Here is a 56,882-nt window from a genome sequence, read left to right on the forward strand (position 1 = left end):
AAATAAAGCTTTACCACTGCTTCTACAGAAATTAAAGAGTGACGGCTATGAGCAAATATCCGTATCACAACTTATTTCCAACACAAGTACGAAAAGTAAAGATGTCCAATAATTTTTTACACATAAAAAGCTCTACTACCTTTCGTTCAGGTAATAGAGCTTTTTTTATCCCGATATTTTCATTCGTACAACTACCCTGCGTAAAAACTCTCTTAATTAGGCTGACTTACTCGTCTTTCCAATTAAACGATGTAATATAAGTAACTGATATGCATTACATAATAAAAGTGGTATCACCATTAAATATAACCAATCTGTATCATTAATTCGAAGTGCTGGTACCCACTCAAGAATTGTTACAACCACCATAAAGAACAAAGCTGGCACAAATGCCTTTTTATTCGTTTCCTTACTTTTTATATAAGCAACGATGGCACCAAACATAAATAACACACCAGCAACAAGTATGTTATTCCCTAATGAAATTTCCCCATTTGCAATCAATACCGATCTTAAATACACAAAATCAAATAAAACGAATGCAATGAAGAAGAGCTGGACTATATTCCATAAAGAAGGTGACCTGAACATCCCTAATCCAAAACGATGGATTGTTAAATAGGCAAAGAACCCCATTTGACTTATCACACTAAAAATAAATCCTACACCCATCAACCAGAAGGAAACTGCCAAAATTTCCTTTCCGTCGAAATTTTGAAAAAATTTAGCGTACTTGTCCCACTCTAAAACAAATCCAATAATGACTGTACTAACCCCACCAAGAAACAACGTCGTAAAAAATAGTCGAACCCACTTGCGGCTATTCACAACACATCCCCCATTATCCTTATATTTCTAATTAAATTGTATCAATGACAATTTCAAAAAGCTAGCCATGTTCATGTATAAATTCCTTAAAGATATTTATATTAAAAAGAGAGAACTGTGCTGAAAGGAGTTCCAACTTATGAAACGGATGCTGCTCGTTTTGACTTCTTCTTTTCTATTTCTTGTACTTGTAGCATGTGCACAAGAAAAAGAAGCAAAGTCCGAACTTGATTATGATCAAACGAAGAAAATGATTGTTGATATTTTAAAAACCGATCAAGGTAAGAAAGCCATTCAAGATGTGTTAACTGATGAAAAAATGAAACAAGCACTCATACTAGATGAAACAGTAGTAAAGAAAACGATTGAAGATGCAATGGTATCCGATAAAGGGCAACAATTCTGGGAAAAGCTCTTTAAAGACCCTGAGTTCTCATCGAAATTCGCTAAAAGTATGGGAAAAGAACAAACAGCCTTAATGAAAACATTACTAAAAGACCCTGAATACCAAGCAGGCGTTATAGAAATTATGAAAAACCCTGAAGTAGAAAAAATGATGTTACAAACAATGAAGAGCAAAGAATACCGTCAATATTTACAACAAGTATTAACAGAAACTGCTGAAAGCCCACTCTTCCAAGCTAAGATGATTGATATTATTAGTAAAGGTGTCCAAAAAGCCGAAAAAAGTGGTTCTGATAAAAAGGAAGCCGGCGGTGAAGGTGGTTCCCAAGAAGGTAAAAAGGAACAGCAGTAAAAATAATAACGATAATAATGAGTGGACAATACATGTATCATCCACTCATTATTATTTTATTTTTGCGCAACAGTTGTTTTATCAATTACCGCTTCAGCTATTGTGCGATAAATAAGACCTGTCGTATGCGTATCTTCATATACTGACGGCGCAAAATCTTCTTTATTCCAATCAGGTTGTTGAAGCGGGATTCGGCCAAGTACTTCTGTTTGAAGTTCTGTAGCTAATTTATCTCCACCACCTCTTCCAAACACATATTCTTTTTCGCCAGTTGTTTTACTTTCAAAATAAGCCATATTTTCAACAACACCAAGAATACTATGTTCTGTACGTAAAGCCATTGCTCCAGCACGTGCTGCTACAAATGCCGCTGTTGGATGCGGTGTTGTGACAATAATCTCTTTACAAGCCGGCAACATCGAATGTAAGTCTAGCGCAACATCACCTGTACCTGGTGGTAAATCTAAAACTAAATAATCTAAATCGCCCCACTCTACTTCCGTAAAGAAGTGATTTAACATTTTCCCGAGCATAGGCCCTCTCCAAATAACCGGTGCATTATCTTCTACAAAGAATCCCATTGAGATTACCTTTACACCTAGACGCTCCACTGGAATGATTTTATCTCCTCTTACTACAGGGCGTTTTTCTATCCCCATCATATCAGGTACGCTAAAACCATAAATATCAGCATCAATGATACCAACTTTTTTCCCTAGACGAGCTAAAGCAATAGCAAGGTTAACAGAAACTGTTGATTTCCCTACTCCACCTTTTCCACTCGCCACTGCTAAAAATGTCGTTTTCGAATTTGGCGACAATAAAGATTCAGTTTGCTCTTCTTCTTGTTCTGGTGCAAACTGAGCTAATTCCTCTTCTGTAAATTCTGCAAAGCGAAGCCCTACTGTTGCTGCTCCTAGTTCTTTTACTAACTTTACAATTCCAGATTGCAATTGCATTTGTTCCGCGGTACCAGTTTTTACGATTGCAATTTTAACACTTACATGTTCCTTCTCAGGCTTGACTGTTACCTCTTTAATTGCCCCTGTTTCTTTTAACGTTTTATGTAAAAACGGATCTACAATCCCTTCTAACGCTTCCACTACTTGCTCTTTCGTTACCATAATTAGCCCAGCCCCCTGTATGAAAAATAACATAATGTTAATTAAATATATCTCTCTTTACTTTTGAAATAAATGCGTTTACATTTCCAGTATAACATATTTTCGGAAAACTTCGTTAACGAGAGAAACGCAAAAAAATCCTCCTTATTCTGGAGGATTTCCTTTTTCCGTGAAATAACGTAATATACCACGATATACAGCAGCTGCTACCTTTTGCTGATATTTCTCCGAATTTAACATATACCTTTCATTTACATTCGATAAAAAGCCAGCTTCAATTAAAGCACCTGGGTTTTTCGCATACTTTAATAAATACACATGAGAAATTGTTTTAGCAGAACGATTTGTATTCTCTAAACTCGTTCTCAACTCAGCTTGTATAAATTTCGCAGCACGTTCATTTTCAATTGAAGAACGGTAATAGAACGTTTGTGCGCCTTTTGATCCACTACTAGTTAAAGCATTTAAATGGATACTTGCAAAAAAATCTACATCGGGTTTATTAATAATCTCTACACGTTTTTTTAAATCTTCTGCTTTACGTCTACTATATGACTTTGTATCTTTCTGGGCTAAATCATAATCTCCCTCACGCGTTAAAATAACTAGTGCACCTTGCTCTTGTAAATAATCTTGCACCTTCTTTGTAATCTCAAGCGTAATATCTTTTTCTACAATATCCTTGCCACCAACAGCCCCTCCGTCTGGTCCACCATGCCCAGCATCTAATACGATTACTTTCCCTGATAAGGGTAAATTCCAAGCTCGCCACGATTTTGTAATTTGAAATTCTTGTTTGACTAAAAAAAACAAAATAACCGCAGCGAGTGCAAAAGAGATAATTCGAATTCTCTTCATACCTTTCCTCCTCCAGCTAGTCCCTCTAATTACTTATATGGGACAAGAGGAAAGTTTATGCTTGTCTTAATGAAGCTTTAATCGATATCTTCTTTCACCTTTTTCATATCCTTCCTGCCACCATAAGCCGATAAACTGCTGGCAAGATTCAAAAAGTAATTCCTCATCTTGTAACTTAATCTCCCGCATAGTCATGCTCGTTAAAAATTGAAATAGTGTTTCCGTTAATTGTTGCTCTTCTTCTAAGGCCCTATATTTCACATCAAAGAACGATTCGCCATAATAACCAAATTTGCTATATCTCGCTCCTAATAAATACGATTCTATCCCTAATTCAATGCAGTAATCTTCATACTGACGATGAAGTTCCTGCATCTGAAAGGCATCTCTAATATTTGAACGTAATGTTTTTAATGATAATTCCCGCAGCATCTTCCGCTCATATTTCAACTGCTTTTCTTTTTGTTTTTCTTGTAAGCTGACAATGACATTCATAGTACTTATAAACCTCCCTAATACGTATTAGTCTAAACTTCTAAAGAAGAAGCATACGCGAGAGGATAGCACTAAAATATTCCAAACTACAAAAATTTCAAAAGAGGAATGAAACATAAAAAACCCCAACCAAAATGGTTGGGGTTTGTAGTTCGCAAAAATTAACGTTTTGAGAACTGAGGTGCACGACGTGCGCCTTTAAGACCGTATTTTTTACGCTCTTTCATACGTGCGTCACGAGTTAATAGACCTGCACGTTTTAGTGTTAGACGGTATTCTGGATCAGCTTTTAATAAAGCGCGAGAAATACCGTGACGAATAGCACCAGCTTGACCAGTGTATCCACCACCATTTACGTTTACAAGTACATCGTAGTTACCTAAAGTTTCTGTTGCAACTAGAGGTTGTTTCACTACTTCACGTAATGCAGCAAATGGGATATAGTTTTCAAAATCACGACCGTTAATGATAACGCGTCCTTCGCCTGGAACTAGGCGTACGCGCGCTACTGAACTCTTACGACGTCCAGTGCCATAGTATTGAACCTGTGCCAAAGTAAGCCCTCCTTTAATTGATTATCCGCGAAGTTCGTAAACTTCTGGTTTTTGTGCTTGGTGTGGATGCTCTGCTCCAGCATACACGTTTAGTTTCTTAGAAACTTGACGGCCTAAGCGTCCTTTTGGAAGCATGCCTTTAATTGCAAGCTCTAACATTTGTACAGGGTAGTTTGTACGCATTTCAAGAGCTGTTCTTTGTTTAAGTCCACCTGGGTGGTTAGTGTGACGGTAGTAAATTTTATCGTTTAATTTATTACCTGTTAAATGAATTTTCTCAGCGTTAATAATAATTACATGATCACCCGTGTCAACGTGTGGTGTAAATGTAGGTTTGTTTTTACCACGTAAAATGGATGCTACTTCACTAGCAAGGCGACCTAAAGTTTGACCTTCAGCATCAACCACATACCATTTACGCTCAACTTCGTTAGCTTTTGCCATAAAAGTCGTACGCATGTGTTTCCCTCCTCGTTATCTTTTCCATAGAAAAAATCTATTGTTTATCTTAAACACGATTTCCTTCCGGGGCTAATCGTGGTTTTAGAAACAATACCATATGTTATGATATACTTTTGAGTTTCTAATGTCAAGCAAATGTTACACCAGGATTAGTTGTTATAGTTTACCTGCCATAAATAAAGCCCATGACCAGGAGCCATCTTTCCAGCAAACTGACGATTTTGTTTCGCTAAAATCTCTGGAATGCTATCCGGATCAAGCTTTCCTTGCCCTATGCTCAGTAACGTACCAACAATAATCCTGACCATATTATATAAAAATCCATTACCTACAAAACGAAAAATTAATTCGTCGTCCTGCTCAATTAGCTCGATTTCATAAATTGTTCTCACTTTATCTTTTTTGTCAGTTTTTGCCGAACAAAAAGAAGTGAAATCATGCGTTCCAATAAAATAAGGGATCGCTTTTCTTATAGCATTTATTTCGAGCGGATATGGATATTGATATACGTAATTTCTACGGAATACATCCGCAGTCTTTGATAATAATACACGATAACGATATTCTTTTCTCTCGACACCGTAACGTGCGTGAAATTCTTCTGTTTTTTTCTCTACCTGTGTGATAACAATATCATCTGGTAACATAGTGTTTAATGCATTGCTCCATTGCCACTCTTCAAGAGACAACGGTGTATCAAAGTGTATCACTTGTCCTTTAGCATGAACAGTAGAATCTGTTCTGCCCGATGCCTGAACACGAACAAGTTCCCCTTTATGCAATTTCTGCAAAGCTTTCTCTATCTCTTGTTGAACAGTACGATGCTGCGGTTGAATTTGATAACCACAAAAATGCATGCCATCATATGCAACCGTACATTTTATTCTATCCATTTCTTTATTCTCCATTACGATCGCACCCATGCCAAAATACAAGCTAAACAAAGTAAGCTTATAATCGTTACTGTATCGCTTGTTTTCCAGCGTAGTTGCCTAAATTTAGTACGTCCTTCGCCACTTTGATATCCACGGGCTTCCATAGCAATTGCTAAGTCTTCTGCACGCTTAAAAGCACTGATAAATAGAGGAACGAGTAGTGAAATGATAGCTTTCATCCTATCTTTTATCGGTCCCCCTGCAAAATCAATACCACGTGACGATTGTGCCTTCATTATTTTACTCGTTTCATCCATTAATGTCGGGATAAAACGAAGAGAAATTGACATCATTAATGCGATTTCATGAACAGGAACTTTTATACGCTTCAACGGCTTTAATAACGTCTCCAAACCATCTGTAATCTCAATGGGTGTCGTCGTTAACGTTAATAATGTCGTCATTAAAATAATAACGAAGAATCGTATAGAAATGTATATTCCTTGCTCTAATCCTTTTTCATGTATCGAAAACCAACCAAGCTGGAATAGTACTTCCCCTTCTTTATTTGTTAAAATATGCAGGAAAAATGTAAAAAGAAAAATCCATAGAATTGGTTTTAAGCCCGAAAGTACATAACGAATCGGCACTTTTGCAAAAAATAAAGCAATGAGTGCATATAAAAATAAAAATCCATATGAAATTGCATTATTTGCTAAGAAAACAACAAATACATATAAAAAGACAATCAGCAGCTTCGTACGTGGATCAAGTTGATGAATAAGAGAATTCCCTGGAATATATCTTCCAATAATCAACTGCTGCATGATTCATGACCACCTTTTCGTAACACCTGCACAACTTCATGAGTAAGATCCTCTAAAGATAAGGTAGCCTTTGGGATTGAAATGCCAAACTTCTCTTCAATTGCACGTTTATACTTTAAAGACATAGGAAGATCCACACCAATTTTCTCTAGTTCATCAGCATGTGAAAATACTTCCTCTGCACTTCCTTGCAAAAAGACCGTTCCTTTATGCATGACTACAATCTGCTCGGCATATTTAGCAGCATCCTCCATATTATGCGTTACAAGGATAACTGTAAGGCCTTTCTCCTTATGTAGCTTATAAAACATCTCCATAAGTTCATTTTGCCCTTTTGGATCTAGTCCTGCTGTAGGTTCATCTAATACAAGCACTTCGGGTTCCATCGCTAATACGCCTGCTATCGCAACACGCCTCATTTGCCCACCACTTAACTCAAATGGTGAACGTACTAACAGTTCTGGTTCTAACCCTACAAGTTGAATTGCCTCTCTTGCCTTTTGCTTCGCTTCTTCTACAGATACACCAAAATTAGTAGGTCCGAAGCAAATATCTTTCTCCACAGTCTCTTCAAACAACTGATGTTCTGGGAATTGAAAGACAACACCTACCTTTTTACGTAGTGGCTTTAGCTTTTTTTCTTTCTTTCCTGCCGAAATGAAATGTTCACCAATTTGAACTGTGCCATTTGTCGGCTGCAATAAACCATTTAAATGTTGAATCATCGTCGACTTACCTGAACCAGTATGACCGATAATGGCATAATAGCCCCCACTTGGAAACGACACGTCTACATCATAAAGTGCGCGTCTTTCAAATGGAGTTTTATATTGATAACGATGTTCTACTTTTTGGAATGTAATCTCCAAAGTTCGTTCACCAAGCTTTCCATTGTAAGATGCGTATTTTGCAAGAGAATTTCATTTCTTTTTAATAATTCTGCTATTTTCACTGAAAATGGTACGTCTAATCCAATTTCTTGGAGCATATGAGAGGACTTGAAAATTTGTTCTGGAGTCCCTTCCTCTAATATCTCTCCCTTATTTAAAATAATGACACGGTCTGACTGTGCCGCTTCTTCTAAATCGTGCGTAATTGATAACACAGTAATACCTTTTTCATTAACAAGTTGTCTAACCGTTTCTACCACTTCACGTCTCCCTTGAGGGTCTAGCATTGACGTTGCTTCATCTAATATCAAAATAGACGGCTGAAGTGCTAAAACGCCTGCTATTGCTACTCGCTGCTTTTGCCCACCAGATAACGAATGTGGCTCATCATTAAGAAAATCTTCCATACGGACTAGTCGTAAGGCCTGATCTAATCTTTCTACCATTTGCTCTCTTGGCATTCCGATATTCTCTAAACCAAAGACAACGTCATCTTGCACTGTCGTTCCAACAAATTGATTATCTGGATTTTGAAATACCATCCCAATTTGTTTTCGAACATCCCATACCGTTTCCTCTGACAAAACCATTGTATCATTTACTGTAATTGTCCCTGCTTCCGGCAAAAACAAACCATTCAATAATTTTGCAAGTGTAGACTTCCCAGAACCGTTTTGTCCAATAACAGATACCCATTCTCCTTCATATAAGGAGAATGAAACATCTTTTAATGCATAAGTGGCTGCACCAGGATATTGAAATGATATATTTTCTGTCCGAAGTTTCTCTTTTTTCAATACAAGGCACCCTTTCCTTCGCCAAGTAAGCCTATTTTTATATTTAAAAAAAAGGGCCATGACCAGTTTCTTGAAAAGAACTGTCCTGCCCTTTTAATTATCATTATACTAACTCGATAATTACCATTGGTGCTGCGTCTCCGCGACGTGGACCAATTTTTGCAATACGAGTGTATCCGCCTTGGCGCTCAGCATAGCGTGGAGCTACATCAGCGAATAGTTTTTGAAGTGCATCTTGACCAGTCTCAGCGTTAGCTACTTCATTGCGAATGAAAGCTGCTGCTTGACGACGAGCATGAAGATCTCCGCGTTTACCTAAAGTGATCATTTTTTCCACTACAGAACGAAGTTCTTTTGCACGAGTTTCTGTCGTTTGGATGCGTTCGTTGATAATTAAATCAGTAGCTAAGTCACGTAACATAGCTTTACGTTGCGCACTTGTACGGCCTAATTTTCTGTATGCCATTCGTAGTTCCCTCCTTTGTTGATGGGTTTAAATCCTCAGTCGTCTTTACGTAAACCTAAACCTAATTCCTCAAGTTTATGTTTAACTTCTTCTAAGGATTTACGTCCTAAGTTACGAACTTTCATCATATCTTCTTCTGTTTTGTTCGCAAGCTCTTGTACAGTATTAATTCCTGCACGTTTTAGGCAATTATAAGAACGAACAGAAAGGTCTAGTTCTTCGATAGTCATCTCAAGAACTTTCTCTTTTTGATCTTCTTCCTTCTCGACCATAATCTCAGCATTTTGTGCTTCATCAGTTAAACCAACAAAGATATTTAAATGCTCAGTTAAGATTTTGGCACCTAAAGAGATAGCTTCTTTTGGCCCGATGCTTCCATCCGTCCATACATCAAGCGTAAGCTTATCATAATTAGCCACTTGTCCGACACGTGTCTTTTCCACTTGGTAAGTCACACGTGATACTGGAGTATAAATAGAATCAATAGGAATTACTCCTATTGGTTGATCTTCGCTTTTATTTGCATCAGCTGGCGTATACCCACGGCCACGCTTTGCAGTTAAACGCACGCGGAAATGCGCATCTTTTGCTAACGTTGCAATGTGTAAATCTGGATTTAAGATTTCTACATCACTATCGTGAGTAATATCAGCAGCTGTGACAATACCTTCGCCCTGCACATCAATTTCCAACGTCTTCTCTTCTTCAGAGTAGATTTTAAGAGCTAACTTTTTCAAGTTTAAGATGATCGTTGTAACGTCTTCTACTACGCCCTCAACTGTTGAAAATTCATGTAATACGCCATCGATTTGGATAGCAGTAACAGCGGCACCAGGGAGTGAAGATAAAAGAATACGACGTAAGGAGTTACCCAACGTAGTACCATATCCACGCTCAAGCGGTTCAATTACGAATTTACCATATTTAGCATCTTCGTTAAGTTCAACCGTTTCGATTTTCGGCTTTTCGATTTCAATCATTAACTAAACCCTCCTTCAAAACGTCGAAACCCCGGTTAAACAAAGGTATAACCCCTGTCTAACCGAAAGTCCCCCTTAGGCAGTTCCCGATTGTGCACAACAAGCGATGTTTCTGTACGAAATTTCTCGATAATGCATCATATCCATTATAGACAAAAGGGAAAATTCTATACAGAAAAATTACACACGACGACGTTTTGGTGGACGACATCCATTATGAGGAACTGGAGTAACATCTCTAATTGCTGTTACTTCTAGACCTGCAGCTTGAAGAGCACGAATTGCAGCTTCACGACCAGCACCAGGACCTTTAACAGTAACCTCTAAAGTTTTTAAACCGTGCTCCATTGCAGCTTTAGCAGCAGTTTCAGCAGCCATTTGCGCAGCGAATGGAGTAGATTTACGAGATCCACGGAAACCAAGTGCACCAGCACTAGACCAAGAAAGCGCGTTACCGTGAGTATCTGTAAGTGTTACGATTGTGTTGTTGAAAGTAGAACGAATATGAGCTACACCAGCTTCAATATTCTTTTTCACACGTTTTTTACGAGTGTTTGTTTTACGTGCCATTGTTAGTTCAACCTCCTTTACTTATTATTTCTTTTTATTTGCTACTGTACGACGTGGACCTTTACGTGTACGAGCATTGTTTTTAGAGTTTTGACCACGAACTGGTAAACCACGACGGTGACGAAGACCACGGTAAGAACCGATCTCCATTAGACGTTTGATGTTAAGAGATACTTCACGACGAAGGTCTCCCTCAACTTTAATACGATCGATGATATCACGGATACGTCCTAATTCGTCTTCCGTTAAATCACGAACTCGTGTTTCTTCAGAAACACCAGCTTCAGCAAGAATTTTTTCAGCAGTTGTGCGACCAATGCCGAATACGTAAGTTAAAGAAATAACAACGCGTTTGTCACGAGGAATATCTACACCTGCGATACGTGCCATTCCGAATGCACCTCCTTCTGATTAACCTTGTTTTTGTTTATGTTTAGGGTTTTCACAAATAACCATTACTTTTCCACGTCTACGAATAACTTTACATTTTTCGCAGATTGGTTTAACTGACGGTCTTACTTTCATGTCTCGAACCTCCTTAAAGATTACGGAGTGCTATATTATTTAAAACGGTACGTAATACGACCACGATTTAAATCGTACGGAGATAATTCTACCGTAACTTTGTCTCCTGGTAAAATACGAATGAAGTTCATACGGATTTTACCAGAAACGTGAGCCAATACGACATGCCCATTCTCTAATTCTACTTTGAACATAGCATTTGGCAACGTTTCAAGAACGGTACCTTCGACTTCAATTACATCATCTTTAGCCATTCAATAGTTCTCCCTTCTTCAAATCAGTAACATTTTACACTGCTCTGAAATCCCGGAGAGCCAGCTACTTATAAAGTGGTAAGGATTTCGTATCCTGCTTCTGTAAGAGCAATCGTGTGCTCAAAATGGGCACACCATTTACCATCTACCGTTACCACTGTCCAGTCATCAGATAGTGTTTTTACATATCGTCTTCCTTGATTCACCATCGGCTCAACACAGATGACCATTCCCGGCTTTAATCTAGGGCCTCTATTTGGTGGACCATAGTGCGGGATTTGAGGGTCCTCATGTAAGTCTTGCCCGATTCCGTGACCAACATACTCCCTAACGATCGAGAATCCATTCTCTTCAGCATGGGTTTGAACCGCATGTGAGATATTTGATAATCTCTCGCCTGGTTTTACTTGTTCTAGACCAAGATACAACGATTTTTCTGTGACATCAAGTAGCTTTTGAACAGATTCAGAAATGTTTCCAACTGGATACGTCCATGCAGAATCTCCATGGTACCCATTGTATTTCGCACCAATATCGATACTGATGATATCGCCCTCTTTGAGCTTGCGCTTCCCTGGAATTCCGTGTACAAGCTCTTCATTTACAAAAGCACATATGCTCCCCGGAAATCCGTTGTATCCTTTAAAAGATGGCGTAGCACCATATTTTTGAATCGTCTTTTCCGCTATTTGATCGAGCTCTTTCGTTGTAATTCCTGGAGTAATGTGCTGTTTTAACTCTTGATGAGTCAAAGCAACGATCCTGCCCGCTTCTCGCATGATTTCTATCTCGCGAGGAGTTTTGCAGATTATCATTACGCTAAGCCTCCGATGAGAACATCGATATCAGCAAATACTTTATTGATATCTTGCTCACCATTAATGCTTTGTAAGTAACCAAGCTCCTCGTAGAAATCAAGCAAAGGTTTAGTTTGCTTAATATTTACATCTAAGCGATTTGCTACAGTTTCTTCATTGTCATCAGAGCGTTGATATAACTCGCCACCACATTTATCGCACACGTCAGCTTTTGCTGGCGGATTGAATTCTAAGTGGTAAGTCGCACCGCACTCTTTACAAATGCGACGGCCTGTAAGGCGTTTTAATAACAATCCTGAATCCACATTAATGTTTAAAACATAGTCGATTTTTTTGCCAAGATCTTTCATAATCTCTTCAAGAGCTGATGCTTGTGCAACAGTTCGTGGGAAACCGTCTAATAAGAAGCCTCTTACGCAGTCTTCTTGACTTAAACGTTCACGAACGATTCCGATTGTAACTTCATCTGGAACAAGTGCACCTTTATCAATAAAGGATTTTGCTTGTAAACCCATTTCAGTTTCAGCCTTCATAGCTGCACGGAACATATCTCCTGTTGAGATGTGAGGGATGTTATACTTGGCAACAATCTGTTCGGCTTGTGTACCTTTACCAGCACCAGGAAGCCCCATTAAAATTAAGTTCATCCTTGTTCCCCCTCAGAGTACATGAGCATGTAGGGAAGACAATACTTCCCACTTACTCACTGCTTGATAAACCCTTTGTAATGGCGTTTTACCAGTTGGCTTTCTAGTTGCTTCATTGTTTCTAAAGCAACGCCGACAACGATTAACATACTCGTTCCACCGATCTGTGCAGATGGAGGAAGATTTCCCAGCTTCGTAAAGATAACTGGTAAGATTGCAATCGCTGCTAGGAAAATTGATCCTACAAAGGTCAAACGATACAAGATTTTTGTTAGATATTGTTCTGTATTCTTACCCGGACGAATACCTGGAACATATCCACCTTGTTTGTTTAGATTCTCTGACATTTGCTCTGGATTAACCTGAACAAACGCATAGAAATATGTGAAGGCTACAATGAGCGCAACATATATGATCATTCCCACTGGGTGAGAATAGTTAAAGTTTGCAATAATCCACTGCGATACATCATGTTTCGGGAAGAACTGCGCAATAGTCGGAGGAGTAATTAAGAATGAAACAGCAAAAATTACTGGAATAACACCAGCACTATTTACCTTAAGCGGTAAATGTGTGTTTTGTGCTCCAGCATAACCACCATTTCCTCCTGTTACACGCTTCGCATATTGAATTGGGATCTTTCTAACAGCCTGTTGAATGAAAATAACACCCACAATAACTGCTAACACAGCTAGTAAAATCAATGCAACTTTAACGATACTCATGAACAATTGATCTCCGATATTTTGAAACTGTTGCTGATACACTTGAGATATAACACTTGGGATCGCTGCGGCAATACCACCAAAGATTAGGATGGAAATACCATTACCTACACCTTTAGCTGTAATCTGTTCACCTAACCACATTAAAAATGCAGTACCAGCAGTCAGTACCGTAGCAATGTATAAATAAGTGCTCCAACCAGGATTCAAAATTAATTGTCCACCTACCATACCGTTAAAACCGATTGACATACCAAACCCCTGAATAAACGCAAGAACAATTGTAAAATAACGCGTGAATTGCGTTAATTTACGACGGCCCATTTCACCTTGCTTCGCCCATTCCGAAAATTTAGGAACAACATCCATCTGCAATAATTGCACGATGATGGATGCTGTAATATACGGCATGATTCCCATCGCAAAGATGGAGAAGTTTTTCAAGGCTCCACCGCCAAATGTATTTAGAATACCTAAAGCATTTAATTGATCTTGTGCCTTCAGTACGTCTCCATTTGTAAATGGCACGGGGATAAACGTGCCAATCCTGAATACGATTAACATCGCTAAAGTGAATAATATTTTACGTCTTATCTCAGCAACGCGCATAAAGTTGGAGATTGTACGAAACATTAGATCACCTCAACTGATCCGCCAGCTGCTTCAATTGCTTCTTTAGCACTTGAAGAGAACTTGTGCGCTTTAACAGTTAGTTTTTTCTCTACTGCGCCGCTTGCAAGAATCTTAACACCGTCGTTTAATTTGCTGATAACGCCAGTTTCCAGCAATAATTCAGGTGTTACTTCTGTACCATCTTCAAAACGATTTAACGTTGATAAGTTTACAATAGCAAACTCTTTACGGTTAATGTTTGTGAAGCCGCGTTTTGGTAAACGACGGAATAATGGAGTTTGACCACCTTCGAAGCCAAGACGAACACCGCCGCCAGAACGTGCGTTTTGTCCTTTATGACCTTTACCAGCAGTTTTACCGTTACCAGAACCGATACCACGACCGACACGGTTACGTACTTTACGAGAACCTTCTGCAGGTTTTAATTCATGAAGTTTCATTCCCAGGCACCTCCTTATATTAATGAGTTATCCTTAAGCTTCTTTTACAGTTACAAGGTGAGAAACTTTGTTGATCATACCAAGAATAGCAGGAGTTTCTTCCTTAACTACAGTTGAATTCAACTTTTTAAGACCTAAAGCTTCTACCGTCGCACGTTGATCTTGTGGACGACCAATTACACTACGAGTGAGGGTAATTTCTAACTTTTTCGCCATTTGTTTTCCCTCCTTAACCTAGTAGCTCTTCTACAGATTTACCGCGTAATTTTGCAACATCTTCAGCGCGCTTAAGTTCGCTTAATCCGTTCACAGTAGCGCGAATCATGTTGATTGGTGTGTTAGAACCAAGAGATTTCGAAAGAATATCTTGTACACCTGCTAATTCAAGGACCGCACGAACAGGTCCACCAGCAATAACACCAGTACCCTCAGCAGCAGGCTTTAAGAATACTTCACCAGCTCCAAAATGACCGTTGATTGTGTGTGGAATTGTTGTACCAACTAATGGTACAGCGATTAAGTTTTTCTTAGCGTCTTCGATAGCTTTGCGGATTGCGTCTGGTACCTCTTGTGCTTTACCAGTACCGAATCCAACATGACCGTTTTTATCGCCAACTACAACTAGTGCAGCAAAGCGGAAACGACGACCACCCTTAACAACTTTCGCGACACGATTTATCGTAACTACACGTTCTTCAAGTTCTAATTTACTTGGGTCAATGCGATGCATCAATTTTCCCTCCTTTGACCATTAAAATTGTAATCCAGCCTCACGAGCAGCTTCAGCTAGAGCTTTAACACGGCCATGGTATAAGTAACCACCGCGATCAAATACTACTTCTTTAACGCCTTTCTCTACAGCACGCTTAGCAACTGATTCTCCAACTTTCGTAGCAGCTTCAATATTGCTAGTACCGTTAAGAGCAAGGTCTTTATCAAGAGTAGATGCACTTACTAACGTTACACCATTTACATCATCAATAACTTGAGCGTAAATATGTTGGTTAGAACGGAACACGTTTAAACGTGGACGTTCTGCAGTACCAGTAAGTTTAGCACGTACACGCGCATGTCTTTTCTTACGAGTCGCATTTTTATCAGCTTTAGTGATCATTCTTGTCACTCCTTTCTCTCACCTAACGGGTTTACTTAGCAGTTTTACCTTCTTTACGACGAACAACTTCGCCTTCGTAACGAATACCTTTACCTTTGTAAGGCTCAGGAGCACGTACAGCGCGGATGTTAGCAGCGAATTCGCCAACACGTTGCTTGTCGATACCTTTGATTACGATCTTAGTTGGTGCAGGTACTTCAACTTCAAGACCTGCTTCCGGAGTCATTTCTACTGGATGAGAATAACCTACGCTTAATACAAGTTTATCACCTTGTTTTTGAGCACGGTAACCAACACCGACTAATTCAAGTCCGCGTGCGAAACCTTCAGTTACACCTTCAACCATGTTTCCGATTAAAGCACGAGTTGTACCGTGTAATGCACGGTGTTCCTTCTGTTCAGATGGACGCTCAACTGTTAATGTATTCTCTTCAATTTTGATAAGCATATCAGCATTGAAAGTACGAGTTAATTCACCTTTAGGGCCTTTTACTGTTACAGTATTGTCTTCTGCAACTGTAATAGTAACACCTGCAGGGATTTCAAGAATCTTTTTACCAATACGAGACATGTGGTCACACCTCCGTTCGTTTTAAATATATATTACCAAACGTATGCTACTACTTCTCCACCAGTTTGTAATTGACGAGCGTCTTTGTCTGTCATTACTCCCTTAGATGTAGAAACAAGAGCGATACCTAATCCGTTAAGTACACGTGGTACTTCGTCAGCTTTAGCGTAAACGCGTAAGCCAGGTTTACTGATACGTTTTAATCCAGTGATTACACGTTCGTTGTTTGCACCATATTTCAGGAAAATACGAAGGATACCTTGTTTGTTATCCTCGATGTATTCTACATCACGAATGAAACCTTCACGTTTTAAAAGTTCAGCGATCTCTTTTTTGATTTTAGAAGCAGGAACCTCTAATTTCTCATGACGTACCATGTTCGCATTACGGATGCGAGTAAGCATGTCTGCAATTGGATCTGTCATCACCATGTGTTTTACCTCCTTCCCATTTGTGGGTTTTACCAACTAGCTTTTTTAACACCAGGAATTTGACCTTTATATGCAAGTTCACGGAAACAAATACGGCAAAGTTTAAATTTGCGGTATACAGAATGCGGACGACCGCAGCGTTCGCAACGTGTATACTCTTGTACTTTAAACTTAGGAGTACGCTTTTGTTTCGCAATCATAGATTTTTTAGCCACGTTTTCGCCTCCTCTACTTAGCGTTGGCTTCCATTATTTTTGGAATGGCATACCGAATTGTGTTAAAAGTTCACGAGCTTCTTCATCAGTGTTCGCTGTAGTAACGATTACGATGTCCATACCGCGGACTTTGCTTACTTTATCATAATCAATCTCAGGGAAAATAAGTTGCTCTTTAACACCTAATGTATAGTTTCCACGACCATCGAATGATTTCTTAGAAACACCACGGAAATCACGTACACGTGGTAAAGAAACTGATACTAATTTATCGAAGAACTCATACATTTGCTCGCCGCGTAAAGTTACTTTCGCACCGATTGGCATACCTTCACGAAGACGGAAACCAGCGATTGATTTTTTAGCACGAGTTACAACAGGTTTTTGACCTGCGATTTGTGTTAATTCTTCTACTGCGTTGTCTAAAGCTTTTGAGTTAGATACCGCGTCACCAACACCAGTGTTGATTACGATCTTTTCGATTTTTGGTACCTGCATTACAGATTTATAGTTAAACTTGCTCATTAGAGCAGGAGTAATTTCCTTTTGGAACTTCTCTTTAAGGCGATTCAATGAAGTGACCTCCTTTCTTAAGAAAATTATTTATCTAATAATTCACCAGATTTTTTTGCAATACGAACTTTTTTACCATCTTCTACCTTGAAGCCTACGCGAGTAGGTTCACCTGTTTTCGGATCTAAAATCATAACGTTAGAAACGTGAATAGGTGCCTCTTTAGTAATAATTCCACCTTGTGGATTTAATTGAGATGGCTTAGAGTGCTTCTTAACGATGTTAACACCCTCAACGATAACACGGTTTTGCTTTGGGAAAGCCACAAGGATAACGCCTTGTTTTCCTTTGTCTTTACCAGTGATTACCTGTACTTTATCACCTTTTTTTACATGCATCTTAATTCTGCACCTCCTTAGCAAGGCAATACCTTAAATTATAGAACTTCTGGAGCTAAAGAAACGATCTTCATGAAGTTGCTATCACGTAATTCACGAGCTACTGGTCCGAAGATACGAGTACCACGTGGGCTCTTATCGTCTTTAATGATAACCGCTGCGTTTTCATCAAATTTGATGTAAGAACCATCCGGACGACGAGCACCGCTCTTCGTACGTACTACTACTGCTTTAACAACGTCACCTTTTTTAACAACGCCACCTGGTGTTGCTTGTTTTACCGTAGCAACGATAATGTCACCAATGTTAGCATATTTACGACCAGAGCCGCCTAATACTTTAATTGTTAAAAGTTCACGTGCACCAGAGTTGTCAGCAACTTTCAAACGAGATTCTTGTTGGATCATGTTATGAAACCTCCCTTCGGACTAAAAATTCCGATTCGTCTATTTAGATAATAACCGCTTCTTCAACGATTTCAACTAAACGGAAACGCTTAGTAGCAGAAAGCGGGCGAGTTTCCATGATTTTTACGATATCGCCAAGTTTCGCTTGGTTTTGCTCATCATGGGCTTTGTACTTCTTAGAATACTTAACACGTTTTCCGTACAAGGAATGAGTTTTGTAAGTTTCAACTAAAACTGTAATCGTTTTGTCCATTTTGTCAGACACTACACGACCAGTATAAACTTTGCGTTGGTTACGTTCGCTCACTATGCAAACCTCCCCTCAATTTATCGATTAATTCCGATCTCTCTTTCACGAACTACAGTTTTCATACGAGCAATTGCCTTACGCACTTCACGAATGCGAGTTGGATTCTCTAATTGTCCTGTAGCAAGTTGGAAGCGAAGATTAAACAACTCTTCCTTTAAAGCTTTAACTTTTGTTTCGATTTCGGCAGTGGTTAATTCACGAATATCATTAGTTTTCATTAGATTCACCACCATTTTCTTCACGTTTTACGAATTTACATTTCACAGGTAACTTGTGAGCTGCAAGACGTAATGCTTCGCGTGCTACCTCTTCAGATACACCCGCGATTTCGAACATAATTTTCCCAGGTTTTACTACTGCTACCCAGCCTTCTGGTGCCCCTTTACCGGAACCCATACGTACTTCTAGAGGTTTTGCAGTGTAAGGTTTAGAAGGGAAAATTTTAATCCATACTTTACCGCCACGTTTCATGTAACGAGTCATTGCACGACGAGCAGCTTCGATTTGACGGTTTGTAATCCATGAAGCAGCTTGTGCTTGTAAACCGAATTCACCGAAAGCTACTTCAGTTCCACCTTTAGCACGACCACGCATTTTACCACGATGCTCTCTACGATATTTTACGCGTTTTGGCATTAACATATTATTTTCCTCCTTCCTCAGAAGCTTTCTTTTTTGTAGGAAGGACTTCTCCACGGTAGATCCATACTTTTACGCCTAATTTACCGTATGTTGTATCAGCTTCAACTGCTGCATAGTCAATATCAGCGCGAAGTGTATGAAGTGGAACAGTTCCTTCACTGTAAGATTCTGCACGAGCGATATCAGCTCCGCCAAGACGACCAGAAACCTGTGTTTTAATACCTTTAGCACCTGCACGCATAGCACGTTGAATAACTTGCTTTTGTGCACGACGGAATGATACACGGTTTTCTAATTGACGAGCGATGTTTTCGCCTACTAATTTAGCGTTAAGATCAGCTCTCTTAACTTCTAAAATGTTGATGTGTACACGCTTGCCTGTTAATTGGTTAAGAGCTTTACGAAGTGCTTCAACTTCAGTACCACCTTTACCAATTACCATACCAGGTTTTGCAGTGTGAATTGTAACATTTACACGATTTGCTGCACGTTCGATTTCTACTTTAGCAACAGCAGAATCTTTTAAGCGTACATTAATGTACTCACGGATTTTGATGTCTTCATGTAGTAATGTAGCGTAATCTTTCTCAGCGAACCAACGAGATTCCCAGTCACGGATAACGCCGACACGAAGACCAATTGGATTAACCTTTTGACCCATCGATTATCCCTCCTTCTTTTCTGATACCACAACTGTGATGTGGCTTGTGCGTTTGTTAATTTGGCTTGCACGACCCATTGCACGTGGACGGAAACGTTTTAACGTTGGACCTTCGTCAACGAAAACTTTCTCAACAACTAGGTTGTTAATGTCCATTTCATAATTGTGCTCTGCATTTGCGATTGCAGATTTTAAAACTTTTTCTACAACTGGAGAAGCAGTTTTTGGTGTGTGGTTAAGGATAGCAATCGCTTCACCCACTTGCTTACCTCGGATTAAGTCTACAACTAAACGAACTTTACGAGGAGCAATACGAACTGTTCTCGCTACTGCTTTAGCTTGCATTGAAGTGCCTCCTCTCATTATCTTCTAGTTTTCTTATCGTCAGCATCATGACCTTTATACGTACGAGTTGGTGCGAATTCACCTAACTTGTGGCCTACCATGTCTTCAGTAACATATACAGGTACATGTTTACGACCGTCATATACAGCGATTGTGTGACCGATGAACTGAGGGAAGATCGTTGAACGACGAGACCAAGTTTTAACAACTTGCTTTTGCTCAGTTTCATTTAGCTTTGCAATTTTACTCATTAAATGATCATCGACAAATGGTCCTTTTTTCAAGCTACGAGCCATTTTGGTGCCTCCCTTCGTGATTGCCGTACGGTTCTCAAAGTGAACCGTACTACAATCCCATTATTTTTTACGACGACGAACGATGAATTTGTCAGACGCTTTGTTTTTCTTACGAGTTTTGAATCCAAGAGTTGGTTTACCCCATGGAGACATTGGAGACTTACGTCCGATTGGTGAACGTCCTTCACCACCACCGTGTGGGTGATCAACTGGGTTCATTACAGAACCACGAACAGTTGGGCGCTTACCTAACCAGCGAGAGCGACCAGCTTTACCGATCTTGATAAGTTCGTGTGACTCGTTACCAACTTGACCTACAGTTGCACGGCAAGCAGATAATACAAGACGCACTTCACCAGAAGTTAAACGTACAAGAACGTATTTACCTTCTTTACCAAGTACTTGTGCAGATGTACCAGCAGAACGAACTAATTGTCCACCACGACCTGGTTTAAGCTCGATGTTATGAACAACAGTACCTACTGGAATGTTGATTAATGGTAATGCGTTACCGATTTTAATGTCAGCTTCAGCGCCAGACATAATTTCCATACCTACTTCTAAGTTCTTAGGAGCAAGAATGTAACGTTTTTCACCGTCAACGTAGTTAATTAATGCGATATTCGCAGAGCGGTTTGGATCGTATTCGATCGTAGCAACGCGTCCTGGAATTCCATCTTTGTTACGTTTGAAGTCGATGATACGGTATTGACGCTTATGTCCGCCACCTTGATGACGTACAGTGATTTTACCTTGGTTATTACGACCAGCCTTTTTGCTTAAAGGAGCAAGTAAAGACTTTTCGGGTCTGTCAGTCGTGATTTCAGCGAAATCATTCGTAGTCATGTTACGACGACCGTTAGTAGTTGGATTATACTTTTTAATTCCCATCTCAATTTCCCTCCTTCTTTAGTAAGAATTAAACGCCTTGGAAGATTTCGATTTCTTTGCTGTCAGCAGTTAGCTTAACGATTGCTTTACGACGACGGCTAGTAAAACCAGCGTGACGACCAACGCGTTTTGCTTTCGGCTTGTAGTTCATGATGTTCACTTTTTCTACTTTAACACCAAAGATCGCTTCTAGAGCATCTTTAACTTCTGTTTTATTAGATTTAACGTCCACATCGAACGTGTATTTTTTTTCAGCCATCATTTCCATAGAACGTTCAGTGATAACTGGGCGCTTAATGATATCACGAGGATCTCTCATTATGCAAGCACCTCCTCTACTTTTTCCACTGCCGCTTTTGTCATGATTAGCTTATCATGATGAAGCACGTCTAAAACGTTTACGCCATCAGCAGTGATTACTGTTACTCCAGGGATATTGCGAGCAGATAACTCTACAGATTCGTTTGCATCAGCAGTTACGATAAGAGCTTTCTTCTCAACAGTTAATCCTTTAAGTACTGCTAGCATATCTTTTGTTTTTGGTGCATTTAACACTAGGTCTTCAAGAACTACAATGTTGTTCTCAACTACTTTAGTAGCTAATGCAGATTTGATTGCTAAACGACGAACTTTCTTAGGAAGTTTGTACGCATAGCTTCTTGGTGTAGGTCCGAATACCGTACCACCACCACGCCATTGAGGAGAGCGGATAGACCCTTGACGAGCACGTCCAGTTCCTTTTTGACGCCATGGTTTACGACCACCACCGCGAACTTCAGAGCGAGTTTTTACTTTGTGTGTACCTTGACGTAAAGATGCACGTTGCATCATTACAGCTTCGAAAAGTACAGCTTCATTTGGTTCGATACCGAAAATAGCTTCAGCTAATTCGATTTCACCAACCTGTGAACCAGTTTGGTTATATACAGTAACTTTTGGCATTGGAATTCCTCCTTCCTATTGTGAATTATTTGCTAACCTTCACAGCGCCTCGAACAACTACAAGAGATTTCTTAGCACCTGGAACGTTACCTTTTACTAGTAATAAGTTGCGCTCAGTGTCAACTTGAACGATTTCTAAGTTTTGGATAGTAACTTGGTCTCCACCCATACGTCCAGCAAGTTTTTTGCCTTTGAATACACGGTTCGGAGCAACTGGGCCCATTGAACCTGGACGACGGTGATAGCGAGAACCATGAGACATAGGTCCGCGAGATTGTCCGTGGCGTTTGATAACACCTTGGAAACCTTTACCTTTAGAAATTCCTGTTACATCAACGATTTCACCTGTAGCGAATACGTCAACTTTTACCTCTTGACCAACCTCTAATCCGTCCACGTCTGCATCGCGGATTTCGCGAATGAAGCGCTTAGGAGTTGTAGATGCTTTAGCAGTGTGGCCTTGTTCAGGTTTGTTAGTTAACTTTTCACGCTTATCTTCAAATCCTAACTGAATTGCGTTGTAGCCATCAGTTTCAGTTGTTTTCTTTTGAAGAACAACGTTTGGATTAGCAGCGATAACTGTTACTGGGATTAACTCACCGTTCTCAGCAAATACTTGAGTCATACCGATCTTTCTTCCTAAGATTCCTTTGGTCATGAGTTACACCTCCTACATTTTTAAGTTATATAAATTATAGTTTGATTTCGATATCTACACCAGATGGTAAGTCTAAACGCATTAATGAATCTACTGTTTGTGGAGTAGGACTCACGATGTCGATTAGACGTTTGTGCGTGCGCATTTCGAATTGCTCACGAGAATCTTTGTACTTATGAACAGCACGAAGAATTGTGTAAACAGTTTTTTCAGTTGGTAATGGGATCGGACCAGAAACTGTTGCCCCAGAACGCTTAGCTGTTTCTACAATTTTCTCAGCTGACTGATCAAGAATACGGTGATCGTAAGCTTTTAAACGGATACGAATTTTTTCTTTTGCCATTATTTTCCCTCCTTCGTTCGCCTATTTCTAAAATAGACCTTCTCCATGGAAATTTCCTCACACCATGCCATGGCAAAGCGGCCGGGTGTGTCAGCAACCTTCCACTTCATCGCAGTCAAAGACCAACATTGTCTATTATACAATGTTATTCGTCTAGATGCAAGCATCTTTTTGTTTGCATCTGCTTTTCTCTACTTTTGCTATTATACATGGCACTTTAAAGAATTTCAAGTTTTCATCTAGCAGAATTCATTTTACAGTTTCTGGATTTCGGTTTTAATGATTTCACATTATTATAGAAGAAACTCGTCAAAACATGAAACAATCATTTTGTTCATTATATAAATGCAAACAAAAACCCCAAGGGAAAATCCCTCGGGGTTTTTTATATCAGTTAAGATTACTCAACGATAGTAGCAACTACGCCGTAACCTACTGTACGTCCACCTTCACGAATAGAGAATTTAGTTCCCTCTTCGATAGCGATTGGAGCGATAAGTTCGATAGTCATTTCTACGTTGTCACCAGGCATTACCATTTCAGTACCTTCTGGTAATTGGATGATACCAGTTACGTCAGTTGTACGGAAATAGAACTGTGGACGGTAGTTAGCGAAGAATGGAGTGTGACGTCCACCTTCTTCTTTAGATAATACGAAAACTTCAGCTTTGAATTTAGCGTGAGCTTTTACAGAACCGCTTTTTGCAAGTACTTGTCCACGTTGGATGTCTTCACGAGCAACCCCACGAAGTAAAGCACCGATGTTGTCACCAGCTTGAGCTTGGTCAAGAAGTTTACGGAACATTTCTACACCAGTTACAGTTGTAGAAGCATTTTCTTCAGCAAGACCGATGATTTCTACAACGTCACCAACTTTAACGATACCGCGCTCAACACGACCAGTAGCAACTGTACCACGACCTGTGATAGAGAATACATCCTCTACAGGCATTAAGAATGGTTTGTCAGTTTCACGTTCTGGAGTTGGGATGTAAGCATCAACTTCAGCCATTAATTCAATGATTTTTGCTTCCCAATCAGCTTCTCCTTGAAGAGCTTTAAGAGCAGAACCTTTGATTACAGGAATGTCATCGCCTGGGAATCCGTATTCAGATAATAGGTCGCGAACTTCCATTTCTACTAATTCTAATAATTCTTCGTCGTCTACCATGTCGCATTTGTTTAAGAATACAACGATGTAAGGTACACCTACTTGACGAGAAAGAAGGATGTGCTCACGAGTTTGAGGCATTGGGCCATCAGCAGCAGATACTACTAAGATACCGCCGTCCATTTGAGCAGCACCAGTGATCATGTTTTTAACATAGTCAGCGTGACCTGGGCAGTCAACGTGTGCATAGTGACGAGTTTCAGTTTCGTACTCAACGTGTGCAGTTGAGATTGTGATACCGCGCTCTCTTTCTTCTGGAGCAGCATCGATTTGATCGTATCCGCGTGCTTCAGCACCACCAGCTTTTGCAAGTACTGTAGTGATCGCAGCAGTTAATGTAGTTTTACCATGGTCAACGTGGCCGATTGTACCGATGTTAACATGGGGTTTAGAACGTTCGAATTTAGCTTTAGCCATTCTAAATTCCTCCTTAGTTTATATAGGTTATTTTATATTTAGGCTAGAAAGCGAAACTTGCGTCCCACTTTCTAAGCTTACATAAGTAGTTATACGTGAAGAATCGATAAAAATCAATTATTCACCTTTATTTTTTTTGATAATTTCTTCAGAAACAGACTTTGGTACTTCTTCATAGTGATCAAACACCATAGAGAATGTTCCGCGTCCTTGAGTGTTAGAACGTAATGACGTTGCATAACCGAACATTTCAGAAAGTGGAACCATAGCGCGAACAACTTGAGCGTTACCGCGAGCTTCCATACCTTCTACACGTCCACGACGAGATGTTACGTCACCCATAATGTCACCCATGTACTCTTCAGGAATTACAACTTCAACTTTCATCATTGGCTCAAGAATTACTGGGTTACATTTAGAAACCGCAGCTTTAAGTGCCATAGATGCAGCGATTTTGAACGCCATCTCAGATGAATCGACATCATGGTAAGATCCGTCAACTAATGCAGCTTTAATGTCTACTACTGGATATCCAGCAAGTACACCATTTTTAAGTGCATCTTCAAGACCTGCGCCTACAGCTGGGATGTATTCACGTGGAACAACACCACCGACGATCTTGTTTTCGAATTCGAATCCTTTACCTTCTTCATTAGGTTCAAACTCAATCCAAACGTGACCGAATTGTCCACGTCCACCAGATTGACGAGCGAACTTACCTTCAACTTTCGCAGCAGAGCGGAAAGTCTCACGGTATGCTACCTGAGGAGCACCAACGTTTGCTTCAACTTTGAACTCACGGCGCATACGGTCAACGATGATATCAAGGTGAAGTTCACCCATACCAGCGATGATTGTTTGGCCAGTTTCTTGGTCAGTGTGAGCACGGAATGTTGGATCTTCTTCAGAAAGCTTAGATAATGCTGTACCCATTTTATCTTGGTCAGCTTTTGATTTTGGTTCGATAGCTACAGAGATAACTGGCTCTGGGAATTCCATAGACTCAAGGATAACAAGGCTCTTCTCGTCACAAAGAGTATCACCAGTAGTAGTATCTTTTAAACCTACAGCAGCAGCGATATCACCAGCGTAAACTGTTGAGATCTCTTCACGGCTGTTAGCGTGCATTTGTAGGATACGACCTACACGCTCACGCTTACCTTTAGTTGAGTTTTTCACGTATGATCCAGAGTTTAACACACCAGAGTACACACGGAAGAATGTTAACTTACCAACATAAGGGTCAGTCATGATTTTGAATGCTAGAGCTGAGAAAGGCTCTTCATCGCTAGACTTACGTTCTACTTCTTCATCTGTATCCGGAAGAGTACCTTTGATTGCAGGTACATCTAATGGAGATGGTAGGTAGTCGATAACTGCGTCTAACAGAATTTGAACACCTTTGTTTTTGAATGCAGAACCACAGATTACTGGGAAGAATTCTACAGAAGTTGTAGCCTTACGGATACCAGCTTTAAGCTCTTCTACAGTGATTTCTTCACCTTCTAGGTACTTCATCATCATTTCTTCATCAAGCTCAGCTACCGCTTCAATAAGTTTTCCACGGTATTCTTCAGCTAGTTCTTTATGCTCTTCAGGAATTTCAACACGTTGAATGTCTGTTCCTAAATCGTTACCGTACATGTAAGCACATTCTTCAACAAGATCAATGATACCATTGAACTCATCTTCAGCACCGATTGGTAACTGAATTGGGTGTGCGTTTGCTTGTAAACGATCGTGGATTGTTCCTACAGAGTATAAGAAATCTGCACCGATTTTATCCATTTTGTTAACGAATACGATACGAGGTACGCCGTAAGTAGTAGCCTGACGCCAAACAGTTTCTGTTTGTGGTTCTACACCAGATTGTGCATCAAGTACTGCTACTGCGCCATCAAGTACGCGTAAAGAACGTTCTACTTCTACTGTGAAATCTACGTGACCTGGAGTGTCAATGATGTTTACACGGTGACCTTTCCATTGTGCTGTAGTTGCAGCAGAAGTAATTGTGATACCACGCTCTTGCTCTTGCTCCATCCAGTCCATCTGAGATGCACCTTCGTGAGTTTCACCGATTTTGTGAATACGTCCTGTGTAGTACAGAATACGCTCAGTAGCTGTTGTTTTACCAGCATCGATGTGAGCCATGATACCAATATTACGAGTGTTTTCTAAAGAGAACTCTCTTGCCATTTGGTGTCTTGCTCCTTCCATATATGGATTGGATTTTTTATTTTAAGTAGCAAAAAAGCCACTTTATATTGTTACACATGTCAGTATGTCCAGTACCCTCATTATGTAAAACGAGCGCCCAACGAAAGGGAGAGGCATTCTCCCTCTCCACACTTCCATAAGCGACAAATAAAGCGGTTTATGCTTACATTTATTTTACGTTGAATCCTACCAACGGTAATGAGCAAATGCTTTGTTAGCTTCTGCCATTTTATGAGTGTCTTCACGTTTCTTAACAGATGCACCAGCGTTGTTAGCTGCATCTAAGATTTCGTTAGCAAGACGCTCTTCCATAGTTTTTTCACCACGAAGACGAGCGTAGTTTACTAACCAACGAAGACCTAAAGTTGTACGGCGTTCTGGACGAACCTCAACTGGAACTTGGTAGTTAGCACCACCAACACGACGAGCGCGTACTTCAAGAACAGGCATAATGTTCTTAAGAGCTTGCTCGAATACTTCCATTGGCTCTTTACCAGTACGTTCGCTTACGATATCGAACGCATTATAAAGAATTGTTTGAGATTTACCTTTTTTACCGTCAACCATCATTTTGTTGATAAGGCGTGTTACTAGCTTCGAATTGTACATTGGATCTGGTAACACGTCACGTTTTGCAACAGGTCCTTTACGAGGCATATTGAGTTCCTCCTTTCATTAAAAAGTTATTATTTCTTAGCCGCTTTAGGCTTTTTAGTACCGTATTTAGAACGGCCTTGCATACGCTTGTCAACACCAGCTGTATCAAGCGCACCACGAACGATGTGGTAACGTACCCCTGGTAAGTCTTTTACACGACCACCGCGAATTAATACTACGCTGTGCTCTTGTAAGTTGTGACCGATACCTGGGATGTATGCTGTTACCTCAATACCATTTGTTAAACGAACACGAGCATATTTACGTAACGCTGAGTTAGGTTTCTTTGGAGTCATTGTACCAACACGAGTACATACACCACGTTTTTGAGGTGCAGAGATATCAGTTGATTTTTTCTTTAAAGAGTTAAAACCTTTGTTTAACGCAGGTGATTTAGATTTCCATACTTTATCAGTACGACCATTTCTCACTAATTGGTTAATAGTAGGCATTTGATTATCCTCCCTTCGCATGTTTGTATGACCACATATCCAGGTGGTTCATTATTAGTTGAAAACAAAGTTTTTGCAAGGGAGAGCAAATGCTCTCTCCTCACAAAAACAGTTTTAACTTATTATTCCTATTGCTGAAGCTCCCACTTGAATCCCCGCAACTTTTCCAAGTTTACGAACTGATTCAACTTTGGTTATGGGTATGTTATGTTGCAATGCAGTGCGAATGATAACATGGGTTAACCGCATATCAGCATCTTCTGCAATGACAACTTCTTTAACTATACCATTTTTGATTGCTTCCAATGTACGTTTATGACCAACGACTACATTTTCAGCATTTGACACTTTTTGATAAGACATATAAATATCCTCCAAAGCATCGTTCAGGAGCAACCTTGCTTATAGTAACATTTTGACTCATACAATGTCAACTAGGATTAACTGTTTTTATACAAAATTTACGACGGAAAATTTTACTGTTCCACATAAACTTCATCGTTTTCTACATTCATGTCATCTTGTGTTGTTTTAACAAGATCCACTTTGCGATAACGATTCATACCTGTTCCAGCAGGAACAAGTTTACCGATAATAACATTTTCTTTCAATCCTAGAAGCTCATCGCGTTTACCCTTAATCGCTGCATCAGTTAAGACACGAGTTGTTTCTTGGAACGATGCTGCAGATAAGAATGAATCTGTTTCAAGTGAAGCTTTTGTAATACCAAGTAGAACTGGTCTAGCTGTTGCTGGTTGTTTACCTTGCAGTAACACCTTCGCATTCGCATCAGTAAACTGATGGATATCTAGTAATGTTCCTGGTAATACATCTGTTTCACCTGCATCACTCACACGTACTTTACGTAACATTTGGCGTACCATTACTTCTACGTGTTTGTCACCAATTTCTACCCCTTGCATACGGTATACTTTTTGAACTTCACGTAATAAGTATTCTTGAACTGCCGTAATGTCCGTTACTTTTAGTAATTCTTTCGGATCGATAGAACCTTCTGTTAACTCTTTACCGTGGCTAATTTTCTGTCCTGGAATTACTTTCAGACGAGCACCGTAAGGAATAGCATACGTACGAGCTTCAACTTCACCCTGTACAACTACTTCTTGGCGATCTTTAACATCGTTGATCGCTGCGATAACACCGTCGATTTCACTGATAACAGCCTGACCTTTCGGATTACGAGCTTCGAAGATCTCTTGGATACGAGGTAAACCTTGAGTGATATCATCTCCGGCAACCCCACCTGTATGGAACGTACGCATCGTTAACTGTGTACCTGGCTCACCGATAGATTGAGCTGCGATAATACCTACCGCTTCCCCTACTTCTACGTCTGTTCCAGTTGCTAAGTTACGACCGTAACACTTCTTACATACACCATGGCGAGTGTTACACGTAAACGCTGAACGAATGTTTACAGTTTCAACACCCGAATTTTCAACGATATGAGCGATATCTTCAGTAATTAATTGATTTTCAGCAACTAATACTTCACCTGTTTCAGGATGTTTTACAGTTTTTCTTGCAAAACGTCCAACAAGACGATCATATAATGACTCAATAACTTCATTACCCTCTTTAATCGCACCAATTAATAAACCGCGATCTGTTCCACAATCATCTTCACGAACGATTACATCTTGTGCAACGTCAACAAGACGACGTGTTAAGTAACCAGAATCGGCAGTTTTCAGTGCTGTATCGGCAAGACCTTTACGCGCACCATGCGTAGAGATGAAGTACTCAAGTACTGTTAAACCTTCACGGAAACTTGATTTGATTGGAAGTTCGATGATACGACCAGATGGATTGGCCATCAGACCACGCATACCAGCAAGCTGAGTAAAGTTCGATGCGTTACCACGGGCACCGGAATCACTCATCATGAAGATTGGGTTGCGTTTATTCAAGGACTTCATCAGTTTTCCTTGGATAACATCTTTTGCATTACTCCAAATAGAGATAACGCGATCGTAACGTTCTTCTTCCGTGATTAAACCGCGACGGAATTGTTTAATTACATTATCTACTTTTGCTTGTGCTTCGTGGAGAATTTCATCTTTTTCACCTAATACAAGAATGTCAGATACCCCAACTGTAATACCAGCTTTTGTAGAGTACTTGAATCCTAAGTTTTTCATACGGTCAAGCATGCGAGACGTTTCTGTAATTTTGAAACGTTTAAACACTTCCGCAATGATGTTTCCAAGGATTTTCTTGCTGAATGGCGCCACTTCTTCGCGACTAGCAATAATCTCTTTAATGTTCGCACCTTTTTCAACGAAATATTTCGCTGGTGTTTCTTTTTCAAGGTTTGAATTTGTTGGTTCATTAATATAAGGGAACGACTCTGGTAAGATTTCGTTAAATATTAATTTACCAACTGTTGTTAATAGAAGCATACTCTTCTGCTCTTCAGTAAATGTTGCGTTGTTTACTGCACTTGCAGCTACTGCAACACGCGTATGAAGATGTACATATCCATTTTGATATGCAAGTAATGCTTCGTTCGCATCTTTGAAGACCATACCTTCACCGATTGCACCTTCACGCTCAAGTGTTAAGTAGTAGTTACCTAATACCATATCCTGAGATGGAGTAACAACTGGTTTACCGTCTTTCGGGTTCAAGATGTTTTGTGCCGCTAACATAAGAAGACGAGCTTCCGCTTGTGCTTCTGATGATAAAGGTACGTGAACGGCCATTTGGTCACCGTCAAAGTCCGCGTTGTATGCAGTACATACAAGTGGGTGAAGACGGATTGCGCGACCTTCTACTAATGTAGGTTCAAACGCCTGAATACCAAGACGGTGAAGTGTTGGTGCGCGGTTTAGAAGTACTGGATGTTCTTTAATCACAGATTCTAAAACGTCCCAAACTTCAGGTTGTACACGCTCGATTTTACGTTTCGCACTCTTAATGTTGTGTGCTAATCCTTTTTCAACTAACTCTTTCATTACGAAAGGTTTGAACAGTTCAAGCGCCATCTCTTTCGGTAATCCACATTGATACATCTTTAAGTTCGGTCCTACAACGATTACAGAACGACCAGAGTAGTCAACACGTTTACCTAATAAGTTTTGACGGAAACGTCCTTGTTTACCTTTAAGCATGTGAGATAGAGATTTTAATGGACGGTTACCTGGTCCAGTAACTGGACGGCCACGACGACCATTATCGATTAATGCGTCTACAGCTTCTTGTAACATACGTTTTTCGTTTTGAACGATAATGCTTGGTGCACCTAAGTCCAATAGACGTTTTAAACGGTTGTTACGGTTAATTACACGACGGTATAAGTCGTTTAAGTCAGAAGTAGCAAAACGTCCACCATCTAACTGTACCATTGGGCGTAGTTCTGGTGGGATTACTGGTAGAACATCTAAGATCATCCAAGATGGCTCATTTCCAGAGTTACGGAATGCTTCTAATACTTCTAGACGTTTAATAGCACGAGTACGGCGTTGTCCTTGTGCTGTTTTTAATTCTTCTTTTAAGAAGTCTACTTCTTTATCTAAATCGATGTCTTGTAATAGCTTTTTAATCGCTTCTGCACCCATAGCAGCTTGGAATGTGCTACCATATCGATCACGATATGCACGGTATTCTTTTTCAGAAAGTAATTGCTTCTTATCAAGTGGTGTATCTCCACTTTCTGTTACAACATAAGAAGCGAAATAAATTACTTCTTCAAGCGCGCGAGGGGACATGTCTAAGACAAGTCCCATGCGGCTCGGGATACCTTTGAAATACCAAATATGAGATACAGGAGCAGCTAATTCGATATGACCCATACGTTCACGACGCACTTTCGCACGCGTTACTTCAACGCCACATCGATCACAAACTACACCTTTATAACGTACACGTTTGTATTTTCCGCAATGACATTCCCAGTCCTTTTGTGGTCCGAAAATGCGCTCACAGAACAAGCCATCTTTTTCAGGCTTTAACGTACGATAGTTAATTGTTTCTGGTTTCTTAACTTCACCGTATGACCAAGAACGAATCTTGTCAGGTGAAGCAAGTCCAATCTTCATATATTCAAAGTTATTTACATCTATCAAGGGGCCTACCTCCCTTTTAGTCTACAGGTTATCCCAATTATTCCTTAGTTGTCTCAACTTCGACATTCAATTTGTCTGCTGATTGATGATCATCGTCATCTTCCGTATCACGCATTTCAATTTCTGTATCGTCGCTAGACATCATTTTAACGTCCATACCTAAACTTTGCAGCTCTTTAATCAATACTTTGAATGATTCAGGAACGCCTGGTTCTGGAACATTTTCGCCTTTAACAATTGCTTCATACGTCTTAACACGTCCAACAACATCATCAGACTTCACTGTTAAGATTTCTTGAAGAGTATAAGCAGCACCGTAAGCTTCAAGTGCCCAAACCTCCATCTCACCGAAACGCTGTCCACCGAACTGAGCTTTACCTCCAAGAGGCTGCTGCGTTACAAGTGAGTATGGTCCAGTAGAACGAGCATGAAGTTTATCGTCAACCATGTGCGCAAGTTTGATCATATACATGACACCAACAGATACACGGTTATCGAATGGTTCACCAGTACGTCCGTCATACAGGATTGTTTTCGCGTCATTTGCCATACCAGCTTCTTCAATTGTGCCCCAAACATCTTCCTCACGAGCACCATCGAATACTGGTGTTGCAATGTGAATGCCAAGGTATCTTGCTGCCATACCAAGATGAAGCTCTAATACCTGACCGATATTCATACGAGATGGTACCCCTAATGGGTTTAACATGATATCGATTGGCGTACCGTCTGGTAAGTAAGGCATATCTTCTTCTGGTAAAATACGAGAGATAACACCTTTGTTACCGTGACGTCCGGCCATCTTGTCACCTTCAGAGATTTTACGTTTTTGAACGATATATGCACGCACAAGTTGATTCACGCCTGGTGGCAATTCGTCGCCATCTTCACGGTTGAATACTTTTACGTCTAAGATAATACCGCCACCACCGTGTGGTACACGTAGTGATGTATCACGTACTTCACGCGCTTTTTCTCCAAAGATAGCATGTAATAGACGTTCTTCAGCTGTTAATTCTGTTACACCTTTAGGTGTTACTTTACCAACAAGTAAATCTCCATCTTTTACTTCCGCACCAACGCGAATGATACCGCGCTCGTCAAGGTTACGTAATGCATCTTCCCCAACGTTTGGAATATCACGTGTGATTTCTTCTGGTCCAAGCTTCGTATCACGAGCTTCTGACTCATATTCTTCAATATGAATAGAAGTATACACATCATCTTTTACAAGGCGCTCACTCATAATGATCGCATCCTCGTAGTTATAACCGTCCCAAGTCATGAAGCCAACAAGCACGTTACGTCCAAGTGCTAGTTCACCTAATTCCATAGAAGGACCATCCGCAAGGATTTCACCTTTTACAACTTCATTTCCAACACTTACGATTGGACGTTGGTTGTAGCAAGTTCCTTGGTTAGAACGAATGAATTTTTGCATTTTGTAGCGATCTAAGTCGCCTTTTACTGTTTGACCGTCAACTTCTACATAGCGACGTACCCAAACTTCACGTGCTTCTACGCGCTCAACAATACCAGGGTGTTTACAGATTACTGCAGCACCTGAGTCTTTTGCTGATACGTACTCCATACCTGTACCTACAATCGGTGATTCCGGATTCATTAACGGAACCGCCTGACGTTGCATGTTCGCTCCCATAAGTGCGCGGTTAGAGTCATCGTTTTCTAAGAACGGAATACAAGCTGTCGCTGCCGACACTACTTGTTTTGGTGATACATCCATGTAGTCGATGCGTTCTTTATTTGTGACAATGTTTTCACCACGGAAACGAGCTACGATATCTTCATCAAGGAATTCTCCTTCTTCAGATAATTTCATATTCGCTTGGGCTACAACATAATTATCTTCTTCATCTGCTGTTAAATAATCAACATGCCCTGTTACAAGACCAGTTTCTGGGTCAACACGACGGTATGGTGTTTCAATGAAACCAAACTCATTTACTTTCGCGAATGAAGATAATGAGTTAATCAAACCGATGTTTGGTCCCTCTGGTGTTTCAATCGGACACATACGACCATAGTGAGAGTAGTGAACGTCACGTACTTCAAAGCCTGCGCGCTCACGCGTTAAACCACCAGGTCCTAATGCAGATAGTCTTCGTTTGTGAGTTAACTCTGCTAATGGGTTTGTTTGGTCCATGAACTGAGATAACTGAGAACTTCCGAAGAACTCTTTAATAGATGCAATAACAGGACGAATATTAATTAATGCCTGTGGTGTAATTGCATTTGTATCTTGGATCGACATTCTCTCACGAACAACACGTTCCATACGAGAAAGACCGATACGGAATTGATTTTGTAATAGTTCTCCAACAGAACGCAGACGACGGTTTCCTAAGTGGTCGATATCATCTGTATCCCCTACTTTGTATAGTAGGTTGAAGAAGTAACTGATAGAAGCAAGGATATCACCTGGTGTGATGTGTTTTACATCGCGAGTAATATTTGCATTACCAATTACGTTAATTACGCGCTCGCCTTCTGACTCAGGAGCATAAATCTTAATAGATTGCAGCTCAACATCGCCTTCTACCACTCCACCCATTGGTTTCGCTGTTTTGAATCCAATGTTTTTCTCTAAGTAAGGTAAAATGCGATCAAGTGTACGACGATCTAAGATTGTTCCTTCTGCCGCTAAAATTTCACCAGTTTCTGGATCCACTAATGTTTCAGCTAAACGTTGATTAAACAATCTGTTTTTAATGTGTAACTTTTTGTTGATCTTGTAGCGACCTACATTTGCTAAATCGTAGCGCTTTGGATCAAAGAAACGAGACACAAGTAAACTCTTAGCATTTTCTACTGTTGGTGGCTCACCAGGACGTAGACGCTCATAAATTTCAAGCAATGCTTTTTCTGTGCTATCTGTGTTGTCTTTTTCTAATGTGTTGCTTAAGTATTCGTTATCACCTAAAAGCTCGGTGATTTCTTGATCAGAGCCAAACCCTAATGCGCGTAACAAAACAGTTACAGGAAGTTTACGCGTACGGTCAATACGCACATATACAACATCCTTAGCATCTGTCTCATACTCTAACCAAGCTCCGCGGTTTGGAATTACAGTAGCAGTAAAACCACGTTTTCCGTTTTTATCCACTTTGCCACTATAGTATACGCTTGGAGAGCGAACTAACTGGGAAACGATAACACGTTCTGCACCGTTAATTACGAATGTTCCAGTCTCTGTCATGAGTGGGAAATCTCCCATGAACACATCTTGTTCTTTTACTTCACCAGTTTCCTTGTTGATTAGACGCACTTTTACACGAAGTGGTGCTGCATACGTCACATCACGCTCTTTGCATTCGTCTACAGAGTATTTAGGTTCACCTAAGCTGTAGTCGATAAATTCAAGCGATAGATTTCCCGTAAAGTCTTCAATCGGAGAAATGTCTTGGAACATTTCTCGCAAACCCTCATCAAGAAACCACTGATAAGAAGAGGTTTGAATTTCGATAAGATTTGGTAACTCTAATACTTCACTAATACGGGCATAACTTCTTCGTTGGCGGTGGCGTCCGTATTGAACTAGTTGACCTGTCAACTGCTTCACCCCTCAAATCATGAGTATTATAAATGCACAAAAAAATTTGTGCAAAATCACAAATAAATACAACTACTGCTATTTAGCGTAGTCTTTTTCTCTTAAAGATAAATACGTTGAGTCTTTCTACCTGTTCAAAAAAGAAAAATGGCTTCTATAAGAAAACCATCATTCTGTTTCATAATCTGCTGATTTTACTATCTTTTCCAAGAGAAACAAAAATATACATCTTTCTCAACGCAGAAAATCATATATTGGCATTGTATAATGTTAACATAGCCAAAAATAACCGTCAACGTTTTTTTGATTTTATGATATAATATCCTTTTTTCTTTTCTACAACTTCGACTTCAGAAAATACTTCTTCTAGTTTCTTCAGCGCAGATGGTGCACCTTGTTTCTTTTGAATAACAATCCACAACTCCCCACCTGGAACTAAATGTTCTATAGCTTTTTCTAAAATCTCATGCACGATATCTTTACCTGCACGAATTGGAGGATTAGATAGAATAGCAGCATACATACCATCTACATTTTCATAGACGCTACTTTGAAAAATGTGCACATTTCCAATTCTATTGTTAGCGGCATTTTCTTTCGCAAGCTCAAGTGCCCTTTCATTCACATCCACCATGTGAACTTTACGGTCTTGAAACTCTTTCGCCAACGATAAACCAATTGGTCCATATCCACAACCTACGTCTAATATGTCACCTTTAATATCTGGCACTTGAAACGCTTCAATTAAAAGACGAGAACCAAAGTCCACTTCGTTTTTCGAGAACACCCCACGGTCAGATAAGAAAGTAAATTGAGATCCACGAAGCGTAAATTCCCATCGCTTACGATCACTTTTACTAGAAGGGTCATTAGAAAAATAATGGTCTGCCATATGGCCACCTCTTTTCTTTACAGTTAAAAAAAAAGCTCGCATGAGAGCGAGCTTTTTTTAAAGCATCAAAAGTTAATTACTTAACTTCTACAGCAGCGCCAACTTCTTCAAGTTTAGCTTTGATTTCTTCAGCTTCTTCTTTAGCAGCAGCTTCTTTGATTACTTTTGGAGTGTTGTCAACTAATTCTTTAGCTTCTTTTAAGCCAAGACCAGTGATTTCACGAACAACTTTGATAACTTTGATTTTTTGTGCACCAGCGCTAGTTAGTTCCACATCAAATTCAGTTTTCTCAGCAGCAGCTTCTCCAGCGCCACCAGCAACAGCTACAGGAGCAGCAGCAGTTACGCCGAATTCTTCCTCGATAGCTTTTACTAAGTCGTTAAGTTCTAATACAGTCATAGATTTAACTGCTTCAATGATTTGTTCTTTAGTCATTGTAAATATCCTCCCTTAAATAGGTTTGTATTGTTTTATCGATAATACGTAATTATCTTTTAAAAAATTAAGCGCCTTGCTCTTCCTTTTGGTCTGCAACTGCTTTAGTAGCAAGTGCAAGGTTACGGATTGGAGCTTGAAGAACGCTAAGAAGCATAGAAAGTAAGCCTTCACGTGATGGAAGAGTAGCGATAGCTTTAACCTCATCAAGTGTTACAAGTTTACCTTCGATTACGCCTGCTTTAATTTCTAAAGCTTCATGATCTTTAGCGAAGTCGTTTAATACTTTCGCAGGAGCAACTACATCCTCGTTACTGAACGCGATTGCGTTTGGTCCTGTTAAGAATTCATTTAACTCAGCCATTTCAGCAGATTCTGCAGCACGACGAGTTAGAGAGTTTTTGTAAACTTTGAACTCAACGCCAGCTTCACGTAATTGCTTACGTAATTCTGTTGCTTCAGAAACTGTTAAACCACGGTAGTCAACAACGATTGTAGATTTACTAGCGCGAAGTTTGTCCGCGATTTCAGTTACAACTTGTTGTTTAGTTTCGATTACTTTGCTCATGTTATTACACCTCCTGTAGATTATATAGAAGATGTACCGAAAGTGCACTAAAAACCTCCATGCCCAACTTGTAGACATGGAGGCATATAGTCACAGAAAAAAATTCCGCTTCGTATATTAACACCTAGGTAGGAAATTAAGTCTATTGACACCTACTGTCTACGGTACACTAATTAAATTCACAACATAAATGATTATATTAAAACTTCTTTATGAAGTCAACTTCCAAAATTTACGCTAATGTAGAAACGTCTACACGTACGCCAGGTCCCATTGTAGAAGCAACTGTTACGTTCTTCATGTAAGTACCTTTTGCAGCAGCTGGCTTAACTTTTTGTAAAGTGTCAGCGATTGTTCTGAAGTTTTCTACTAATTTAGCATCTTCGAAAGATACTTTACCGATTGGAACGTGGATGTTACCAGCTTTATCAACGCGGTATTCAACTTTACCAGCTTTGATTTCGTTAACAGCTTTAGTTACATCGAAAGTAACTGTTCCAGTTTTAGGGTTTGGCATTAAACCTTTAGGTCCTAATACGCGACCAAGTTTACCAACTTCACCCATCATGTCAGGAGTTGCTACTACTACATCGAAATCGAACCAACCTTGTTGGATTTTACCGATGTAATCAGCATCGCCTACGAAGTCAGCTCCAGCAGCTTCAGCTTCTTTAGCTTTTTCACCTTTAGCGAACACTAATACACGTTGTACTTTACCAGTACCGTGTGGAAGAACAACTGCACCACGGATTTGTTGGTCAGCTTTCTTAGGGTCAACACCTAAACGGAATGCAGCTTCTACAGTTGCATCAAATTTAGCTGTGTTTGTTTTCTTTACTAATTCTACTGCTTCTGTTGCAGAGTAAGCAGCTGCACGATCAACAAGCTTTGCAGCTTCTACGTACTTTTTACCTCTTTTAGCCATTTTTATTTCCTCCTCGAATGTGGTTTTAGCGGAATAACCTCCCACGTTTACGCTTATTTTCAGGTATAACCTGAGGATGCGCGCCACCCATTTATTTAAAAACGATAATCATTTACGATAATAAAGGTTGCGAATTGGAATTCCAGACCCGCAACCTTTTTTAAAAAAACAAATCGAATTAGTCTTCGATAACGATGCCCATACTGCGTGCAGTACCTTCAACCATACGCATTGCAGCTTCTACGCTAGCAGCGTTTAGGTCAGGCATTTTAGTTTCAGCGATTTCGCGTACTTTATCACGCTTAACAGTTGCCACTTTATTACGGTTTGGTTCACCAGAACCAGACTCAATACCAGCTACTTTCTTAAGAAGAACAGCAGCAGGAGGAGTTTTAGTAATGAAAGTGAATGAACGGTCCTCAAATACCGTAATTTCAACAGGGATGATAAGACCAGCTTGATCTGCTGTACGAGCGTTAAACTCTTTACAGAAGCCCATGATGTTAACACCTGCTTGTCCTAATGCTGGACCAACTGGTGGAGCTGGGTTAGCTTTACCTGCAGGAATTTGAAGCTTTACCATTTTAATTACCTTTTTAGCCACGAGACACACCTCCTTAAGTCCGTGATGTGGTCAATTGGACAGTGATTTGCCCTCCCACGTCATATTTTATCTCTAAGGATAAAATCTTTCAAAAAACGTCTCCGATAACGAAGACGTACTGACTTAAAAGATATTATCACTTTTTACAATTCATTTCAAGTTTCATTTTATAATTTTTCAATTTGATGGAAGTCAAGTTCAACTGGAGTCTCGCGACCAAACATGTCCACAAGCACGCTAACCTTCTTCTTCTCCACATCAATTTCTTCGATAGCACCTGTATAATCTGCGAATGGTCCCTCATTTACACGTACTGTCTCATGAAGTTCAAAGTCGAAATCAACCACTTCGTTGTCCATTCCCATATGTTTCATAATGGTAACAACTTCCTCTTCTAATAGAGGTGATGGTTTAGATCCAGAACCAGAAGAACCAACGAACCCAGTTACACCTGGCGTGTTACGTACAACATACCAAGAGTCATCAGTCATGATTAATTCTACTAATACATAACCTGGGAACACTTTTCTTTTCATTAATTTTTCTTTACCGTTTTTCATTTCTACTTCTACTTCTTCCGGGACAACAACACGGAAAATTTTATCTTGCATACCCATTGATTCTACACGTTTCTCTAGGTTTGCTTTTACTTTATTTTCATATCCAGAATAAGTATGGACAACATACCAACTTTTTTCCATTCATTTAGGACGAGCGTCCTTCCCTCCCTGACGTACATTTTTTTGCGCAAATGAAAAAACCCGTTCACCGGGCTTTTACACAGTTCTTATAAATAACATTATATCATGGATAAGTGCTTCTTATTCAAGAATTAACCAAGAATTAACCGAATTAAAGAAGAAATGCCCATATCAACTACTGCGAAGAAAATCGCAAAGAAGACAACTGTAGCGATAACAGTCGCTGTTGAACGGAGTAATTCATCTTTTTTAGGCCAACTTACTTTTTTCATTTCGCGACCTACATCGCCGAAAAAGTTCGTTAAACGCATCTACGGGACCTCCAGTGTATTATTTCAATTATTTATTTTGTTTCCTTGTGAACTGTATGCTGATTGCATGTTTTACAAAATTTCTTTATTTCAAGTCGCTCTACTGAGCTCGTATCTTTCATCGTAGAGTAGTTTCGATTTTTACACTCTTCACATGAGAGTACAACTTTTTTCCTCATTAGTTACACCAACCTTGTAACATTATGTCCCTAAAAATGTATCATACAATAAAAGACAATGTCAATGACATGCCTTTTGTACTCGCTACAAAAAGAAAACAGGTGATTTTTTACACCTGTAGCTCTTGTTATTAATTTGAAGTGGTACTCTCTCTCATTTCCATATATCGTTCCAATTTCCGCTTCACTCTCTGTAAAGCGTTATCAATAGATTTCACATGTCTATTTAACTGTTCCGAAATCTCTTGATAAGAACGACCGTCTAGATATAAAGAAAGCACTTTTCTTTCTAAATCGCTTAATAATTCAGATATTTTAGATTCTATGTCGGTATATTCTTCCTGACTTATAATCATTTCTTCAGGATCAGTTACCTTCGCTTCCGAAATAACATCTAATAATGTCCGATCAGATTCCTCGTCATAAATCGGTTTATCTAAAGACACATATGAATTTAACGGAATATGTTTTTGCCTGGTTGCTGTTTTAATAGCGGTAATAATTTGTCGAGTGATACACAGTTCAGCAAATGCTTTGAATGAAGACAGCTTGTCCTCTTTATAATCACGAATCGCTTTAAACAATCCAATCATACCTTCTTGAACAATATCTTCTCGATCGGCACCCACTAAGAAATAAGATCTCGATTTCGCGCGAACAAAGTTCTTATATTTGTGAATCAAATATTCTAGAGCGTCAGTATTACCTTTTCGAACTAACTCAACGATTGCCTCATCTTCTAAATCACGAAATGTAACGTCGCCTACACTTACGAAGCCTGCTTCCACCTTGATCCCTCCGACCGCTATTTATTTAGAAATATTATACAGTAAAAAGACAAAGAGCGTCAATGCTTCAACGCTCTCCTCTTCTTAATTTTTCTAACTTTTCTGTAATATCTTTACTAAATATCTTTCGCATAGCAGGTTGCTTTTCTTTTGTGTCTTGTGTACGCCTTCTTACTTGTTGCTCCATCGCTTGTACTTCCAACTCTAATTCCCGCGCAGATTTCCGGAGCGCACCTTGAGCAAATATAACCCATTGTTCCGTATAATCAGAAGTCGCAACATATATTTGCGTATTTATATTTCTAAGCTCAATTGCAAGTTGCTCTATCTTTTCATCTGCAGTTTGATTCTTCCTCGTGAATATAACTTCCACACGTGATTGTTTCATCTTTTTTTCAATACCGTGGACTGTATAAGCATCAAAAACGATCATTACCTTTGTACCTGTGTAACCTTGGTAATCCGCCATCTTATCAATCAGTGCATCTCTTGATGATTGCAAATCTACATCCCGTAGTTTTTTCAAGTCTCCCCAAGCTCCAATAATGTTGTAACCGTCAACGATTAAAATATCGTTCATTTTTTATTTACCAATTTCGTTACGTTTACGATATACCTCATACATTAACAAACTTGCGGCCACTGAAGCATTTAAGGATGTAACTTTACCAACCATCGGTAAAGTAATTAAGAAATCACATTTTTCACCAATAATACGACTCATACCTTTTCCTTCACTTCCAATTACTAATCCAATTGGCATTTTACCATCTAAATTACGGTAATCCGTTTTTCCTTTTGCATCTGTACCAGCAATCCAAAGTCCACGTTCTTTTAATTCATCGATTGTACGAGATAAATTCGTTACACGTGCAACAGGAATATATTCAATTGCCCCAGTAGATGCTTTCGCAACTGATGCAGTAAGTCCCACAGCTCTTCTTTTCGGAATTATAATTCCATGAGCTCCTGTCGCGTCCGCAGTACGCATAATAGAACCGAGGTTATGCGGGTCTTCAATTTCATCTAAAATTAAGAAGAATGGATCTTCATTACGCTTCTCTGCTACTTTGAATAGATCTTCTAGCTCAGCATATTGATATGCGGCCACTTGAGCAATTACACCTTGATGGTTCCCCTCAACTAATTGATCTAACTTCTTTTTTGGTGCATGTTGCAAAATAATTTTATTTTCTTTCGCTAGTGCTAGTACAATTTGTACTTGTCCTTTGGCAGCACCTTCTGCAATCCAAATTTTATTAATATCTCTCCCTGATCGTAACGCTTCAATTACAGGGTTACGTCCGATAATATATTCACTACTCATGATGATGTGCCCCCTTCCTTTTCTTCTAGAACAGCAATTGCCTTATATACAATTTCGTCTAATCTTTCACGATTATTTAATAAGTGATGATAGCCAATTAACGCTTCAAAGGCTGTACTATGTCGATATGTTTGTACATCTGTATTTTTCGGAACAGTACCTGAATTTGCATTACGTCCTCTTCTTAGTACTGCCTCTTCTTCCTCAGTTAAAAACGCTGTCTCTAATAAATGATAAACAACTTTCGCCTGTGCTTTTGCCGAAACAAAGCTTGTCCCTAATCGATGCAACTGATTAGGACGAACCTTCCCTTTTTGAAGTAGGTGATAGCGGATATATTGTTCATATACCGCATCACCCATATATGCTAACGCTAAGCTGTTTAATTGCTTTGCATCAATCATTCTTATCCTCTTTTCCATCTTGTACCTTGAGCGGTATCTTCTAAAATAATATTACGATCTTTTAAATCATCGCGAATTTGATCTGATAATGCAAAATCACGATTTTTACGAGCTTCAATACGTTTTTGAATAAGCGCTTCAATTTCTTCATCTAGTAACTCTTCTTGCGCTAATTCTAACCCTAGAATATCAAATAATGTTTCAAGTTGTTTTACGTATGCTTCAATTACCACTGTAGACGTATGTTCTTCCAGTAAATATTGATTTGCATGATTTGCTACATTATATAACTCAGTGATTGCATTGGCAGTATTGAAGTCATCATTCATCGCTTCTTCAAATGCAGTTTGGAATTTTTTCAGGTCAGCTAACCACTTCTCATCATGATCTGTTAAATCCGTACTACTTTCCATACGGTGTTTTAAATTACCGTAAGCTGTTTTAATTCTTTCCAGTCCGTTATTTGTGCTTCGTAATAACTCTTCACTGAAATTAATTGGGTGACGGTAGTGTACTGATAGCATAAAGAATCTAATTAACTGCGGATCATATTGCTTAATGATATCGTGAACTAAAATGAAGTTCCCAAGTGACTTAGACATTTTCTCATTATTAATATTAATATATCCATTGTGCATCCAATAACGTGCAAATGTTTTTCCTGTTAACGCCTCAGACTGCGCGATTTCATTCTCGTGATGAGGAAATGCCAAGTCTTGACCACCAGCGTGAATATCAATTGTATCCCCTAAGTATTTACGCGCCATTGCCGAGCACTCGATATGCCAGCCTGGGCGACCTTGACCCCAAGGGCTTTCCCAGAAGATTTCTCCTTCTTTCGCAGCTTTCCATAGTGCAAAATCAAGAGGGTCTTGTTTCTTTTCTCCTACTTCAATACGCGCACCGTGACGTAAGTCCGCAATCGGTTGATGTGATAACTTACCGTACCCTTCGAATTCCTTCGTTCTAAAGTACACATCCCCTTCTGATTCATATGCATATCCTTTATTCACAAGTTCTTGAATAAATTCAATAATGATATCCATATTTTCTGTTACACGCGGATGAACTGTTGCATGTTTGCAACCTAGTGCCGTTACATCTTCAAAGTACGCTTCCACGAAACGGTCCGCAATTGTCGGCACATCTTCGCCTAACTCATTTGCCGCTTTAATTAATTTATCATCTACGTCAGTAAAGTTAGATACATACTGCACATCGTATCCTTTATATTCTAAATAACGGCGCACTGTATCAAATACCATAGGTGGTCTTGCGTTCCCGATGTGAATATAGTTATAAACTGTAGGTCCGCATACATACATCTTTACCTTATTTTCTTCTAATGGAATAAACTCTTCCTTTTGACGTGTTAACGTATTATAAATGTGAATAGTCATTTTTATCCTTCCTTTCTACCTTTACTTCAAGTTGTTTTTTCAATTTATCAAGTTCTACTTCCATGACCTTTAATTTATCAAAAATTGGGTCTGGAAGATCGGAATGATTCAATTCTTGACCAATCTTTACGCCATTTTGAATAACGACTCGGCCTGGTATACCTACAACTGTAGAATGTGCAGGGACTTCTTTTAATACGACAGAACCTGCTCCAATTTTAGAATTCTCTCCAACTGTAATAGAACCCAGTACTTTAGCACCTGTGGCAATTAATACATTATCCTGAATTGTAGGGTGCCTCTTTCCCTTTTCTTTACCCGTACCACCTAATGTAACTCCTTGATAGATCGTTACATTATCACCAATTTCGCACGTTTCTCCAATTACAACTCCCATTCCATGGTCAATGAAAAAACGACGACCAATTGTTGCTCCTGGATGAATCTCAATGCCAGTAAAGAAACGACTAACTTGTGAGATCCAACGTGCAATAAAGAAGAAATTCTTTTTATAAAAAGCATGTGCAATTCGATGGGCCCAAACTGCATGTAATCCAGAGTAAGTCAAAATGACTTCGAAATAACTTCTTGCCGCTGGATCCTGTTCAAAAACGACTTCAATATCTTCCCGAAGCCTCTTAAACATCGACGTTCCCTCCCCTTTATGGGCTGCTTTTTCGAGTGAACTAACTCCCTACTTATCCCCCTAAATCTTTATACACGTGGATAAAACTTATACTCATACCCAATTTTACGGTATAAAAAAAGGCGTCTCTGTCATATTGACAGAGACGCCTTATAAGCGCGGTTCCACTCTGTTTAGGCTAAAAAAAGCCTCAAACTCATCTCTGATAACGGTGTACACCGCTTCTGCTTACTTTACGTCCTAAGACGTTTCGCAAAACAATTTGCTGTTCAGCAGAAGACTCGAAGGGGCATTTCAAAAATCCGCTTATAAACCACTTCCAGCCTAAGGTGGTTCTCTCTGTAAAAAGCCTGATTTTCTACTTCTCCTTCTCGTCGCTTTTCCTTATTAGGTTTTAAGTATACTTATTATATTTCTAAACCTAGAAAATGTTAACCAATTACTTTTTGAAGACGATTTAAAACTTTTTCTTTTCCAAGAAGTGCAATAGCATTAGGAAGCTCTGGACCGTGTGTTTGACCAGTAGTTGCAACACGGATTGGCATAAATAAGTTTTTACCTTTATGACCTGTTTCCTTTTGAACTGCTTTAATAGCCGCCTTAATTGCTGCCGGTTCCATAGCTTCTAGTGCTTCTACTTGACCAGCAAATGCACGAAGTACTTCTGGTACTTGTTCACCTTTTAATACTTCTTGTCCTTCTTCTTCATAATCAACATGATCTTTGAAGAACATTTCAGAAAGCTCTACAATTTCAGCTCCAAAGCTCATTTGTTCATGATATAACGCAATTACATCACGAATCCAAGCTTGTTCTTGTTCACTTAAAGTTTCACCTATACGTCCAGCCTTCACTAAATGCGGTAAGCTTAATTCTACCACCGTATCTAAATCTTGCTTTTTCATATATTGGTTGTTCATCCATTTTAGTTTTTGAGAATCAAATAATGCAGGTGATTTTGATAAACGAGCTGCATCAAACATTTTGATAAACTCTTCTTGAGAGAAGATTTCTTCTTCTCCTACTGGCGACCAACCTAGTAGTGCAATAAAGTTAAAGATTGCTTCTGGAAGATATCCAAGCTCTTTATATTGCTCAATAAATTGAATAATAGATTCATCACGCTTACTTAATTTTTTACGGCTTTCATTTACAATTAAAGTCATATGACCGAATTGCGGAATATCCCAACCGAAAGCTTCATAAATCATCATTTGTTTTGGCGTGTTTGAAATATGGTCATCACCACGAAGTACGTGTGTAATTTCCATTAAGTGATCATCTACTGCTACTGCAAAGTTATAAGTTGGAATTCCATCTTTTTTCACGATAACGAAATCACCGAAATCATTTGAATGGAATGCAACTTCATCTTTTACAATATCTTTAAATGTGTAATCACGGTCAGCTGGTACGCGGAAACGAATACTTGGAATACGTCCCTCAGCTTCAAATTCTTTCACTTGCGCTTCAGTTAAATCACGGTGGTTACCTGCGTAACGAGGTGTTTCACCACGAGCAATTTGCCCTTCGCGTTCTGCTTCTAGCTCTTCTTCTGTCATATAACATTTGTAAGCTAAACCACGCTCTAATAAATCTTCATATAACTTTTTATAAATATCTAAACGCTCTGTTTGACGATATGGTCCAAATTCACCACCAACATCAACACCTTCATCCCAGTCCATACCGAGCCATTTCAAGTATTTTAATTGGCTTTCTTCTCCACCAGCAACATTACGTTTTACATCAGTATCTTCAATACGAATAATAAACTTACCATCTTGATGACGAGCAAATAAATAATTAAATAATGCCGTACGCGCATTTCCGATATGTAAGTGTCCTGTTGGACTTGGCGCATAGCGCACTCTCACTTGCTTTTCCATAATTGGTACACCTTCCATTCTTAATGTCAACACATTCTATAATTGTACACCAAAAAAATGTGATTATCCATCTTACGAATTAAAAACCATTATTTTTTCTGTAATAAAACAACTGCTTGAGAAGCAATTCCTTCTTCTCTACCTGTAAATCCTAATTTTTCTGTTGTTGTTGCCTTTACATTGATATTATCGATAGACGTTTCTAATAGCTCACTAATGCGTTTGCGCATACTTTCAATATTTGGTGCCATTTTTGGCTTTTGAGCAATAATTGTACAATCTAAATTCCCTAATTCATAACCTTGTTCACGCACAAACTCCCAAACCTTTTGCAATAATACAGCTGAATCAGCATCTTTAAAGGCAGGGTCTGTATCAGGAAAATGTTTCCCAATATCTCCTGCTGCAATTGCACCTAAACACGCATCCGCGATTGTATGTAACAATACATCTGCATCAGAGTGACCGATTAATCCTTTCTCATGTGGAATTGTAATTCCGCCAATAATTAACGGTCTACCTTCCGCGAATTCATGCACATCAAAACCTTGTCCAATTCGAAACATTTTTTACATCCTCCTCGAGCTAAACTACTGAGCTTTATGATTCTATATTATATCGCTATCCTTATAAAGAAAAGCCCGGCCTTTGCCGAGCTTCTCTTCGCTATAATCATTGCTATCATTTCTTTTGAACGTGAAGAAAACTTTCAGCAATTAGTAAATCCTCTGGGGTCGTCACTTTAATATTATAGTAACTCCCCTCTACTACACCTACTTGCTTCCCGATACGTTCTACGAGACTTGCATCATCTGTACCAAGGAAACAACTCTGCTTCGCACTTCTATGAGCTTCTAACAAAAGAGAAACAGAGAACCCTTGCGGTGTTTGAACAGCTTTAAGTTGAGATCTTTCTACCGTTTCGACAACAACACCCTGCTCTACTTTCTTAACAGTATCTTTCACTGGCACCGCACAAATGGAAGCTCCATATTTTTCTGCTGCAGTTAATACATCTTGGATCACTTTGTTCGTTACGAACGGGCGCGCACCGTCATGTACAAGAACATACTCAACATCACTCGTATGCTGAATCGCATTATATACACTATCTTGTCTTTCAGCTCCACCTTGAATAAATTGTACTGGCTTTGCAACCGGATACTTTTGCATTAACTCTTCAAAATACGGACGCTCTTCTTCGTTAATTGCCATAATAATATTTTTACATGCTTTATCCTGTTCGAAAGCACGTAACGTATGCACAATAATCGGTACTTCATTAATAAGTAAGAACAACTTATTTTTGCCAGCACCCATCCGCTTTCCTTGACCAGCTGCTGGAATAATTAATGTATACATATTAATAATCCTCTACTTATAATGCTTTTTCTAATAATTTACGTTTGGCAAAAATCATGCGCCCAGCCGACGTTTGTAACACACTCGTAACGAGTACATCGAGTTGTGAGCCTACATATTCTCTACCATCTTCTACTACAATCATCGTGCCGTCATCTAAATATGCTACACCTTGATTTTGTTCTTTTCCATCTTTTACAACATACACACTTAATTCTTCACCTGGGAGTACAACAGGTTTAATTGCATTAGCTAAATCATTAATGTTTAACACCGTTACCCCTTGTAATTCAGAGACTTTGTTTAAGTTGAAGTCATTCGTTACTACCGTTCCACCAGTGATTTTCGCCAACTTTACAAGTTTGCTATCCACTTCCTGAATATCATCGAAATCGCCTTCATAAATTTCTACCGGGATCGGCATCTCTTTTTGAATACGATTTAAAATATCTAATCCTCTGCGACCACGATTACGTTTTAAAGCATCAGAAGAATCGGCAATGTGCTGAAGTTCTTCTAACACGAATTGCGGAATGACAATTGTTCCTTCTAAAAACTTTGTTTGGCAAATATCAGCAATACGTCCATCGATAATTACACTTGTATCGAGAATTTTCCAATGCGCTAAAGATTCTTCTACCTCATTTTCTGGTTCTTCATTCTCACTATTATTATTTTTCTTCTTCCCACGTTGTGGTAATGTAAATAATCCTAGCAATTCATTCCTCTTTTTAAACCCTACTTGGAATCCTAAATATCCTAGTAAAAGAGTAAAGAACACTTGCAACACTGTACTAATAACTGGAATTGTAAATTCACGAATTGGTATTAAAATTAAATACGCAACAATAAGCCCAGAGATTAAACCTAATGTACCAAACAAAACATCTGCTACAGGCGCTTTTACAAGAGCCTCTTCAATATGCTTAATAAGTTGAACAATATAATCTACAAGCCAAAATGTTGTTAAAAATAAAATAATTGCACCAATAATTGCACGAACATACGATCCTTCCAATAAAGGAACGGCACCGATGTCTAATACATTAATAACTTTTGGGATTAAGTAAATCCCTAACGCTCCCCCGATTACTAAAAAGAAGAGCTGTACAATCCGTTTTAACATCCAACCACCTCCTACTCATTATTAACCATTGTTTCGCTAATCAAAACGCCGAATGCAAAAGCGGACGTGTTTTTTTATAAATAGTTTTATTTACCAATATATCATATCATATACCAAAAATGTTCTAGTGTCGTTATATTATGGAATCAATGTAATATTCTTAATTGTGTCTACTCATATAGAGATGCTCTTGAATTCTTTTTAGGCCTTCTCGTATTTTCTTCGCCCTGACTTCTCCAATTCCTTCCACATCATCTAATTCATTAATAGTTGCACGACAAACACCTTGCAAAGTTTTAAATCGATTAATTAAATTTTCAATGATAAGTGGTGGAACACGCGAAATTTTGCTTGTGATTCGGTATCCTCTCGGCGTCACACTTTCTTCTAAACTCGTTTGTCCTGGGTATCCAAGCAATTTAACTAAATCACTGTCCTCTAGAAGTTGTGTATTCGCAAGTTCTTGTAACTTTTTCAAAATTTGATGATGGTCTTGTGTTTTTTCTTGATAGTAATCTTTAATTAATAGCGCTGCCTCTGCTTCTAAGTCGGCTAATAGTTCCGTAAGTTGTAAACGAATTAACCTACCTTCTGTTCCCAATTCATGAATATAGCTCAATATTTCATTTTTAATACGTAGTACCATTTCAACACTATGTAAAACATGGACTACCTCGGACATTGTAACAACCTCTTCAAATTCTAGAATGCCCAAATTCGTAATCCCATCATTCCATACAGCCTTATATTTTTCTAACGTTTGGATAGCTTGATTCGCCTTTGTTAAAATAACGCCTATATCTTTTAGTGTATAACGTAAATTCCCTTGATATAGCGTAATTACGTTACGTCTTTGTGAAATAGCCACAACAAGGCTGCCTGTCTGCTTTGCTACACGCTCCGCCGTTCGGTGGCGCATACCTGTCTCAATAGAGTCAATAGATGACTCTGGAACTAACTGTGCGTTCGAAATCAAAATTTTACTTCCCGTTTCATTTAAAATAAGTGCCCCATCCATTTTTGCTAATTCATATAAACTAGCTGGAGAGAATGCACAATTAATATGAAAACCTCCATCAACAATACTTTTAATCTGCTCATTATATCCAAGAACAATTAATCCCCCTGTTTGTGCGCGAAGTACATTATCTATCCCTTCGCGCAGTGGTGTTCCCGGGGCCACAAGTTGTAAAATATTAATCATACTTTTGACACGTTGCTTGTTTTCTTCCATAGCCTAGCCTCCTAATGTCAAACGAAGTGCTTCTCCTAAATTAGATACACCAACTACCTCAATCCCATCTGGAATTGTCCATCCTCCCAAATTTTTTCTAGGAATAATAGCGCGTTGAAATCCTAATTTAGCTGCTTCTTGTACACGTTGTTCAATTCTTGATACTCTTCTTATTTCTCCAGTTAATCCTACTTCTCCTATTACTGCATCGGTTGGTGCCGTAGATTTATCTCTAAAACTTGAAGCTATACTTAAAGCGACAGCTAAATCAATTGCTGGTTCATCTAACTTCAAACCACCTGCTACTTTTAAATATGCATCCTGATTTTGCAATAATAAGCCTGTTCTTTTTTCTAGCACTGCCATAATAAGCGATACACGGTTATGATCAATTCCCGTTGCCATTCTTCGAGGGTTTCCAAAACTAGTAGGGGAAATTAATGCTTGTATTTCTACTAAAACTGGTCTTGTTCCTTCCATTGAGGCAACCACTGTTGATCCTGCAACCCCAACTGGTCTTTCCTCAAGAAAAATTTCAGAAGGGTTTAATACTTCTGCAAGGCCAAGCTCTTTCATTTCAAAAATACCCATTTCATTCGTAGAACCAAAACGATTCTTTACTGCTCGCAAAATGCGGTATGTATGATGACGGTCTCCTTCAAAGTAAAGAACTGCATCGACCATATGTTCTAACATACGAGGTCCTGCAATCGCTCCCTCTTTTGTCACATGTCCAACGATAAAAATAGGGATTCCTTTCGTTTTTGCAAGTTTCATTAATTCCGCTGTACATTCACGAACTTGTGCCACACTTCCCGGTGCTGATGTTACTTCAGGTAGATGTATTGTTTGAATAGAATCAATAACAACAAAGGCTGGGTTCACCTCTTCAATATGTGTTGCAATTCGCTGTAAGTCCGTCTCTGATACAACAAATAGATTACTACCATTTACATGTAAACGATCCGCACGCAGTTTAATCTGTTTTGCTGATTCTTCACCCGATATATATAGGACATCATATGAAGAATCCGCTAATTGTGATGATATTTGTAATAGTAACGTTGATTTTCCAATCCCGGGGTCTCCACCAATCAGTACTAAGGATCCATCTACAATCCCGCCACCAAGTACACGGTTAAATTCTTGAAATTTTGTTTCAATACGCGCCTCAGACTTTGTTTCCACTTCTGTTAGACGTCTTGGTTTTGTTACTTCTGTTTGAATTGCATTCGCATAATTAAGGCGCCTTGATGATACAACCGGTTCCATCTCTTCAACAAGCGTATTCCATTGACCACATCCAGGGCATTTCCCCATATATTTTGGTGACTGATACCCACACTCTTGACATGTGAATTTTGTTTTCTTTTTAGCCATATCGTTTTATATCTCACTTCACTTTCATCTATAAACAATTTATCCTTATCGTACAAGAAAGAGGGCTATCTCGTAGCCCTCTTAGTTTGTCTATACTTATTTTACCTTTTCAGCACTATGAATGACAAATGATTCTCCTTCAACATCAAAGATAACTTTTTGTCCTTTCTCAATAGCACCTTTTAAAAGTTCTTCCGATAGTCTATCTTCTACATGTTTCTGAATTGCTCTACGAAGCGGACGAGCACCGTACTCTCGGTCAAACCCTTTATCAGCAATAGCCGAAATCGCTCCTTCTGTTAAATGCAATTCAATTTCTTGCTCTTTTAAGCGATTTACTAACTGATTTACCATAAGTGTTACAATCTCTTGAATATGTTTTTTCTCAAGCATATGGAACACGATAATTTCATCAATACGGTTTAAGAATTCTGGACGGAATGCCTTTTTCAGTTCATCCATTACTTTACCTTTCATATCTGAATAATCGCGGCTCTCATCTTGTACGTTAAATCCAAGATGTTTATTACGTTTTAACGCTTCTGCACCAACGTTAGATGTCATAATAACAATTGTATTACGGAAATCAACTGTACGCCCTTTCGAATCTGTTAAGCGACCATCTTCTAATACTTGTAGTAAAATGTTAAACACATCAGGATGAGCTTTCTCTACTTCATCTAATAAGACAACTGAATATGGCTTACGGCGAACCTTTTCTGTTAATTGTCCACCTTCTTCATATCCAACATATCCTGGAGGAGATCCAACTAAACGAGAAGTAGAATGCTTCTCCATGTACTCAGACATATCGATGCGAATCATTGCATCCTCATCACCGAACATAGATTCTGCCAACGCTCTTGCTAGCTCCGTTTTACCTACACCTGTTGGTCCTAAGAAAATAAATGAACCAATCGGACGTTTCGGATCTTTCAAACCTGCTCTAGCACGACGAACAGCTTTCGCCACAGCTACTACCGCTTCATCTTGACCAATAACACGATCGTGAAGAATCGATTCTAAGTTTAATAATTTATCAGTCTCTGTTTGTGCAAGCTTAGAAACCGGGATACGAGTCCACGTAGAAACAACATTTGCAATATCTTCTACTGTCACTTCTGAGTTTTCTTTTCCTTGTTGCTCTTTCCATTGACGCTTCGTATCTTCTAACTTCTCACGTAAACGTTGTTCCATATCACGTAAGGAAGCAGCTTTTTCAAACTCTTGACTTTGTACAGCTGCATCTTTTTCTTTTCTAATTTCCTCAAGCTTCACTTCAAGCTCTTTTAGATTTGGTGGTGTTGTATAAGAGCGTAAGCGAACCTTTGAAGCAGCTTCATCAATTAAATCAATTGCTTTATCTGGTAAGAAACGATCTGTAATATAACGATCTGAAAGCTTTACAGCTGCATCAATTGCATCATCTGTAATAGATACGCGGTGATGTGCCTCATAACGATCGCGTAAACCTTTCAAAATTTGAGTTGATTCATCTAAACTTGGCTCATCAACGTGAATTGGTTGGAAACGTCTCTCTAAAGCTGCATCTTTTTCAATATATTTGCGATATTCATCTAACGTTGTCGCTCCAATACATTGTAATTCCCCACGAGCTAAAGATGGTTTTAAAATGTTCGATGCGTCAATAGCACCTTCTGCTCCACCTGCACCAATTAATGTATGAAGTTCATCAATAAATAGAATGATATTTCCTGCTTGGCGGATTTCATCCATTACTTTCTTCAAACGGTCTTCAAATTCACCACGGTATTTCGTTCCGGCTACCACTGTACCCATATCTAGTGTCATAACACGCTTATCTCTTAAAGTTTCAGGAACTTCATTATTTACGATTTGTTGTGCTAATCCTTCTGCAATTGCCGTTTTACCTACACCAGGCTCCCCAATTAATACAGGATTGTTTTTCGTTCTACGGCTTAAAACTTCAATTACACGTTGAATTTCTTTACCACGTCCAATAACAGGGTCTAAACGATTTTCACGTGCAACAACTGTTAAATCACGTGCTAAGCTATCAAGTGTTGGTGTATTTGCATTTGTTGAAGAACCACCTTGATGACCTGAACTTGCTTCATTACTTCCAAGAAGTTGCAATACTTGTTGTCTTGCCTTATTTAAGCTAACACCTAAGTTATTTAAAACACGTGCTGCTACCCCTTCACCCTCGCGGATTAAACCAAGTAAAATATGTTCTGTTCCAACGTAAGAATGACCTAATTTACGAGCTTCATCCATAGACAGCTCAATAACCTTTTTAGCACGCGGTGTATAATGTACGGTTTGAGAAGCTTCTGTTCCGCGTCCAATTAACGCTTCTACTTCTTTTTGAACTTTCTCCGGGCTTAATCCAAGAGCAATCAACGCTTTTGCTGCAATTCCTTCACCTTCGCGTACAAGCCCAAGTAAAATATGTTCTGTTCCAATATTGTTATGCCCAATACGAATCGCTTCCTCTTGAGATAAAGCTAATACTTTCTGTGCTCTTTCTGTAAATCTTCCAAACATCATAGAAATCGCCTCCTACTTGCGCTTAGTTTTTTTCAATACGTAATCGCTCACGGATTAAGGTTGCTCTTCGATAATCTCTTTCTTCTGGCCCTAAAGGTCCTCCCGCATATTGTTGTAAAATGCCTGGTTGTGTAAGAACCATTAGCTCAGTCAAAATATTTCTCGATATACCTTTTATATATCCTAAATCAATACCAAGTCGTAAATCTGATAAGCAATTTGCTGCTTCCGCAGATTGAATTAAACGACTGTTGGCTAGTATGCCATAAGAGCGATAAACTTTATCTTCAAGCTCAATACTTGAATTTTGTACAATTAATTCTCTAGCCATCTTTTCTTGCTGTATGATTTGTTGAATGACACTCTTTAAATCTGCAATAATATCTTCTTCAGATTTTCCTAGCGTCATTTGGTTTGACACTTGAAATATATTACCTAACGCTTCGCTACCTTCACCGTATATTCCTCTTACTACTAACCCTAATTTTTGAATTACTTGTATAATACGGCTAATTCTTTTCGTTAAAACGAGCCCTGGTAAATGGATCATTACGGAAGCCCTAAGTCCTGTACCAACGTTAGTAGGGCAGCTCGTAATATATCCAAGTGATTCATCAAAAGCATATTCAACCTCTTTCTCAATCCAATTATCTATTTGATTGGCACTTTGAAGTGCCTCTGATAACTGCAATCCTGAAAATAAGCACTGAATCCGAATATGGTCTTCTTCATTCAGCATAACACTAATATGTTCGTTTTCTGACAATAGACACGCTCCATATTCTGTTCCTGCAAGGTTGGGACTAATTAAATGCTTTTCAACTAATACTCTCCTTTGAAGAGGCGTTAATTCATTCATTTTTAATAGTTCAAACTCTCCAAAAGGTTCTACTGTTTTATTTATAAATTCCTTTTTAAATAATTCTTGAATCTGTTTAGCTTCTTCTTCGTTTTGCATAGTAGAGAATTGATATTTTTTAAAATTACGAGCCAAACGAATTCGACTACTTAAAACAATATCAGAATCAGGGCCATCTCCCTTCATCCATGGACTAATCGCTTCATTCATAATTTTGTCCAGTGACATAGAACTATTCCCCCTCTCTATGCTCACTAAGCTGAGTTTCAATATTTCTAATTTTATCCCTTACTCCAGCAGCTTTCTCAAATTCCTCTTTCTGTACGTATTGTTTCAGAATGAGTTTTAGTTCATCTAATTCTTTCTTTAAGTGAATATTTCCTTCTATACGCTTCGGAATTTTTCCACAATGATCTGTATGCCCGCCGTGAAGGCGTTTTAATAACGGCTTTAAATGTTCCTTAAATGTATCGTAACAAGAAGCACATCCAAAGCGTCCTACCTTTGTAAGTTGCTCATATGTCATTTTACAATTTGGACATCTTAATATATTTGTGTTCGAAAATCCGCTTTTTTCTTCTTCAAACATTGTTGATTCACCGTGTAATAACCCAGCAAATAAATCATGGAATGAAAAGTTAGACTGCGATGATTGAAAGAAAGACGTATAGCCACTTTGTTCTGCACATTGCTCACAAAGATGAACTTCCGCCTTCTTTTCGTTAATTACTTTTGTATAATGTAAAGTTGCTGGTCTTATATTACAGTTTTGACAAGTCATCACTATCCCCACCTTTACAACAGGAACGATCTATCTCATAGTACTTTTCATACATTACTAGACTGTTCACTTTCCTTTATTCGTTTACATAAAAGTGCGTGTTCTTTTTTCAAAACTTCTACAATATTTAACTGCCTTATCTTTTAGTTATTATTCTTTTACAAAAGCTGTATTTATTTATATTTCAGTGTTCTTAACATTGCGCATAATATTCGAGCCCTAAGTTCATCTCGAGAAGGAACATCCATTGATAATACAGAACGATCTAGTACGCTTAACATAAGTTTAGCTTCACGATTCGTTATGATTCCCTCTTCTATTAAACGTATAATCATACTCTCTGCATTTCCTTGCGCAACGCTATGATCAATCATATGAAGCATTTGATCAATAATGTCTATATCGTCATGCAGTTTGACTTTTATAATGCGAATGTAACCTCCTCCACCACGTTTACTTTCTACTACAAATCCTCTTTCTAACGTAAAACGGGTATTGATCACATAATTGATTTGAGATGGTACGCACTCGAATCGATCCGCAATCTCATTTCTCTTGATTTCAATCACATTATTATTACTTAAGTCAATAACTTGCTTTAGATATTGCTCAATGATATCAGATATATTTCTCATTTATCCGCCACCTTTATTGACTTTGACTATCTTTGACTTTAATTATATACGTATTAATAAAATTTGCA

73 protein-coding genes and 2 other annotated features (1 of these 75 cut by a window edge) are annotated in these 56,882 nt (G+C 39.0%); of the genes, 2 read left to right on the forward strand and 71 right to left on the reverse strand.

Annotation, left to right across the window (positions count from 1 at the left end; translation table 11 throughout):
• Positions 1-112 carry the 3' end of a polysaccharide deacetylase family sporulation protein PdaB gene (gene pdaB, locus QCI47_RS27410; protein ID WP_309423347.1) on the forward strand. 653 nt of this gene lie to the left of the window's left edge, so only the last 112 of its 765 coding nucleotides appear in the window; its start codon lies off the left edge, out of view; it ends in the stop codon at positions 110-112.
• 104 nt (positions 113-216) lie between these two features.
• On the opposite strand, the gene kbaA is transcribed toward pdaB, so the two are convergent.
• Positions 217-828, reverse strand: a complete 612-nt coding sequence (gene kbaA, locus QCI47_RS27415) for a KinB signaling pathway activation protein KbaA (RefSeq protein WP_001088516.1) — start codon at positions 826-828, stop codon at positions 217-219.
• 139 nt (positions 829-967) lie between these two features.
• On the opposite strand from kbaA, the gene gerD reads away from it, so the two are divergent.
• Entirely contained in the window at positions 968-1,585 is a 618-nt protein-coding gene (gerD, locus tag QCI47_RS27420) for a spore germination protein GerD (protein WP_000827519.1), read from the forward strand.
• A gap of 56 nt (positions 1,586-1,641) precedes the next feature.
• On the opposite strand, the gene QCI47_RS27425 is transcribed toward gerD, so the two are convergent.
• From QCI47_RS27425 to ctsR, 70 genes are all read right to left on the reverse strand, one after another.
• A complete protein-coding gene (locus QCI47_RS27425; protein ID WP_000256607.1) occupies positions 1,642-2,709 on the reverse strand; it encodes an Mrp/NBP35 family ATP-binding protein in 1,068 nt (355 codons plus the stop codon).
• A gap of 144 nt (positions 2,710-2,853) precedes the next feature.
• A complete protein-coding gene (gene cwlD / locus QCI47_RS27430; RefSeq protein WP_000822435.1) occupies positions 2,854-3,567 on the reverse strand; it encodes an N-acetylmuramoyl-L-alanine amidase CwlD in 714 nt (237 codons plus the stop codon).
• A 66-nt stretch (positions 3,568-3,633) separates the two neighbouring features.
• The gene (locus QCI47_RS27435; protein WP_001101006.1) at positions 3,634-4,062 is read right to left on the reverse strand and encodes a YbaK family protein; all 429 of its coding nucleotides are present in this window, start codon (positions 4,060-4,062) and stop codon (positions 3,634-3,636) included.
• A gap of 161 nt (positions 4,063-4,223) precedes the next feature.
• On the reverse strand, positions 4,224-4,616 hold the full coding sequence (gene rpsI, locus QCI47_RS27440; protein ID WP_000079986.1) for a 30S ribosomal protein S9: 393 nt from the start codon (positions 4,614-4,616) through the stop codon (positions 4,224-4,226).
• A 21-nt stretch (positions 4,617-4,637) separates the two neighbouring features.
• Positions 4,638-5,075, reverse strand: a complete 438-nt coding sequence (gene rplM, locus QCI47_RS27445) for a 50S ribosomal protein L13 (RefSeq protein WP_001260793.1) — start codon at positions 5,073-5,075, stop codon at positions 4,638-4,640.
• 152 nt (positions 5,076-5,227) lie between these two features.
• Positions 5,228-5,971 carry a tRNA pseudouridine(38-40) synthase TruA gene (gene truA / locus QCI47_RS27450; RefSeq protein WP_048553564.1) on the reverse strand — a complete coding sequence of 248 codons (744 nt, stop codon included), beginning with the start codon at positions 5,969-5,971 and terminating at the stop codon, positions 5,228-5,230.
• 14 nt (positions 5,972-5,985) lie between these two features.
• Positions 5,986-6,780: an energy-coupling factor transporter transmembrane component T family protein gene (locus tag QCI47_RS27455; protein ID WP_001186536.1), complete on the reverse strand. Its 795-nt coding sequence runs from the start codon at positions 6,778-6,780 to the stop codon at positions 5,986-5,988.
• The gene (locus QCI47_RS27460) at positions 6,768-7,649 is read right to left on the reverse strand and encodes an energy-coupling factor ABC transporter ATP-binding protein (RefSeq protein ID WP_000406520.1); all 882 of its coding nucleotides are present in this window, start codon (positions 7,647-7,649) and stop codon (positions 6,768-6,770) included. Before QCI47_RS27460 ends, QCI47_RS27455 begins: the two co-directional genes overlap by 13 nt.
• Entirely contained in the window at positions 7,625-8,467 is an 843-nt protein-coding gene (locus QCI47_RS27465; protein WP_000711783.1) for an energy-coupling factor ABC transporter ATP-binding protein, read from the reverse strand. The genes QCI47_RS27460 and QCI47_RS27465 overlap by 25 nt, the downstream gene beginning before the upstream one ends.
• Before the next feature lie 103 nt (positions 8,468-8,570).
• Positions 8,571-8,933 carry a 50S ribosomal protein L17 gene (gene rplQ / locus QCI47_RS27470; protein ID WP_000331490.1) on the reverse strand — a complete coding sequence of 121 codons (363 nt, stop codon included), beginning with the start codon at positions 8,931-8,933 and terminating at the stop codon, positions 8,571-8,573.
• Positions 8,934-8,968: 35 nt separating this feature from the next.
• On the reverse strand, positions 8,969-9,913 hold the full coding sequence (locus QCI47_RS27475; protein ID WP_000569643.1) for a DNA-directed RNA polymerase subunit alpha: 945 nt from the start codon (positions 9,911-9,913) through the stop codon (positions 8,969-8,971).
• A gap of 180 nt (positions 9,914-10,093) precedes the next feature.
• A complete protein-coding gene (gene rpsK, locus QCI47_RS27480; RefSeq protein ID WP_000101799.1) occupies positions 10,094-10,483 on the reverse strand; it encodes a 30S ribosomal protein S11 in 390 nt (129 codons plus the stop codon).
• A gap of 24 nt (positions 10,484-10,507) precedes the next feature.
• Entirely contained in the window at positions 10,508-10,873 is a 366-nt protein-coding gene (gene rpsM / locus QCI47_RS27485) for a 30S ribosomal protein S13 (protein WP_000090789.1), read from the reverse strand.
• 21 nt (positions 10,874-10,894) lie between these two features.
• Positions 10,895-11,008, reverse strand: a complete 114-nt coding sequence (rpmJ, locus tag QCI47_RS27490; RefSeq protein WP_000868344.1) for a 50S ribosomal protein L36 — start codon at positions 11,006-11,008, stop codon at positions 10,895-10,897.
• Positions 11,009-11,043: 35 nt separating this feature from the next.
• Positions 11,044-11,262: a translation initiation factor IF-1 gene (infA, locus tag QCI47_RS27495; RefSeq protein ID WP_001029884.1), complete on the reverse strand. Its 219-nt coding sequence runs from the start codon at positions 11,260-11,262 to the stop codon at positions 11,044-11,046.
• 68 nt (positions 11,263-11,330) lie between these two features.
• Positions 11,331-12,077, reverse strand: a complete 747-nt coding sequence (gene map, locus QCI47_RS27500) for a type I methionyl aminopeptidase (RefSeq protein WP_353811996.1) — start codon at positions 12,075-12,077, stop codon at positions 11,331-11,333.
• The gene (locus QCI47_RS27505; protein WP_001048996.1) at positions 12,077-12,727 is read right to left on the reverse strand and encodes an adenylate kinase; all 651 of its coding nucleotides are present in this window, start codon (positions 12,725-12,727) and stop codon (positions 12,077-12,079) included. Before QCI47_RS27505 ends, map begins: the two co-directional genes overlap by 1 nt.
• 56 nt (positions 12,728-12,783) lie before the next feature.
• A complete protein-coding gene (gene secY / locus QCI47_RS27510; protein WP_000490114.1) occupies positions 12,784-14,085 on the reverse strand; it encodes a preprotein translocase subunit SecY in 1,302 nt (433 codons plus the stop codon).
• The gene (rplO, locus tag QCI47_RS27515) at positions 14,085-14,525 is read right to left on the reverse strand and encodes a 50S ribosomal protein L15 (protein ID WP_000766080.1); all 441 of its coding nucleotides are present in this window, start codon (positions 14,523-14,525) and stop codon (positions 14,085-14,087) included. Before rplO ends, secY begins: the two co-directional genes overlap by 1 nt.
• A gap of 33 nt (positions 14,526-14,558) precedes the next feature.
• Positions 14,559-14,741 carry a 50S ribosomal protein L30 gene (gene rpmD, locus QCI47_RS27520; RefSeq protein ID WP_001085234.1) on the reverse strand — a complete coding sequence of 61 codons (183 nt, stop codon included), beginning with the start codon at positions 14,739-14,741 and terminating at the stop codon, positions 14,559-14,561.
• Between the two features lie 13 nt (positions 14,742-14,754).
• The gene (rpsE, locus tag QCI47_RS27525; protein ID WP_000554646.1) at positions 14,755-15,255 is read right to left on the reverse strand and encodes a 30S ribosomal protein S5; all 501 of its coding nucleotides are present in this window, start codon (positions 15,253-15,255) and stop codon (positions 14,755-14,757) included.
• A 21-nt stretch (positions 15,256-15,276) separates the two neighbouring features.
• A complete protein-coding gene (gene rplR / locus QCI47_RS27530) occupies positions 15,277-15,639 on the reverse strand; it encodes a 50S ribosomal protein L18 (RefSeq protein ID WP_000628816.1) in 363 nt (120 codons plus the stop codon).
• A gap of 31 nt (positions 15,640-15,670) precedes the next feature.
• On the reverse strand, positions 15,671-16,210 hold the full coding sequence (gene rplF / locus QCI47_RS27535) for a 50S ribosomal protein L6 (protein ID WP_000086558.1): 540 nt from the start codon (positions 16,208-16,210) through the stop codon (positions 15,671-15,673).
• A 32-nt stretch (positions 16,211-16,242) separates the two neighbouring features.
• A complete protein-coding gene (gene rpsH / locus QCI47_RS27540) occupies positions 16,243-16,641 on the reverse strand; it encodes a 30S ribosomal protein S8 (protein WP_000245511.1) in 399 nt (132 codons plus the stop codon).
• Positions 16,642-16,670: 29 nt separating this feature from the next.
• Complete coding sequence (rpsN, locus tag QCI47_RS27545; protein WP_001085700.1) at positions 16,671-16,856, reverse strand: 30S ribosomal protein S14; 186 nt, start codon at positions 16,854-16,856, stop codon at positions 16,671-16,673.
• Between the two features lie 33 nt (positions 16,857-16,889).
• Positions 16,890-17,429 (reverse strand): 50S ribosomal protein L5, encoded by a 540-nt coding sequence (gene rplE / locus QCI47_RS27550; protein ID WP_001080827.1) that lies wholly within the window; start codon positions 17,427-17,429, stop codon positions 16,890-16,892.
• A gap of 26 nt (positions 17,430-17,455) precedes the next feature.
• Positions 17,456-17,767 (reverse strand): 50S ribosomal protein L24, encoded by a 312-nt coding sequence (gene rplX, locus QCI47_RS27555; RefSeq protein ID WP_000558200.1) that lies wholly within the window; start codon positions 17,765-17,767, stop codon positions 17,456-17,458.
• A 38-nt stretch (positions 17,768-17,805) separates the two neighbouring features.
• Positions 17,806-18,174 (reverse strand): 50S ribosomal protein L14, encoded by a 369-nt coding sequence (gene rplN / locus QCI47_RS27560; RefSeq protein ID WP_000615912.1) that lies wholly within the window; start codon positions 18,172-18,174, stop codon positions 17,806-17,808.
• Between the two features lie 43 nt (positions 18,175-18,217).
• Complete coding sequence (gene rpsQ, locus QCI47_RS27565) at positions 18,218-18,481, reverse strand: 30S ribosomal protein S17 (RefSeq protein ID WP_000004106.1); 264 nt, start codon at positions 18,479-18,481, stop codon at positions 18,218-18,220.
• A 20-nt stretch (positions 18,482-18,501) separates the two neighbouring features.
• Positions 18,502-18,702 (reverse strand): 50S ribosomal protein L29, encoded by a 201-nt coding sequence (gene rpmC / locus QCI47_RS27570; protein WP_000855718.1) that lies wholly within the window; start codon positions 18,700-18,702, stop codon positions 18,502-18,504.
• Complete coding sequence (rplP, locus tag QCI47_RS27575) at positions 18,692-19,126, reverse strand: 50S ribosomal protein L16 (protein WP_000928971.1); 435 nt, start codon at positions 19,124-19,126, stop codon at positions 18,692-18,694. Before rplP ends, rpmC begins: the two co-directional genes overlap by 11 nt.
• A gap of 1 nt (position 19,127) precedes the next feature.
• Positions 19,128-19,787 carry a 30S ribosomal protein S3 gene (rpsC, locus tag QCI47_RS27580; protein WP_000529956.1) on the reverse strand — a complete coding sequence of 220 codons (660 nt, stop codon included), beginning with the start codon at positions 19,785-19,787 and terminating at the stop codon, positions 19,128-19,130.
• A gap of 3 nt (positions 19,788-19,790) precedes the next feature.
• Complete coding sequence (gene rplV / locus QCI47_RS27585; protein ID WP_001148024.1) at positions 19,791-20,132, reverse strand: 50S ribosomal protein L22; 342 nt, start codon at positions 20,130-20,132, stop codon at positions 19,791-19,793.
• A gap of 17 nt (positions 20,133-20,149) precedes the next feature.
• Positions 20,150-20,428 (reverse strand): 30S ribosomal protein S19, encoded by a 279-nt coding sequence (gene rpsS, locus QCI47_RS27590; RefSeq protein WP_000124453.1) that lies wholly within the window; start codon positions 20,426-20,428, stop codon positions 20,150-20,152.
• A gap of 60 nt (positions 20,429-20,488) precedes the next feature.
• A complete protein-coding gene (gene rplB, locus QCI47_RS27595; RefSeq protein WP_000511580.1) occupies positions 20,489-21,319 on the reverse strand; it encodes a 50S ribosomal protein L2 in 831 nt (276 codons plus the stop codon).
• A gap of 28 nt (positions 21,320-21,347) precedes the next feature.
• Entirely contained in the window at positions 21,348-21,638 is a 291-nt protein-coding gene (gene rplW, locus QCI47_RS27600; protein WP_001205558.1) for a 50S ribosomal protein L23, read from the reverse strand.
• Positions 21,638-22,261 carry a 50S ribosomal protein L4 gene (gene rplD, locus QCI47_RS27605; protein WP_001127258.1) on the reverse strand — a complete coding sequence of 208 codons (624 nt, stop codon included), beginning with the start codon at positions 22,259-22,261 and terminating at the stop codon, positions 21,638-21,640. The genes rplW and rplD overlap by 1 nt, the downstream gene beginning before the upstream one ends.
• A gap of 25 nt (positions 22,262-22,286) precedes the next feature.
• Entirely contained in the window at positions 22,287-22,919 is a 633-nt protein-coding gene (gene rplC / locus QCI47_RS27610) for a 50S ribosomal protein L3 (RefSeq protein WP_353811997.1), read from the reverse strand.
• Between the two features lie 34 nt (positions 22,920-22,953).
• Positions 22,954-23,262 (reverse strand): 30S ribosomal protein S10, encoded by a 309-nt coding sequence (gene rpsJ, locus QCI47_RS27615; protein ID WP_001040596.1) that lies wholly within the window; start codon positions 23,260-23,262, stop codon positions 22,954-22,956.
• 400 nt (positions 23,263-23,662) lie between these two features.
• Complete coding sequence (tuf, locus tag QCI47_RS27620; protein ID WP_001029615.1) at positions 23,663-24,850, reverse strand: elongation factor Tu; 1,188 nt, start codon at positions 24,848-24,850, stop codon at positions 23,663-23,665.
• Between the two features lie 117 nt (positions 24,851-24,967).
• The gene (gene fusA / locus QCI47_RS27625) at positions 24,968-27,046 is read right to left on the reverse strand and encodes an elongation factor G (RefSeq protein WP_000090373.1); all 2,079 of its coding nucleotides are present in this window, start codon (positions 27,044-27,046) and stop codon (positions 24,968-24,970) included.
• Positions 27,047-27,253: 207 nt separating this feature from the next.
• On the reverse strand, positions 27,254-27,724 hold the full coding sequence (gene rpsG, locus QCI47_RS27630) for a 30S ribosomal protein S7 (protein ID WP_001137493.1): 471 nt from the start codon (positions 27,722-27,724) through the stop codon (positions 27,254-27,256).
• Between the two features lie 29 nt (positions 27,725-27,753).
• A complete protein-coding gene (gene rpsL / locus QCI47_RS27635) occupies positions 27,754-28,176 on the reverse strand; it encodes a 30S ribosomal protein S12 (RefSeq protein WP_001142340.1) in 423 nt (140 codons plus the stop codon).
• Positions 28,177-28,290: 114 nt separating this feature from the next.
• On the reverse strand, positions 28,291-28,539 hold the full coding sequence (locus tag QCI47_RS27640; protein ID WP_000121830.1) for a 50S ribosomal protein L7ae-like protein: 249 nt from the start codon (positions 28,537-28,539) through the stop codon (positions 28,291-28,293).
• 113 nt (positions 28,540-28,652) lie between these two features.
• Complete coding sequence (gene rpoC, locus QCI47_RS27645) at positions 28,653-32,264, reverse strand: DNA-directed RNA polymerase subunit beta' (protein ID WP_000567937.1); 3,612 nt, start codon at positions 32,262-32,264, stop codon at positions 28,653-28,655.
• A 37-nt stretch (positions 32,265-32,301) separates the two neighbouring features.
• The gene (gene rpoB, locus QCI47_RS27650) at positions 32,302-35,835 is read right to left on the reverse strand and encodes a DNA-directed RNA polymerase subunit beta (RefSeq protein ID WP_000147554.1); all 3,534 of its coding nucleotides are present in this window, start codon (positions 35,833-35,835) and stop codon (positions 32,302-32,304) included.
• Between the two features lie 292 nt (positions 35,836-36,127).
• The gene (locus tag QCI47_RS27655; RefSeq protein WP_000763281.1) at positions 36,128-36,727 is read right to left on the reverse strand and encodes a class I SAM-dependent methyltransferase; all 600 of its coding nucleotides are present in this window, start codon (positions 36,725-36,727) and stop codon (positions 36,128-36,130) included.
• A gap of 76 nt (positions 36,728-36,803) precedes the next feature.
• On the reverse strand, positions 36,804-37,163 hold the full coding sequence (gene rplL / locus QCI47_RS27660; RefSeq protein ID WP_000159736.1) for a 50S ribosomal protein L7/L12: 360 nt from the start codon (positions 37,161-37,163) through the stop codon (positions 36,804-36,806).
• 67 nt (positions 37,164-37,230) lie between these two features.
• Positions 37,231-37,731 carry a 50S ribosomal protein L10 gene (rplJ, locus tag QCI47_RS27665; protein WP_000048716.1) on the reverse strand — a complete coding sequence of 167 codons (501 nt, stop codon included), beginning with the start codon at positions 37,729-37,731 and terminating at the stop codon, positions 37,231-37,233.
• Between the two features lie 39 nt (positions 37,732-37,770).
• Positions 37,771-37,914 (reverse strand) — a sequence feature (ribosomal protein L10 leader region).
• A gap of 49 nt (positions 37,915-37,963) precedes the next feature.
• Entirely contained in the window at positions 37,964-38,656 is a 693-nt protein-coding gene (gene rplA, locus QCI47_RS27670) for a 50S ribosomal protein L1 (protein ID WP_002020168.1), read from the reverse strand.
• A gap of 178 nt (positions 38,657-38,834) precedes the next feature.
• Positions 38,835-39,260 (reverse strand): 50S ribosomal protein L11, encoded by a 426-nt coding sequence (gene rplK / locus QCI47_RS27675; protein WP_001085872.1) that lies wholly within the window; start codon positions 39,258-39,260, stop codon positions 38,835-38,837.
• A 167-nt stretch (positions 39,261-39,427) separates the two neighbouring features.
• Positions 39,428-39,961: a transcription termination/antitermination protein NusG gene (gene nusG / locus QCI47_RS27680; RefSeq protein ID WP_000415794.1), complete on the reverse strand. Its 534-nt coding sequence runs from the start codon at positions 39,959-39,961 to the stop codon at positions 39,428-39,430.
• 131 nt (positions 39,962-40,092) lie between these two features.
• A complete protein-coding gene (gene secE, locus QCI47_RS27685; RefSeq protein ID WP_001241321.1) occupies positions 40,093-40,272 on the reverse strand; it encodes a preprotein translocase subunit SecE in 180 nt (59 codons plus the stop codon).
• Between the two features lie 32 nt (positions 40,273-40,304).
• Positions 40,305-40,451 (reverse strand): 50S ribosomal protein L33, encoded by a 147-nt coding sequence (gene rpmG, locus QCI47_RS27690; RefSeq protein WP_002070160.1) that lies wholly within the window; start codon positions 40,449-40,451, stop codon positions 40,305-40,307.
• Between the two features lie 131 nt (positions 40,452-40,582).
• Positions 40,583-41,239, reverse strand: a complete 657-nt coding sequence (locus QCI47_RS27695; protein WP_000387199.1) for an RNA polymerase factor sigma-70 — start codon at positions 41,237-41,239, stop codon at positions 40,583-40,585.
• A gap of 67 nt (positions 41,240-41,306) precedes the next feature.
• The gene (locus tag QCI47_RS27700; protein WP_000997883.1) at positions 41,307-41,819 is read right to left on the reverse strand and encodes an NYN domain-containing protein; all 513 of its coding nucleotides are present in this window, start codon (positions 41,817-41,819) and stop codon (positions 41,307-41,309) included.
• A gap of 3 nt (positions 41,820-41,822) precedes the next feature.
• A complete protein-coding gene (gene rlmB / locus QCI47_RS27705) occupies positions 41,823-42,566 on the reverse strand; it encodes a 23S rRNA (guanosine(2251)-2'-O)-methyltransferase RlmB (RefSeq protein WP_000093759.1) in 744 nt (247 codons plus the stop codon).
• The gene (locus tag QCI47_RS27710; protein ID WP_000564261.1) at positions 42,563-42,970 is read right to left on the reverse strand and encodes a Mini-ribonuclease 3; all 408 of its coding nucleotides are present in this window, start codon (positions 42,968-42,970) and stop codon (positions 42,563-42,565) included. The genes rlmB and QCI47_RS27710 overlap by 4 nt, the downstream gene beginning before the upstream one ends.
• Before the next feature lie 2 nt (positions 42,971-42,972).
• Complete coding sequence (gene cysS, locus QCI47_RS27715) at positions 42,973-44,370, reverse strand: cysteine--tRNA ligase (protein ID WP_000152257.1); 1,398 nt, start codon at positions 44,368-44,370, stop codon at positions 42,973-42,975.
• Complete coding sequence (gene cysE, locus QCI47_RS27720; protein WP_000476500.1) at positions 44,351-45,016, reverse strand: serine O-acetyltransferase; 666 nt, start codon at positions 45,014-45,016, stop codon at positions 44,351-44,353. The genes cysS and cysE overlap by 20 nt, the downstream gene beginning before the upstream one ends.
• A 138-nt stretch (positions 45,017-45,154) precedes the next feature.
• Positions 45,155-45,400 (reverse strand) — a binding site (T-box leader).
• Positions 45,401-45,447: 47 nt separating this feature from the next.
• Positions 45,448-46,905, reverse strand: coding sequence for a glutamate--tRNA ligase (gene gltX, locus QCI47_RS27725; protein ID WP_000415154.1), 1,458 nt, complete (start codon positions 46,903-46,905; stop codon positions 45,448-45,450).
• Positions 46,906-46,994: 89 nt separating this feature from the next.
• Positions 46,995-47,471, reverse strand: coding sequence for a 2-C-methyl-D-erythritol 2,4-cyclodiphosphate synthase (ispF, locus tag QCI47_RS27730; protein ID WP_353811998.1), 477 nt, complete (start codon positions 47,469-47,471; stop codon positions 46,995-46,997).
• Between the two features lie 115 nt (positions 47,472-47,586).
• Entirely contained in the window at positions 47,587-48,267 is a 681-nt protein-coding gene (gene ispD, locus QCI47_RS27735) for a 2-C-methyl-D-erythritol 4-phosphate cytidylyltransferase (protein WP_000288304.1), read from the reverse strand.
• Between the two features lie 16 nt (positions 48,268-48,283).
• A complete protein-coding gene (locus QCI47_RS27740; RefSeq protein ID WP_000919684.1) occupies positions 48,284-49,393 on the reverse strand; it encodes a PIN/TRAM domain-containing protein in 1,110 nt (369 codons plus the stop codon).
• 160 nt (positions 49,394-49,553) lie between these two features.
• Positions 49,554-50,627 carry a DNA integrity scanning diadenylate cyclase DisA gene (disA, locus tag QCI47_RS27745; RefSeq protein ID WP_000392171.1) on the reverse strand — a complete coding sequence of 358 codons (1,074 nt, stop codon included), beginning with the start codon at positions 50,625-50,627 and terminating at the stop codon, positions 49,554-49,556.
• A 3-nt stretch (positions 50,628-50,630) separates the two neighbouring features.
• Complete coding sequence (gene radA / locus QCI47_RS27750) at positions 50,631-52,007, reverse strand: DNA repair protein RadA (protein ID WP_001085212.1); 1,377 nt, start codon at positions 52,005-52,007, stop codon at positions 50,631-50,633.
• Positions 52,008-52,103: 96 nt separating this feature from the next.
• Positions 52,104-54,539, reverse strand: coding sequence for an ATP-dependent protease ATP-binding subunit ClpC (gene clpC / locus QCI47_RS27755; protein ID WP_000971179.1), 2,436 nt, complete (start codon positions 54,537-54,539; stop codon positions 52,104-52,106).
• Between the two features lie 22 nt (positions 54,540-54,561).
• Positions 54,562-55,626: a protein-arginine kinase McsB gene (mcsB, locus tag QCI47_RS27760; protein ID WP_000050825.1), complete on the reverse strand. Its 1,065-nt coding sequence runs from the start codon at positions 55,624-55,626 to the stop codon at positions 54,562-54,564.
• Between the two features lie 4 nt (positions 55,627-55,630).
• Positions 55,631-56,179 carry a protein-arginine kinase activator protein McsA gene (mcsA, locus tag QCI47_RS27765; RefSeq protein WP_000128381.1) on the reverse strand — a complete coding sequence of 183 codons (549 nt, stop codon included), beginning with the start codon at positions 56,177-56,179 and terminating at the stop codon, positions 55,631-55,633.
• 173 nt (positions 56,180-56,352) lie between these two features.
• Positions 56,353-56,814, reverse strand: coding sequence for a transcriptional regulator CtsR (gene ctsR, locus QCI47_RS27770; protein WP_001244563.1), 462 nt, complete (start codon positions 56,812-56,814; stop codon positions 56,353-56,355).
• Positions 56,815-56,882 lie beyond the last annotated feature (68 nt).

Origin of the sequence: Bacillus cereus group sp. RP29 (assembly GCF_040459765.1) — a bacterium.
Lineage (GTDB): Bacteria > Bacillota > Bacilli > Bacillales > Bacillaceae_G > Bacillus_A > Bacillus_A paranthracis.

Coding starts and splice junctions, on each gene's coding strand:
- gerD (WP_000827519.1), top strand. CDS start 968: ATGAAACGGATGCTGCTCGTTTTGACTTCTTCTTTTCTATTTCTTGTA.
- QCI47_RS27425 (WP_000256607.1), bottom strand. CDS start 2,709: ATGGTAACGAAAGAGCAAGTAGTGGAAGCGTTAGAAGGGATTGTAGAT.
- cwlD (WP_000822435.1), bottom strand. CDS start 3,567: ATGAAGAGAATTCGAATTATCTCTTTTGCACTCGCTGCGGTTATTTTG.
- QCI47_RS27435 (WP_001101006.1), bottom strand. CDS start 4,062: ATGAATGTCATTGTCAGCTTACAAGAAAAACAAAAAGAAAAGCAGTTG.
- rplM (WP_001260793.1), bottom strand. CDS start 5,075: ATGCGTACGACTTTTATGGCAAAAGCTAACGAAGTTGAGCGTAAATGG.
- truA (WP_048553564.1), bottom strand. CDS start 5,971: ATGGATAGAATAAAATGTACGGTTGCATATGATGGCATGCATTTTTGT.
- QCI47_RS27455 (WP_001186536.1), bottom strand. CDS start 6,780: ATGCAGCAGTTGATTATTGGAAGATATATTCCAGGGAATTCTCTTATT.
- rplQ (WP_000331490.1), bottom strand. CDS start 8,933: ATGGCATACAGAAAATTAGGCCGTACAAGTGCGCAACGTAAAGCTATG.
- QCI47_RS27475 (WP_000569643.1), bottom strand. CDS start 9,913: ATGATTGAAATCGAAAAGCCGAAAATCGAAACGGTTGAACTTAACGAA.
- rpsK (WP_000101799.1), bottom strand. CDS start 10,483: ATGGCACGTAAAACAAACACTCGTAAAAAACGTGTGAAAAAGAATATT.
- rpsM (WP_000090789.1), bottom strand. CDS start 10,873: ATGGCACGTATCGCAGGTGTAGATATTCCTCGTGACAAACGCGTTGTT.
- rpmJ (WP_000868344.1), bottom strand. CDS start 11,008: ATGAAAGTAAGACCGTCAGTTAAACCAATCTGCGAAAAATGTAAAGTT.
- infA (WP_001029884.1), bottom strand. CDS start 11,262: ATGGCTAAAGATGATGTAATTGAAGTCGAAGGTACCGTTCTTGAAACG.
- map (WP_353811996.1), bottom strand. CDS start 12,077: ATGATAATCTGCAAAACTCCTCGCGAGATAGAAATCATGCGAGAAGCG.
- QCI47_RS27505 (WP_001048996.1), bottom strand. CDS start 12,727: ATGAACTTAATTTTAATGGGGCTTCCTGGTGCTGGTAAAGGTACACAA.
- secY (WP_000490114.1), bottom strand. CDS start 14,085: ATGTTTCGTACAATCTCCAACTTTATGCGCGTTGCTGAGATAAGACGT.
- rplO (WP_000766080.1), bottom strand. CDS start 14,525: ATGAAACTTCATGAATTAAAACCTGCAGAAGGTTCTCGTAAAGTACGT.
- rpmD (WP_001085234.1), bottom strand. CDS start 14,741: ATGGCGAAAAAGTTAGAAATTACCCTCACTCGTAGTGTAATTGGTCGT.
- rpsE (WP_000554646.1), bottom strand. CDS start 15,255: ATGCATCGCATTGACCCAAGTAAATTAGAACTTGAAGAACGTGTAGTT.
- rplR (WP_000628816.1), bottom strand. CDS start 15,639: ATGATCACTAAAGCTGATAAAAATGCGACTCGTAAGAAAAGACATGCG.
- rplF (WP_000086558.1), bottom strand. CDS start 16,210: ATGTCTCGTATTGGTAAAAAGATTCTTGAAATCCCTGCAGGTGTTACT.
- rpsH (WP_000245511.1), bottom strand. CDS start 16,641: ATGGTGATGACAGATCCAATTGCAGACATGCTTACTCGCATCCGTAAT.
- rplX (WP_000558200.1), bottom strand. CDS start 17,767: ATGCATGTAAAAAAAGGTGATAAAGTACAGGTAATCACTGGTAAAGAC.
- rplN (WP_000615912.1), bottom strand. CDS start 18,174: ATGATCCAACAAGAATCTCGTTTGAAAGTTGCTGACAACTCTGGTGCA.
- rpmC (WP_000855718.1), bottom strand. CDS start 18,702: ATGAAAACTAATGATATTCGTGAATTAACCACTGCCGAAATCGAAACA.
- rplP (WP_000928971.1), bottom strand. CDS start 19,126: ATGTTAATGCCAAAACGCGTAAAATATCGTAGAGAGCATCGTGGTAAA.
- rpsC (WP_000529956.1), bottom strand. CDS start 19,787: ATGGGTCAAAAGGTTAATCCAATTGGTCTTCGTGTCGGCGTTATCCGT.
- rplV (WP_001148024.1), bottom strand. CDS start 20,132: ATGCAAGCTAAAGCAGTAGCGAGAACAGTTCGTATTGCTCCTCGTAAA.
- rpsS (WP_000124453.1), bottom strand. CDS start 20,428: ATGGCTCGTAGCTTGAAAAAAGGACCATTTGTCGATGATCATTTAATG.
- rplB (WP_000511580.1), bottom strand. CDS start 21,319: ATGGGAATTAAAAAGTATAATCCAACTACTAACGGTCGTCGTAACATG.
- rplW (WP_001205558.1), bottom strand. CDS start 21,638: ATGAGAGATCCTCGTGATATCATTAAGCGCCCAGTTATCACTGAACGT.
- rplD (WP_001127258.1), bottom strand. CDS start 22,261: ATGCCAAAAGTTACTGTATATAACCAAACTGGTTCACAGGTTGGTGAA.
- rplC (WP_353811997.1), bottom strand. CDS start 22,919: ATGACCAAAGGAATCTTAGGAAGAAAGATCGGTATGACTCAAGTATTT.
- rpsJ (WP_001040596.1), bottom strand. CDS start 23,262: ATGGCAAAAGAAAAAATTCGTATCCGTTTAAAAGCTTACGATCACCGT.
- tuf (WP_001029615.1), bottom strand. CDS start 24,850: ATGGCTAAAGCTAAATTCGAACGTTCTAAACCCCATGTTAACATCGGT.
- fusA (WP_000090373.1), bottom strand. CDS start 27,046: ATGGCAAGAGAGTTCTCTTTAGAAAACACTCGTAATATTGGTATCATG.
- rpsG (WP_001137493.1), bottom strand. CDS start 27,724: ATGCCTCGTAAAGGACCTGTTGCAAAACGTGACGTGTTACCAGATCCA.
- rpsL (WP_001142340.1), bottom strand. CDS start 28,176: ATGCCTACTATTAACCAATTAGTGAGAAATGGTCGTACTGATAAAGTA.
- QCI47_RS27640 (WP_000121830.1), bottom strand. CDS start 28,539: ATGTCTTATCAAAAAGTGTCAAATGCTGAAAATGTAGTCGTTGGTCAT.
- QCI47_RS27655 (WP_000763281.1), bottom strand. CDS start 36,727: ATGGCAGACCATTATTTTTCTAATGACCCTTCTAGTAAAAGTGATCGT.
- rplL (WP_000159736.1), bottom strand. CDS start 37,163: ATGACTAAAGAACAAATCATTGAAGCAGTTAAATCTATGACTGTATTA.
- rplJ (WP_000048716.1), bottom strand. CDS start 37,731: ATGAGCAAAGTAATCGAAACTAAACAACAAGTTGTAACTGAAATCGCG.
- rplA (WP_002020168.1), bottom strand. CDS start 38,656: ATGGCTAAAAGAGGTAAAAAGTACGTAGAAGCTGCAAAGCTTGTTGAT.
- nusG (WP_000415794.1), bottom strand. CDS start 39,961: ATGGAAAAAAGTTGGTATGTTGTCCATACTTATTCTGGATATGAAAAT.
- secE (WP_001241321.1), bottom strand. CDS start 40,272: ATGCGTTTAACGAACTTTTTCGGCGATGTAGGTCGCGAAATGAAAAAA.
- rpmG (WP_002070160.1), bottom strand. CDS start 40,451: ATGAGGAAAAAAGTTGTACTCTCATGTGAAGAGTGTAAAAATCGAAAC.
- QCI47_RS27700 (WP_000997883.1), bottom strand. CDS start 41,819: ATGAACGATATTTTAATCGTTGACGGTTACAACATTATTGGAGCTTGG.
- rlmB (WP_000093759.1), bottom strand. CDS start 42,566: ATGAGTAGTGAATATATTATCGGACGTAACCCTGTAATTGAAGCGTTA.
- QCI47_RS27710 (WP_000564261.1), bottom strand. CDS start 42,970: ATGATTGATGCAAAGCAATTAAACAGCTTAGCGTTAGCATATATGGGT.
- cysS (WP_000152257.1), bottom strand. CDS start 44,370: ATGACTATTCACATTTATAATACGTTAACACGTCAAAAGGAAGAGTTT.
- cysE (WP_000476500.1), bottom strand. CDS start 45,016: ATGTTTAAGAGGCTTCGGGAAGATATTGAAGTCGTTTTTGAACAGGAT.
- gltX (WP_000415154.1), bottom strand. CDS start 46,905: ATGGAAAAGCAAGTGAGAGTGCGCTATGCGCCAAGTCCAACAGGACAC.
- ispF (WP_353811998.1), bottom strand. CDS start 47,471: ATGTTTCGAATTGGACAAGGTTTTGATGTGCATGAATTCGCGGAAGGT.
- ispD (WP_000288304.1), bottom strand. CDS start 48,267: ATGTATACATTAATTATTCCAGCAGCTGGTCAAGGAAAGCGGATGGGT.
- QCI47_RS27740 (WP_000919684.1), bottom strand. CDS start 49,393: ATGTTAAAACGGATTGTACAGCTCTTCTTTTTAGTAATCGGGGGAGCG.
- disA (WP_000392171.1), bottom strand. CDS start 50,627: ATGGAAGAAAACAAGCAACGTGTCAAAAGTATGATTAATATTTTACAA.
- radA (WP_001085212.1), bottom strand. CDS start 52,007: ATGGCTAAAAAGAAAACAAAATTCACATGTCAAGAGTGTGGGTATCAG.
- clpC (WP_000971179.1), bottom strand. CDS start 54,539: ATGATGTTTGGAAGATTTACAGAAAGAGCACAGAAAGTATTAGCTTTA.
- mcsB (WP_000050825.1), bottom strand. CDS start 55,626: ATGTCACTGGACAAAATTATGAATGAAGCGATTAGTCCATGGATGAAG.
- mcsA (WP_000128381.1), bottom strand. CDS start 56,179: ATGACTTGTCAAAACTGTAATATAAGACCAGCAACTTTACATTATACA.
- ctsR (WP_001244563.1), bottom strand. CDS start 56,814: ATGAGAAATATATCTGATATCATTGAGCAATATCTAAAGCAAGTTATT.